A 57671-nucleotide genomic window follows, 5' to 3' on the forward strand; every position below is an offset into this window, starting at 1 on the left:
TTGCTCTTGCTGCCGTAGCCGTTGCTCTTAGCGCCGGTGCAGCTTTCGCTGAAAACCCACATGTTGGTGAACCTGCCGATCTTTATGCAAATGACCGCACGCCAGTTGCAACACAGCAGGTTGATAACACTGCAACCGCTTCTATCGGTCAGACGACCACATATCAGGACGGCTCTGCTCATCGCTTTGGCGACGCATCGCCTTCAAGCTATCAGAACTAATATCGGCGCAAGCCGGTAGAATACAAAAAGGCGAAGCCCTCAGGCTCCGCCTTTTGTTGTTTTTGACACATGCTATTGGGCGTCAGATCATCCGGGTAACAATTGCCTTGATCTCGCGCTCAAAAAAATCTGAGAAAGCCGCAATACGCGGCGGCAACTTCTGGAATGGCGGATAATAAAGCGTAAGCCAAAGTTGCGGCGGCGACCATTCCGGCAGGATATGCACGAGACGCCCCGTGCGCAAATGTTCAGCCACGATGAACACAGGCAGCATGGCGACCCCCGCCCCATCCGCTGCCATATTGGCCAGAACTTCACCATTATTGGCACTGATCATACGCCCGGCAGAAACATTGACCGTCGAACTTCCATCCGACAAAGCCCAGTTTTCACGGCGACTTTCCGAGCTGTAGCCCAGACATCCATCTGATGTCAGCTCGCCCGGATGCGCGACATCCATAAATGGAGTACCGGGTGCAGCCACCAAAATGCGTTTGATTTCAATGATCTTGCGCCAGATCGTGAATTTATCCGACGGCGCACCGGAAATGCGGATCGCAAGATCGAAATCCTGCTCGACGATATCGAGCATCTGGTCGGTCAGCGATAATTCAATCTCGATCTTTGGATAAACATCCCGAAAAGCAGAGAGTATTTGCGGAAGGACCTGTTGGCCGAGTGACATCGGCGCATTGATCCGCAAACGCCCTTGATCAGCCTTATGAACATTCATGAGTTCAAGTCGCGCCGTCTCCAGCGCGTTGACTGCTGGTTCGATACGCGCTGCAAAAACAGCCCCATCCGTCGTGAGCGAAACCTGTCGGGTCGTTCGCACGAAGAGCTGAACGCCAAGCTCTTCTTCTAACGCTGCGATGGTTCGCGTTACAGAGGCGGGCGTCATATCCAGCTCTCGCGCAACCTGCGCGAAATTGCGCTTCTCCGCTGCCAGCAGAAACGTCTTGAGGGCTTTGAGCTCGTTCATTCGTTCATTACCGTTGATGCAATATAATTACGACAATTGCATCAACAGAGATCAACAATCAACCCGCAGAAATTACTTGCTCACCGGCAAGCCATTTCCTGTCCATGCTTCCAGTCCGCCACGATACCAGAACGTCGTCCAGCCGAGTGTGGCAGAGCGCAATGCGGCATTATAGGACGAACGGTCGTTCATACCTTTGCCGAAAAATACCACGCCAACACTTCTGTCTCCGCCAGCTTTTTCGTTCAGCCATTCGTCGAGCGCTTCCTGCAGACTATCTGTAACGCTTCCATCGCGCCCGGCATCCGGCAAAGAAAAGGCATTCTGCATGGTTTCCTGCAGACCGCTGGTATCAACGAACAGGGTTTTACGGCCATTTGCGATGATCTTGGCAACCTCAACAGTTGTGATTATCGTAGCTCTGGCATGTTTGTTGGGTGTTGGGCCGGTATAAGGCGACTGAAAGAGAACCATGCTCGCCGCAACGCCGTCATCGCGCAATTCATCAACGACTGCACCTGCCGCGGCACCAGAAGCCGGCGCAGAAGCATTAGTTGGTTGCTGGCCTGCAGAATCTGCTGGAGCACTTCCCATTTCAACATCGGAAATCATGACCGCCAGATGTTCGAACAGGTCGTAGCACATGGTGATCGATCCTTCTTTCGGATCATACCATGCGTTGAGCTGGTCACAGTCGCGGAACGTGACTGTTAAAGGTCGCGGCAGAACATAAGTCTGGGACAAGTTATCGAAATAGCCTGTCAAAGCGCTTGAAAGTTTACTGGCATAGAAATCGCCAACTCTACGTGAGGATGGCTGAAAGACCGTTTTGATCGCTGCACCGGCCGCATTGGCAGGTTGTTCGCCTTCCGGGTGCCATTCGCCAGAACGTGTGTGAGGGGCAAGAATTTTACGCCATGCACGATTTTGCTTGTTGAATTCGTCGGAGCAGCGAAAACGTGTGCGCTCATCCAGTTTTACGCCGTCGGCAATCGAGCTGAAAACCTTCGGATTGCCGCCATACATGATGCAAAGCATATTACGAAAGCGCTTGAGATCGGCTGTATGCTCGTCCTGCCACGGAGAAGGTGAGCTGCCCTTCATCTCATTGATTTTGCCACTATAATACCACTGCAGCGCTGCATAGCTCGCGCTTCCGATAGCCATATCGTCGATTTCTTTGTCACCGGACGGATACATTGTCGGTTCGACAATCTGCAAAGCAGAATAAATATCGACAGCATCTTCTTCGGGGCCGGTCGATGGCAGCTGCAATTCTCCAATCAGCGCATGTCCGAATTCATGCGCAAAAATGCTGCGCACCAATCCGTAATAAACTGCAGCGATACGGCCACTATCGCCGCCAAACTCCGGCAGCGGACCTGAGGGGGCACCAGAGCCTGCTACGGGCTGAGGCGCGTTGCCGCCATTCTGGGGCGCAGTTTGCGCGCCCGTATCAGCAGTCTGCGGCGCTCCGCCTGTTTGTTGGCTTGGGGTGACCGGCTGGGTAGGCACATTCTGGCCATCGGATGTGATATTGAAATCGGTAATCGCAAATACGCCGGTGTCATAGGCCATGATGCCGATCTGCGCGCCAAGCGCTGCCGAACCCTGAACGTCGCCAATCATTCTTCCATTGAGAAGAAACCGCGTTACACCGGGTACATCGACCATTTCGATGACATCCGTGCCGTCAAGTTTGGCTGCATTCGGGATGGTAGCAATATCCTGGCGCTTGCCGTTCTCCATGCAGAAGAGCTTGGCACTCTTATCGGCAATCACTTCCATCAGGCAAATGGCGCTATTCGCAGGATTTGTCGCAATTAGCCCCAGCGAAGCACCTGGCTTGGAAGAATTGATTGCAATCCTAACGCTGGTAGCACGACCTTCGGCAGGTGCTGGCCCGGCTTGAACCACCAATGTCTGCTCGGTTCCACCTGCCTGCTGGTTGTTAAGGATAAACCAACCGTCTTGTTTGGTTCCGGTCCATCCCTGAATGATTTGTGAAGACCCTGCCGAGGCGAGTGGGCCGAGTTCCCTCTCAAATTCGGCATGGGCTGGAAGATTGGACGCGATGAAACTCGCGATAAGAACCGCACCCAACAGACGCATTCGAAAGTCCCCATTCCGCTGAGCATAATTCCTTAAACCTGGATCAGTTTAAGGTAAAATCATGCTCTGATTTTAAAGTGTTAGAGCGACCTTTGGACACCCATCAAGACGCCCGGCGCTCTAATATCATCAATATGGAGCGGTTCTCATTTCGGATCATAAAGCATCCGACCGTCCAAAAACTCTGATCTGCCATTCAACTTATTTATTGCAATACGATTCAACAGATTGATGTCAATCAGTAATCGCTCAATAGTCAAAGCAGATAGTGGATTATTTCCCAACAAATTGGCGTTTGGTCTACAGATATGCAGATCGTGACTTGCCTAAACTACCCGCGCTGCAACTCTTTTCGTCCGCGCTGGATCATAATCCAGCCAATAACGGCCAACAGTCCCCCGCCGATCGACATTGGCAGCACGAGGATCAACAGCCAGAAGAAAAATGCTGTGGCTTCACCATTATCCTCAAGCGACCCAAAATCCGAACCAGGTACGAAGAGCGTGGCAAGCAGGCCAAGCAGGATAACAGCGCCAAGAACAAGACAACCCCATCCAATTTGCAGCTTGCGACTTGCCAGCCGCGACAACAGGATTGTGGAGATCACCACTACAACAAACTGAACGACCAGCTGGATGATAATTACACTATCGAGACCATCTGGATTGACCGTCCGTTCAGGGGAAAGCATCATTACCAGAGGGGCCATGAGGCCAAATCCGAAGCGCGCTATCAGAACACCAAATACGAAACTAATAAGCCATTTGGTCCATGCTGGATTCATCAGATATCTTTCTTAACAGCCCGCCCCGGCACCAGGTGCCTCATCTGAGCCGACACTAGACGGAAGATCGAAGCGCGGTCAATTGAGTATTGTCCACAGCGTAACACATTGACTCATCTGTGGAGGTTTGCCATGCGGTAGAGATTGACCGCATTCGGGGATCTCTCATGAAGATATGCTTTGCAATGACTTTGGCCGCACTAATACCGCTGCCAGCTGCAGCAAACTGTATTCCTCCGTGGCAGACCCAATTTGCGTGCAATATTCCAGAGCGAAATGCGCGTGCAGAGTTTTGCCACCTTGCCGATCCGAAGGCCAATCCGGACAAGAAGGAGGCCTACTACACCTACGCGGCAGGCACAGAAAAAGCCGAGCTCTATTTTGAAACCGACAGCACCTGGTTTTCGACCAAAGACACCAATATCAATCATCCGACCGATCTGACCATGGCATTAGGCTATGCTCGCGGCGACTATGTTTATGCTTTCGTTGTCACGCAAGACAAAGACGATTCAAGCGTCATCAAGAGCGGTGAAATACGCGTCTATCCTTCGACTGATGCCTTCACCAACGAGACCAAAGACACCGAAGTTGCCAAGCTTTATTGCGAGCCGTCGTCAATCCTCGCCGATAGCGACAGCATCAGACCCTGAGCATGAAAGTTCGCAAAATGAATAAAGTCCTGCGCTCGCTGATCCTGACGTCATCATTTACTGCAGCCATTCTATGCAGTTCAATCGCCAGCGGAATTGCAGGTCCGGCCGCTGGTGCAGTCGAAGCCGCTCCGCAAGTGCAGTCGCAGGAACAGCCTGCACCAGAAACCGATACGTTCGGGCGCTCGCAATTTGTCCTCTCAGCTAATCCAATCATCCCGCCCCGTGATTACGGAAAAGGGCTAGCGCTGCCCAAGGCTGGCGACTACAGCCCGGACGAGAGTGGGACGATCTACGATATTGCTTTCCTCGGCATTGAAAATGGCGAAATGCAGTTTGAAGTCCGCGGCTATTCAATCGCAGATTTGAACTACCCAGCCTCAGGGCAGACCTTCTCTTTTCCGAAAGATCAGAAGACCGTCGAAATACGTGATATTATTATTGAAATTGAAGAGGTTACTGAAGGTAGTCTGACTTACAGGATCAACTATCGGAAGTGATCCAGATCAGGCCGTGAGCTGTGCCCATTCAGGCGCAGTTCCGTCATCTTCAAGGCCGCCGTTGCGAGCAAACTGCTCAAGCGTCATGGCATCGAGAACGCCGACAATTGCTTCGCGAACAAGCAGCATTGATCGGCGAACCTGACAAGCATTGTGATCTTCACAGTCTTCGCAAGGTTCATAAGCTGTTCGGCTGGCGCAACGAATAGGTGCGAGTGGACCATCCAGAACGCGGATCGCCTGCCCGATATTAATTTCACTGGCAGGTTTTGCGAGACTATAGCCACCGCCCGGCCCCTTCTTCGACCGCAAAATGCCGTCGTTACGCAGCTCCAGCAGGATCGCGTCGAGAAACTTCTTGGAAATATTGTTTTTGGCGGCAATCTCGGCAACGAATGCGCTCTCGCCGGGAGCAAGCAAGGCAAGGTGAGCCAATGCTTTGAGGCCGTATTTCCCCTTTTTTGTGAGCATGGAACCTCCGCCGATCCGATGAATGCTGCTTTTGCACTAAATCAAGCGGATTAATAGTCTATCGTTACAGACCAAATGTCACATTCGGAAGGGATACGCGTTCGGGCTTACACGTCTTGACGGCCAAACCGCTCATGCGGATGCTTTGGCGTTGACCTCATAGAGTGTCGCAATCTCAGCTGCCACCAGTTCCTGAAGCTTCCACAAATTGCGATCGCGAATGCCTTTTTCTTCCAGATGTTTGACGGTCAGATAAAGATATTCCGCGCAGGAACCAATATGCCCACATGCTCGCGCCAAAGTGCTTGCTACACATTCCAGCGGCAAGCCGTTCAAAACGCGGTCGCCGCGTGGCCCAGCCCAGAACGTCAAAGCACGCACAGGCCCGTCCGGTGTATCAACGGATACCCAGCGGATACTGGAAGCATCACTTATAGAGCTGATCTCGCGGCGGACCATGCGCTGAATCTGGCCAAGCCGATCCTCTTCAGACAACCGAAACACGATACCGTTGCAGCTGCCGCCGCGTCGCAACGCGAGCATCAACCCAGGCTGGCTTTGCGTGCCACGCCAGCGGGTAAGTCGTAGGCAGAACGAACGGTGCCACCCCTTCACGCCGCCGTAACGCCAATCAACGGCATTAAAATCCGGTTTCCATATAAGAGAGCCATAAGCGAACACCCACAGAGGCGTGTCGCCGCTTTCATGATAAAGCTTTTCAGAAAGTGCCTGCACGTCCAGATCAGTTATCGGAATCCTGTTTGGCTCCGGTCCTCGATCCACTTCTGCCCGAATGCTCAGCGAGACCAACTCCTCAGTCAGCGTCATTCTGGATGCAAAATCAGTCACTACAATTCTTCCTGCTTACCAAATTTTTGCTCATTACAGCGGTTCCAGTTAAGAATGAATCGTTAGAACCGCTGTAACTGTTTGTTTTTATGCATTATCCGACGCAGAACCGCTTCGCACTTTTGCTGGAAATGCTACAATTTATGCGGCAATTATGGAATGAATTGCTCGTTATGCTCAAGCCCTGAAAGACGCCTTTGCATCGTCGAGCTGGCGAATTCTGGAAAATAGGGCTTCACGATCTGATAGGTGACGCTCGAATAATGCGATGAATATCGTATTATCGGCAATGTGCGGCAAAGGTGCCGACTGAGCGCGGCGCAGACTTTCATTTGCAGTCTGTTTTGCTATTTCAACGGCAGCCAGCAACGACGCGATTGTTCCTCGTGCCTGTGCGCCTTCGCCATAGCCTGATGATGAAGAGTGTTGATAATCTGACTGAGTTTGCATCGTAATCACATCTCCTATCAATAGCGTTCACGAATAACGATTTGGTGGCCATTGTAGTCTCTCTCAAGCGGCGAAAACGAGGCACAGCAGGCTAATTGCCTTTAGCTATGTAAAATTTCAGCCCTTTGAAAAACATGATGGCTGGAAAAACCACCCTCGCCTGTGCGCTAAAACAACAGTGGCAGCCAGAGCCGCCACTGCATCGATTACGCAAATCTTGAATGAAGTTTAGAATGAACGCTGGAAGCGAACTACGCCCTGCCAGGCATCCTGACCTTTCAGGATCGAGTTCGTGTCATCCCACTTGGTGTAGGAAATCTGAGGCGTGATGGTGAAGCCAGGAACCAATTGATAAGCAACGTTTGCACTGGCTGCGAAAGTTTCCGCATCCTCATAGGCCAGCTGAACGTTGAAGACCGCTTTGTTGGTAGCCTTGAATTTAGCACCACCCCAAACGGCCCAATCACCGCCCCACGTTCCGTAGAAGCTGTCAATCACACGAACGCCACGATAAGTGCTGCTGCCACCATCGTGAACAACGGCACCGCTTGCATCGTAATGAACGTAATGATCGTCGTTCGACTTGTATGCACCCTGCACCCAGACCGAGAAGCGGTCGGTTACATTAACATCAACGCGAACCTTTCCGGCCCACTCTTCGTTGACAGCATCATAAGCTGCAACACCTGCAATCGAACCCCAGCTCTGCGCATATTTCAAACCAGCAACGACGTGTGGTGTGTAGTCATCAATCACGCCATTCCAATCGACATCGACGTTGTTACCCTGTTCAAGAGAGATAATAGCCGAAAAGCCATTGCCGCCCTTGAAAGTGTAGCTGATCTGATTGGTACGATAACCACCAGCACTGATAACGTCGTCATTCAAAACGTCACCGAAATATCCGGTGAATGTGTAGAATGCCGTGTCATCGAGGCCCACGCGCAGACCACCAAGCTGGATGAACGCACGGTTGAGCGTCGTTCCGGCATCCACACCATTACCGAAATTGAATCGGGTTTCAGTAAAGGTCGAAAGCGTACCAAGCTCCGTTTCGGAAGCCGTCGATGTGCGTAATGTGAAACGCGTATTATTCGTCCAGGTATCATAGGACTTACCACGCGGGCTCAGATTATAAGCACTTCCGTCCGGAGCACGGCTGATGCCTGCACCACGATAATAGACGTTATCGCCTCCCCTCAGGTCGTAACGAACATAACCATGGATACGCAGGCAGGTTTCCGTTCCCGGAATGTAGAAATAGCCTGCTCCGTAAGCATCACAGACACGCACATATTCTACAGCCTCTGGCTCCGGCGCTACAATTGCATCGGCTGCATTTGCGTGTGTCACCCCAAGAACAGCAAATGCCGAACCAATTACAGTGTTTTTCAGAATCATAATTATCCCCAATAACAATAAACAAAATCGTTCTATTTCAGAGGGATAATTCGATTAAGGCAATTATATCTAATTATTGTAAAATATATGACAAATAATATTTTATATAATAATATTCAGAATTGATATAATTACACAATTCAACAAAATTATGTTCTATATTTTCAACAAAAATAACTGTTATAAATTATATAATACTGACTACTCGCTGAATATTTTCTTTTTAACTCAATTGTTATCGAACCAACCCCTAATCCGCTATGACTGGTTCTTGAAACAGTGACAAATAGCGCTCCCCGCTATCAGGCAGAACGGCAACGATGGTCTTCCCTGCATTTTCCGGGCGCTTTGCAATTTGAAGGGTCGCAGCAATAGCGGCCCCGGAAGACGTACCAACCAGAAAGCCCTCTTCCCGTGCAACCGATAATGCGGCACGTCGAGCCTGCTCCGTCGTCACAGCAATGATTTCATCGACAATAGCCTTGTCGTAGTTTTCAGGCAGAATAGTCTCATCGATATCGGTGACTTTGTGAACGCCTTCAATGGTTTCGGCTTTTGGATTATCGGCAGAAGGCACAGAATCTGCCGTCGGCTCCACCAGAATGATGCGAAGGGATGGCTTCTTTTCTTTCAGGTATTTTCCCGCCCCTGAAATGGTCCCGCCAGTGCCTACGGTACTGACCAAAATGTCCACTTCGCCATCCGTGTCTTGCCAGATTTCCGGGCCGGTCGTTTCAAAATGAATTGCCGGATTGGCAGGATTGGACCGCTGACCCGTATAGTAAGCGCCCGGATTTTCGCTGCGAATACGATCAAGCACCTTTTGCAGCGCTCCCGGTTCCAGCAGCTCGTCATTGTCGATCAGCACGATTTCAGACCCGAACTGACGCAGGATATTGATTTTGTCTTCGCTGATCGTATCACGCAGGTAAAACTTCGTCCGATAGCCCTTTGCGGCAGCAACAGCCGCAATACCAATGCCCGTATTTCCACTCGTCAGATCTACCAGAAGATCACCCGGCTTAATCTTACCGGCACGCTCGGCATCCCGAATAATCCCCCATGCCGTACGGTCTTTGATGCTGCCAGCCGGATTGAGATATTCGATTTTTGCGAGAAGCCGCACAGAAACGTCATTGCTTTTCTGAAGGCGTGAGAAAGCAACCAGAGGCGTATTGCCGACAAGCTCCGAAAAGCCATTGCGTATGTTACCCATGATCTACTCCCTCTTGCCAACAGGCATCAAAATTCAACGTCTAATTTTCACCAGCCGCTAAATTTTATTAAGAAAATTATTCACTTAGTTCGCCCGGCACATAGATTTGCAATCCATTGCAGGGCGCCTCTTTGCATTTATATTCGCGTAGCAACGCTGCTCGGATCATCATGAATGATGTCCCCTATTCGATAGGCTGACCGGATTCGCGCGAGCCTTGCTAATTGCTGTCTCAAGAGTTGAAGGTTCTAACTTTTCGTGCCCCGACCATCGAAAACGTATCCAGCCATTCTGATCTACGAGAAAGCTCGCCCTATCGGCAGGTGGTGTCAGAAGCTGCATAGCCAAAGCCGCAGTCTGGTCGGAAACATCGCATTGTGCCGTGATGCCATTGCTATCGACAGCAAAAGCTTCAAGCGGTTCACCCTTAAGATGAAGCAGCCAGAAATTGTCGGATTGACGACCGACCTCATGCCGTCTAGCCCCGCAATAGACCGTAATCCGCGGGCTTGCCGCCGGGTAAACCGCACCATCAGGCGCAGGCAGACTGATCGTTCGGGCGGAAGCAATCGTTCGGATATAATCCACTAGCGACCACGCGGTTTTAGCATCCAACATTGTTTCAAAACCGGGCATGGATTGCCGACCGTCTTGCAACTTCTTGCCATGCATGATCGTCCAGAAGATTTCGCCGTCACTGCGATCCGCAAACAAGGGTGCTGTCAGATCGGGTGGCCATACCGGATCGCCCGTTGCCTGCTCACCGCGCCCGCGCCCGTCATTGCCATGACAAGAGGCACAATTGCCTCCGAAAGCCACAGCACCCCGCGCAATTGCGATGGACGTATAGGAGGTGGGCGAGCGCAGAAAGCTTGCTTCATTTGCATCCTGAACAAACAATCCGATGCTTGGTGGCTGGAACAACGCGAACCCGATAACTGCTGCGATAACAATAGCTTGCCATCGCCATTTAGGCAGAAAAAGGCACCCAATACCGATCAGAAATGCCAGCAGAAGTGGCTTAAAGCTCCGCCACGCGGCATCGACGAGAAACGCATCACCCAGAATATTGTCGCGCAAACGATAGGCGAAAGGCCAGATGATGTCTTCATGAACGCCGGGCGGTTGTGTCGCGAGAAGTGACGCCGCGAGAAATACTGCTAGACCAATTGTTCCCTCAAGGATCAACGCATAGCCAAGTCCACGCCCGCTGCTGCCATCACGGCTCAGCCAGAAACGATTAAGTGCTGCAAGTGTTAACATGGCTGCCAGAAGCGCGATCTTCACGATCATGATCCTGCCGTAAGTGGTGCCAACCAGCCCCGGAAAACCACCTGTCAAACGCCATCCTGCAATTGCGGAACCAACAACAAGAACTGCAACAAAAACAACGCCATATAGCGAAAATCGCTGTGCTGCCTGCAAACCGTCATCCCGCGAAACGCGTAAAAGAAGATAGAGCGGAGGCAGCGAACCAAACCATAGCGCGCCTGCAATCACATGCGCAGAAACCGCCAGCGGCAGCCAGATAGTATCAGCGGCTGCGGCGTGCCCCATGCGAATCTGGAGACCAAGCGCCAAAACAGCGATCAAAAACAAAAGGATACGGATGGCTTGAGACTTTATCGCATACGGCAGAAGCAAGGCAGCAAACACGATTGCTAATGCGCGCAGGCAGGATGCAATGCCAAACGCTGTGCCTAAAAGCCCGGTTGGGAGAAAGACGAATGTATCAGAAAAACCATTCGCACCAGACAGCAGTGAGAACTGAAATGGTACCCATAGAACCAGTCCAAAAGCACTGATTGCCACAGAATAGACACAAAGTTGCCACCAGAATCTTAATCTTGCCGTCGGTTTGCCTTCGCCTTTTTCGGCTTTCATGAGAAAAATGCGAAAAAATAGCGCCCCTGCGAGCATTGCGAGGCCCGCAAGATTAAGGCATCGCACGAGCGCAATGACGATATCAATTCCAGTCATTGCGCCCGGCGACCTTAATTAGCAATCTTGAATTTGAACGCGCCTTCGGTGCGGTGCGTATCGACCGACGCAGCGCCCCACTCGACCGTATAAGTACCCGGCTTCAAAGCTGGCGGTGTGACCGAGAGCGTCTTTGTGTTGCCGTCAATATGTTCAGGCTTACTGGTCTCGATAGTCGCCCCGCTCTCATCCTTGAGGACAAGTTTGCTAAGGCCGAGTTCCAGCGCTTCGGTATATTCGATGGAAACAGTGGCAGGCGTTTTATTGAGCACAGCGTCTTCGGCTGGCTCGGATTGTGCGAGATGCGCATGAGCATAAAGTTGCGTCATCGACCCCAATAATAGGGCCGCTGTAAGAATTGCTTTTTTGAACATTTTTCTTTCCTGATTTTACCAGTCGGCATCGAGCCCAAGATGCGCAAGCGCCTGCCTGCGCAGTTCCGCCAGTCGCGGATCGCCGCGATGGCGCGGATAGCTGAGATCCACTTTAAGTTCGGCTTCGATGCTTGCCGGGCGATTGCCAAAGATGATGACCCGTTGTGCAAGGAAAAGCGCTTCCTCGACATCATGCGTGACGAGAAGTGTGGTAAAGCCGTTGCGTTGCCAAAGATCGAGAAGCTCAGCCTGCATGGCAAGCCGCGTCAGGGAATCGAGTTTCCCCAATGGCTCGTCCAGAATGAGCAATTTCGGATCATTGACGAGCGCACGCGCCAAGGCTGCACGCTGCGCCATGCCGCCCGAAAGCTGGCGCGGATAGGCATTGGCAAAAGCCGACAATCCCACCAGTTCAATCGCTTCATCGATGCGGTGTCCCTGAGTTTTCAGCACGCCACGCGCCTGAAGCCCCAAAGCCACATTGTCCCGCACCGTACGCCATGGATAAAGTGTGGGGTCTTGAAAGACCACCACGCGCGACGGATTAGGACCGAGGATTTCCTCGCCATCGGCAAGAATCCGCCCTTCACTTGGCGGCTCCAGACCGGCAGCGAGCCGCAAAAGCGTACTCTTGCCGCAACCCGATGGACCCAGAATGGCAACAAATTCACCCGGTTGCACATCAAGCTCAATGTGGTTGAGAACCGGCAATGACTTACCTTCAAGACCAAAGCGATGGCTTACATTCTCAACCTGAATGTGGAAGCCACGGCTTTCATCAGCGGTGGCGGCAGGCGTTTGTTTGAGGGCAGCATTCACCATTTCACATCCCCCTTCTGCCAAGTCAGAACGCGATCACGCACCGTAAAGAGCAGCGTAATCAGACCGGAAAATACAATCGCCATGATGATGAGCGCGCCATAGAGATTGTTGTAGGCCGCCCAGCCTTGCGCCCATTGCAGATACCAGCCGAGACCGGACTTGACGCCCATCATTTCGGCGGCGACCAGCACCGAGAAAGATGCACCCAACCCCATGAAAAGACCGACAAAAACATGCGGCAATGCTGCGGGAATTGCGACGCGCAGGATCAGGAACAACTGACTGGCGCCCAAAGTGCGTGCAACGTCGTAATAGGCTTTATCGACACTCGCCACGCCCGACCATGTCAGAACCGTAAGCGGAAACCATGTTGCAAGCGCGATAAGGAAGACTGCTGCTGAAAAGCCTGACGGGAAGAAATAGAATGCCATCGGTAGCAGTGCAGTCGATGGAATTGGCCCCAGAAACCGCAACACCGGATGAACCCAATAGCCGATTGCCTGTACCCAGCCGATGGAAACACCTGTCAGAAAACCAGCAATCGCACCAAGCACAAAACCCGAAGCCAGCAGCTTGAACGAGTTGTAGAGGCTGTCGAGCAGACGCGGCCAATCATCGAGATAGACTTCGAGCAGAGACGAAGGCGGCTGGAAAAACGGCACAGGGAGCCATGCAAACTTGGCCGTAAGCAATTCCCAAACACCAAAAAATACCGCCAGAGCCGTCAGCCATGGCGACCAGTAAACCAGCCTTTTGCCAAATGCCGGATAGACCGCAACCAATGCTGCACCGGCTGCCAAAAGGATCGTCCAACCGATAAACAAGCCATTGGTTTCACGAACATAAAGCGGCTCAGCAAAGCCAATCACCACATTGGGAAGGAAGACGGAAATCGCACTGACGATAGCCCAGGCGATCACCGCCACAAACGGCCATAGCGAGCGACGAAGCGCGGAGGGCAGAGCCTCCCGCGCGTCGTCCTTGGACGAGATATAGACTGTGTCAGGTGATGACATTGGCGACGATCTTTTCGGCAAATGCATCCGTATTGGTATTTGGCCGGATGACATTAATGATCTTGAGCTCATCCACGAACAGAGCAACATCCTTGCGCAAGGCATCGCCCGTCGAATGATGGTCATGCGTGTGACTGCGCAGAATACGCGCCACGTCCGTTGCAGAGACATTGCCCGGAACGAAAGGCGCAAAGATTTCAGCGCTTTCGTCTGGATGCGCTGCAGTCCAAGCCTGTGCTTCTACGATTGCACGCGACAAGGCGCTCGCAACTTCCGGCTCATCACGAACCAGACTTCCGCGCAGACCCAGCACACAGCAGGCAGAATTGACATACTGCCCATCAAGATTGGTCGCGACTTCCTTGAGACCATCACGCTCGCGCTGGAGGAAGGCGTGCGGATCATCGCCAGCCACAGCCTGCACTTCACCCTTCTTCAGGGCTTCCGCAAAGAGATCAGCCGGATATTGCAGCCATTCGATTTCGGTATCCGGATTGATGCCCTGTTTGGCCGCCTGAATGGCGAAGAAGTTGCGGATCGGGCTTGCCTGATCGCTGACGGCAACCTTTTTGCCTTTCAGATCAGCAATCGAATTGATGCTTGAATCGGGTGCTGCCAGTAGGCGCATACAGCCGCCATGCGTTCCGACAGTCAGCGATACGTCAAACCCCTGCTCCAGTGGCTTAAGCCAGCGCAGCGCCATGCCGATGCCGCCATCTGCCTTGCCGGTGGCAATTGCCTGAAGCAGCTGATCGGTTGGGCCAGAGAAATTGACCGGTTCGACAGTCAGGCCATATTTCTCAAACAAGCCTTTCTTGAGCGCGACCGAAATTGGCGACTGACACACAGCCGTCTGCCCCCAGGCCAGCTTGATCACTCTCGGAGAAGACGACGTGCTCTGTGCGAATGCCTTGCGCACAAAGCCATCGGAGCCACCAATGGCTGCCGCACCAAGACCAACTGCGGATGCCCCCAGAAAAGCACGCCGAGATAGATAAGATTTCTTATTTTCGGAAGTCATGCAATCACCCTGCTTATAAAGAAAGATGATTGAACTTATTTATATAATTAAAATAATGTCAGGAATTTATATTTAAAATTATATAGACAGATGAAAATTATTTCTTTTAAATTTTGCCATAATTTCAAAAAAAGCAAAAGCCGAAGAATATATTCTTCGGCTTTTTATATTATCTACTTTAAACTAAATTACAGCCCCAGCAATCGATAACCGCCGCCGTGATAAAGAAGCGGCTCGCCGCCGCCGGTCACAATCTTCAGTGCCCGTCCGATAATGATAGCGTGGGTATGGCGCTCAATAACGTCCTCAACCGCACAATCGACCGAAGCCAACGCGCCATGCAACGCCAGCGCGCCGCTTTCGAGAGCGTACCAAGCAGCGCCCTCATATCGGGCAGCGCCCTTCACGCCATCTTTTCCTGCAAAACGGTCCGCAATAGCCTGCTGACCAGCAGACAGAATGTTTACGCAGAAATGGTTGTGGCGGCTGATCACCGGCCAGACCGACGAACCACGGTTGATGTTCACGATGATTGTTGGAGGATCGACAGACAGTGCCGTCGCTGACGTCACCGTTGCGCCCGTGCGTCCTTCGTCAAACCCCGCTGTAACAACGCTTACCCCACCCGCTAGCTGTCGCATAGCGGCCTTGAGTTCACCTGGAGAAACCTCGATATCTACAGGCTCTTCAACATACTGCGGAATACTCTCGCGGAGATATGTTACCGTTGATCCCATGTCTGTTTATTACTCCAGATTTATCAATCCGCCACACGGTAGCAGCGCTCGACAGATTGGCCGAGAATGCGCTTTCTATATTCGACTGATTTTGTAGAAAATTAGAACCAGCAACGGCGCAATTACGCGCCACTGCTTATTGTTCTTGGCGGTTAAGCTGATAAGCCGAGATTATCTTTCAATGTTTCTCCGGCATAATCGCTGCGGAACACGCCTTTGTCCTGAAGGATCGGTACAACCTTCTCAACAAATTCGTCGAAGCCTCCGGGCGTAAGGTGCGGCGCAAACACGAACCCATCCGCTGCATCAGCCTGAACATAGGCGTTGATTTCGTCCGCTATCGTCTGCGGCGTGCCGACAAACTGCTGACGCGCTGTAACCTTAATAATCAGGTCACGGATGCTAAGCTTGTCACGTTCAGCGAGCTCGCGCCATGCACGCGCCGTATCAATGCGGTCATCATAACGATTGGCGCGCCCGAGAGCCAATTGCTCGTGTGCAACATCCGGCTCCAATTCCGGAAGCGGTCCATCCGGATCATAGTTTGAAAGATCCCGGTTCCATACCTGCTCCAAAAACGTAATGGCAGATTTCGGGCTGACCTGCTGCAGACGGATTTCGCGCAGTTTTTCTTCCGCATCTTCTTGCGTATCGCCCAACACGAAATTGGCGCCCGGCAAGATTTTCAGCGAATCCGGACTGCGCCCATAATGAGCCAAACGCTGCTTCACATCGCGATAAAACTCCTGCCCCGCTTCCAGTGTGCCATGGCGGGAATAGATAACATCGGCGTGGCTTGCGGCAAGCTCGCGCCCTTCCTGCGAGTCGCCAGCCTGCGCAATAACGGGCGCGCCTTGCGGTAGCGGTGCCAGATCTGAGTGACCAGCAATGTCAAAATGCTTGCCCTTGAAAGCAAAATCACCTCCAGCCCAGATTTTTTGCGCGGCATCAAGAAATTCGCGCGCACGCTCATAGCGTTCCTTGAAGGGCAGATGATCGCCTCGCCGGAAATTCGCGCCAGTAAATGCACCCGGTGATGTCACCACATTCCAGCCTGCACGCCCGCCGGAGAGAGTGTCAAAAGTCGCAAGCTGCCGCGCAAGCGCATGGGGTTCGTTGAATGTGGTTGTTAGCGTACCGATCAGGCCCACATTTTCGGTGATTGCAGAGAGTGCGGTGAGAATAGCCAGCGTATTGGGCCGACCAGCAACATCAAGCTCGTGAAGCTTTCCCTTTTGCTCGCGTACGCGCAAGCCTTCCGCAAGAAAGATGAAATCAAACTTGCCGCGCTCGACCGTTTCAGCAAAATGCCTGAACGAAGAAAACTCGATCTGACTACCCGCTGCCGGATCGCTCCATACGGTGAAATTGTTGACGCCCGGAAACTGCGCTCCGAGAATAACCTGCTTCAGCTTTGTCATTTTCCCGGTTCCTTCGCTCAAGCGGCTGTTGAATAACGATTGATTGCTTCAGGCAAACCAAACCGCGCCCGCAGCGTGGTGCCCTCGCCGTTGTGAACAAGCTCGCGAGCCTGCAATGCGGGCAGCAGTTCTTTGAGAACGAAATCGCTTTGCGATTGCGGATCAGGCAAGAGCAACCTTACGCCCGAAGCACCCCATGCTTGGTTCTCGATAACGGCATCAATCGTTTCCTGAACACTTAGCTTGTCAGAAAGCGTGATGTCGGCGACGACAACCGGCGCTGCGCGATCATGAACGGATGTACCAGCAGCCCTGATAAGCTGCTCATCCGCTGTAACAAAAACCACATCCGCATTACGGGCGACATTCAGCTCATCAAGGTTTGAAAGTGTGGTGGCTACAATCGGCTGGCCCTGCGGTGGACGCGGGGTGATTGAAGGCCCAAGAACCCGGAAATTTTCGCTTTCAAAGTTGATGTAATGCAGTTTGGATGCATCAAGAAAACGTTGCGTTTTCTTATCGCGAATGACTGCATCGTCTTCCCAGCTATCCCAAAGCCTGCGGATAACCTCGATTGCGGCTTGAGTGTCCGTTTTAAGCGCCTGTTGAGCAAGCGAAGGATAACCATTCAACGCACCCAGCGCTTTGCTGGCTTCCAGATTGCGCTGTTTTGTGAGCTGCTGCACAAGCAGTCCAGCGCGCCCTTCGCTGACATAATCAAGCGTCGCAATGGCTGTTGAAACGTGAAAAGGTTCCAGAAAATTGACCGGCGCACCGGCGATGATACCAATATTGGCGAGACGCGGTGCAAGCCAGTTTGCCAGCAAAATGGCATCCAGCCCATCGCCGCCCTTGTCTGCGAACTCGTCTTCCAGTGTCAGAAATGCAAATGCACCATCGAACGGTTTTGTCAGCTCCGTCCAGAACTGCCGCGATTGCTTGAGGCTCGTTTGAGGTGCGATTGCGGCGCTGATACCCACGCCTAAGAGCAGGGTTTTAGACTTCGTCATGATTGTATTCCGATCGTCATTGAATGGATTGGATAACTAGCCAGCGCGAACAACGCTCAGCTCTGGCTTGCTTGCGCCCGAGGCAGGAAGAAGCCGCGCAAAGTCTGTGAGTATTTGCGCATAATCCTCGGCGTGAAATTCGTAAGGCAGCTCCAGCCGAAATTCGGAGACAAGCGGGAGAACAGGGTCGGCTGCGAGTGTTTCCAGAATTTGCTCTGTCGTGCCCACAATATCGGGCAGAAACAAAGTGCGGCGCGGACCATGGGCGAAACCCGTTCGCTTGTCGCGTTCGGCGGCGAATTCCGTATAGCGACGGCGCGCATCGGGACTTGCACTGTCCGTGGGCAGGATCACCCGGCCAAGTGCGACACGAGGCGCACGCTCATGCACCCATTCCTGACGGAACCGTTCTATGAGTGCTTTTTGGGCTGTCAGAAAATCGTCCGTGTTCTCACCGCTGACAATGTTTCCCGTCAGAAGATTAAACCCAGCCTGCCCAGCCCAACGTGCTGAATTCTGTGATCCACCGCCATACCACAGGCGGTCGGTCAGCCCTTTGGCAAAGGGTCTTAAACGCGGGATTTGCGCTCCAGCGGCATTGCCCGCTTCGGTCTCGCCCGAAAGCGGTTCTGACCGCAGGGCCTGTGCCAGTTTTTCTGCGCGCGCATGACTGTAATCAGTGATGGGAGCGGCATCGACGAAATCTGCGATAAGATGCGCAAAAGGCGGCGCACCAACTGAAACGCCAACATTCAGCCTGCCGTTTGACAAAAGGTCGACAGTTGCAAGATCTTCAGCCAGCCGGAACGGGTTTTCGTAGCCAAGCTGAATGACCGCAGTGCCAAGACCGATGCGCTTTGTCCGCTGCGAAGCGGCTGCGAGGAAGGTAGCAGCAGATGAAATGCCTCGCTCCAGATGGCGCTGGCGCACCCATGCGCTGTCATATCCCAGTCGCTCTCCATGTTCGAAAAGCTGAAGCGTATCCTCTAAACCTCTTGCAGGATCATTCTCGTGATGACTGCCGGGAATGAGAAAGGCGAAATGTTCGATATGTGAAAGGGGCATGGCTTGTTTCCCTTCTTACGCAGCGGTTTCGCGATAGCTTTGAAGCCGAGCAAGAATCTTTGCTTCCTGCACCGCCTTTCGTTCCTGCACGCGCTGCGTTGCCTCTTCAAATGAGGCCGATGCGGGATAGAGCGGCGAAGAGATCTGCTGGCCTAGCTTGGAACCGATGTGCTTTTCAAAAGGCAGCGACCGATATTGCTGAACATCTAAAGATGTGTCGAAGAGCGGGCGATAGCCGAGCGAAATGTAAAGCGCTGTGGCCTCGGGTTGGCGAAAGCCCGTCGAGAGATAGGCCCGCGTGTAACCTAGTTCACCGGCACTTTCTTCAAGCGCCAAAACGATACGGCGCGCCAGTCCCTGCCTACGCAAATGCGATGCCGTCCAGATACGCTTGAGTTCGACGGTTTCATCGTCGTGGCTCATATAGGCACCCCCGGCAATGGTTTCCCCATCGCGCTGAAGCAGCAGGAAACCGCCGAGCGGCGCCGCAAATGCCTCTGTGGGATAGCGCAGAATTTCTGTGCGTGCGCCGCCCGGTCGGTCCAGATTCGCATAACGGCTGTCATATTCATGAACCAGACCGTCAATAAGCGGCTGTGCGGCCGGGTCCAAAAGAGAAGACTGGACAATAATATCAACCATAGAAAGCCTCCGCTGAAACAAATCCTGTCCGACTTGTGTTGAGTGGAAGCATAAAGCTGCCATCGAACAGTATCTCTCCTTAACGGTGCCTCTTTGCTCGCACGTTTGCACGGCATGAACGTTTAATGAGCGTGCAAATATTGGAAGATCGTTGCTCGATTAATATTCTACAAAAAACATAGATTATCTCCTCATTGAAGTTGTTGGTGAGGATCAAATGCCCTACGCGCTCAGTTTTCTCGATAAAAGTCCCATTCATGACGGCGAAGCAGCCCAGGCGGCGCTGACCCGCACGATAAAGCTTGCACAGAAAGCAGAAGCCGCAGGCTTTCATCGTTTCTGGGTGGCAGAGCACCACAACTCACCGGGGCTTGCCAGTTCGTCACCAGAGGTACTGATCGGCTTTTTGTTGGCTCATACCCATCAAATCCGGATTGGTTCGGGCGGTGTGATGCTGCAGCATTACAGCGCGTATAAAGTCGCTGAGAACTTCAATCTGCTTGCATCACTTGCCCCTGGACGGGTCGATTTAGGCGTCGGAAAAGCGCCGGGTGGCCTGCCGCTGTCAACCCGCGCACTGCAAGGGGCTTATGACCCGGACCGAAAACCATCCTTTAAACCGCAACTTGCAGAGCTTGATGGCTTTCTCGATCATGGTTCAGAGAAATCAGATGATGAAAACGGCATTGCCGCCTATCCGGTTCCGCCGCAAAAACCTGAACGTTTCCTGCTGGGTGCGAGCGTCGAAAGTGCTGAACTTGCGGCGCAGCTCGATTGGAACTTCGTTTATGCCGGACATATTCAGGGCGATCCGGCAGCCATCAAAGAAGCGGTTGAAGCCTATCGGACAATTACGAACCGCCCTGCCATTTTAGCGGTCAGCGTTATTGTTGCTGAGAGCGATGCCGAGGCGGAAAAACTGGCAGGCGATATTCGCCGCTTCCGTGTCGCGGTCGAAGGCCTGCAGCCAGTCAATGTCGGCAGTCACGAACAGGCGCTTGAATATGTGCGACAGGCCGGTGCCACACAATACAGCATCGAAGAGCGCACGCCTCGTGTGATCCGTGGCACAGCCTTGCATGTTCACAATGAACTTCAACGCCTGCACCGGGAGTTGGGCATCGCCGAGTTCGTTGTCGACTGTCCTGTTTCAGAAGGTAGCCATCGTCTCAAAACCATTGAGCTGCTCGCCAATAATCGCCCGGCAATCGCGGCATAAACTCTCCTAATTTCCCGACACTGGATATTCAACGTGGTAACAAGACGAGCTTTCCTGGCTGGCGCCAGCGCCCTTACTCTGATCATTGCTGCTGGAGCCGAAATCACTTCGGCCAAAGCAAATGCTAAACCCGTCAGCGGTGGTTCTCTCACATGGGGTGTGGAGACAGAGCCAAGCACACTTAACCCCCATTTGAACGGTCAGGCCAAAGCCAAGCTCATCTTGCGCAACAGCTATGAATCCCTTTTGGCCCGCACACCGGAGGGTGGTTATGTGCCGTGGCTCGCCAAGAGCTATGAAGTTTCTGACGACGGCAAAACCTACACGTTTAAACTACGCGACGACGTGAGGTTTTCGGATGGTGAAAAATTCGATGCGGCGGCTGTTGCTCTCAACTTTAGCAAACTCAAAGAACCCACTTATTCTGGAAGCATCAGTGCAGGCCATGTCGCGCGTGTGAGCGAAGTCACGGCCGTTGATTCACTCACAGTCGTTATAAAACTCGACCGCGTTTATGCACCTTTTCTGGATGGTGCGGCGGGCATTGAACTGATCTCGCCCAAAGCATTTGAATCTACACAGCTGAAGGCTGGTGGAACAGAAGTCGCAGGAACTGGCCCCTTTGTTATCGACCGTTATATCAAGGGTCAGGAAATCCGTTTCGTTAAAAACCCGGATTATAATTGGGCGCCCCAAAACGCCGCGCATCAAGGGCCGGCCTATCTCGATGATGTGACTTATCGTTTCCTGCCTGAATCCTCAGTGCGTATCGGCGCACTCACTTCCGGGCAGATTGATGCCGCAGAAGGCATTTCCGGCAACGATGCGCAACTTTTCAAAGATAATCAGGAATTTAGCTACCAAACTTCAATCAACACCGGAACGCCTTATACGCTCTATCTCAACATCACCCGCGAACCCACCTCCGACGTCAATGTCCGTAGAGCAGTGCTGGCTGCCGTCGATGTCGAACGCATTATTCAGTCGGTTTATCGCGGTGAACGCGAACGTGCCTGGGGCATTCTTACGCCCGCTGACACTGACTTTTACGACAAGTCGATTGAAGGCACTTACGGGTTTAATCCAGAACTTGCCAACAAGCTTCTCGATGACACGGGTTGGACGGAACGCGATGCCGACGGCTTCCGCACCAAAGACGGCAAACGTCTGACAATCGAGGTTGTGCAGTCACAATCTACCGTGCGCGACCAGCGAGATATTCTGTTACAGGCGGTACAGGCCCAGGCCCGACAGAATGCGGGCATCGATATTGCGCTGCAATATGTCGATGCGGGCACCTATTCCAGCCGTCAGAAAGACGGTGAATACGGCATCATTCCAAACTCGACCACGACGCAAGAAAATGGCGTCACCATCTATTTCCATTATCTGCCACGCGATAAGGGCGGCTCGATCAACTATAGCCGAACAGAAGACCCCAAAGTCTCCCAATGGCTGGATCAGGGCGCTTCCACGCTCGATCCCAAAAAGCGCTTTGAGACTTACGCAGAGCTGCAACGTTTTGCGCTGCTCGAACAGGCCTATGGCCTGCCGCTCTACGTTCCTGCCGATCAAATCGTCGCATCATCCCGCGTTCAAGGCATTGGTTTCCGCCCTTTCAAGCGGCTTCCGGAAAATGCCTACGACATCTGGCTTCAAGATTAATTTCATCCTTCTTACGAGAGACCGATACATGCTTAATCGCCGATATTTTCTAACACTCGGAACCGCAGTTTTCGCAGCGGTCGCACTGCCAAAAATCGCATTCGCGGAAGATGCCAAACCCGTTGAAGGTGGCAAGCTGGTCTGGGGCGTTGAAACCCAGCCTGCAACGCTCAATCCGCAGCTCAATGGTCAGGACAAAACCAAACTTCTGCTGCGCAATGCTTATGAATCGCTGCTCGCACGTACCGCTGACGGCGGTTATGTATCTTGGCTTGCGAAAGATCATAAGATTTCGGACGACGGTAAAACCTACACATTCACGCTACGCGATGATGTGAAGTTTACGGACGGCGAAAAATTCAATGCGGAAGCTGTCGTAGCCAACATTACGGCGCTCAAAGACCCGGCCTATTCCGGCAGCACAAGCACCGGACCAGTGTCGCGCATTGCAGAAGCGAAGGCGCTCGACGAAAACACCGTCAGTTTCACGCTCAAAGGCATTTACGCGCCATTTCTCGATTATATTGCCAGCCTGGAAATTCTCTCGCCTGCTGCATTCAAATCTGAAGAAATCAAATCCGGTGGACCTCAGATTGCAGGAACCGGTCCTTTCATTTTGAAGCGCTATGCCAAAGGACAGGAACTCAACTTCGCAAAAAACCCGGATTACAATTGGGCACCAGCAAATGCTGCTCATCAGGGGCCAGCCTATCTGGATGAAGTGACCTACCGTTTCCTGGGCGAGTCCTCGGTCAGAACCGGCGCCCTTACGTCTGGTCAGGTTGATGTCATTGAAGGTGTGTCGGGCAATGATGCGGCCTTGTTCAAGGACAATCCTGATTTCACCTATCAGACGGCCTTGAATACCGGCACACCTTATTCGCTTTTCCTCAATGTCGAATGGGGGCCAACGCAGGAGCTTAACGTTCGCAAAGCGCTGGTTGCAGCGATTGATGTCGATGCCGTTCTCAAGTCTGTCTATCGCGGGGAACGCACCCGCGCGTGGGGCATCACCTCGCCTATTGATCCGCAGTTCTACGATAAAAGCATCGAAGGAAAATACGGTGCAAATCCAGAGCTTGCCAACAAACTTCTCGATGAAGCAGGCTGGACCGAACGCAATGCGGAAGGCTTCCGCACCAAGGATGGCAAGCCGCTGACCATCGAAGTTATTCAGGCACAGGCAACAGTGCGTGACCAGCGCGACGTTCTCTTGCAGGCTTTGCAGGCGCAGGCGCGCCAGAGTGCGGGCATTGATCTCAAGATCGTTTATGTGGATGCCGGAACCTACACAGATCGCCGAAAGACCGGCGAATTTGGCTCGATTGCCAATTCCAACACGCCAACCGACGCTATCGATATCGAGCTGCATTACCTGCCACTCGATAAGGGCGGTTACATCAATTACAGCCGCGCTTCAGCACCTGAATTAGCGCAATGGCTCAATGAAGCCGCCTCAACGCTCGATCAGACCAAGCGGTTTGAGCTTTACAGCAAGCTGCAAAACTTCGCCATTTTGGATCAGGCCTATGCCTTGCCGCTGTACGAGCCTGAAGATCAGGTAGCGGCTGCAAGCTATGTCAAAGGCATCAGCTTCCGCCCGTTCAAGCAACTTCCTGAAAGCGCTTACGACATCTGGCGCAGCGAATAAACACGCCGTCCTGCGGACTTCGGCACAGAGGAGCTACAGATCATGGATGCTGAAAATACCACGACCATCGGTCGCGCACCCGCAAGCTGGTTGCCCCGGCGTTTCGGAGTCCCGCGGAACAGCCTTACGGGACAAATCACCCTGCGCATAAGCTCAGGCCTGCTGGTTCTTTGGGCGGCGATCACCCTGAGCTTCATCAGCGTCCATTTGGCACCCGGCGACATCGTCAGCATACTGATTGGCGAGCAGTTACGCACGCCTGAAGTCGAAGCTGCCATTCGCGCTGAATGGGGGCTGGATGATCCAATCTTCATGCAATACCTGTCCTATCTCGGACGTATTCTGCATGGCGATTTTGGTCGCTCCTATTATCTACAGACAGACGTTTCACAGCTGTTGTTTTCGCAGATGTGGCCGACGCTAAAGCTCGCGGGTGCCGCACTCTTTGTGGCAATCGTCTTTGCTGTGGGCAGCGCTGTTTGGACAGCCGGTAAAAAGCTGCCGCGCTCAATCGCGGCCGGCACAGAACTTGTGCTGATTTCAACGCCATCCTTCTGGCTTGGCACCGTTCTGCTCTTCGTCTTCTCCTTCACGCTCAAGCTGTTTCCGGTGTCGGGGGACAGGAATTTCGCAGCACTCGTTCTTCCAGCTCTATCGCTTGGTTTGTCTTTAGGCGCGGTCATTGGACAGGTTTTGCGCGAAGGTCTGGAACGCGCGCTGGAAGAACCCTTTGCGCTGACAGTGCGCAGTTGGGGGACCAGCAATCTTGTGCTGCGTTTGAGACATGGTTTGCGCCACGCATCGCTGCCCGCAGTGACACTGACCGGCTGGCTGATTGGTGGACTTCTTTCAGGCGCTGTTATTACCGAAGCCGTCTTCGGACGTCCCGGTCTTGGCCGCATCACGGTTGATGCAGTGCTTTATCACGACCTGCCGGTGGTGCTGGCAGTCGCTATTTTCTCAGCGTTTATCTATGTGGTGATGAGCACCATCGTTGATGTGCTCTATCTGCTGATTGATCCGCGCCTGAGAACCGAAGGCCGGAGATAGATCATGAGTGTCACCCCCTCACTTGAAACGCACTCGACGGCAAAAACGGCTGGTACAAGCTTACGTAATCTGGCCCGATTGGCCCTTTCGCGCCCGGCACTGGCACTACCATCACTCTTTCTAACGTTAATTGCCGTTGCAACACTCTGGCCGGGTTTACTTACAACAGCCGATCCATTGCTGGCAGATCCGCTACAGGCACAATTGCCGCCGTCGGCAGAGCATTGGTTTGGCACCGATCATTTGGGCCGCGACGTGTTTTCACGCGTGGTTCACGGTGCGCGCTATTCCGTTCTGATCGGCTTTAGCGCTGTGGCGATCGGTGCTATCGCTGGCTCCATTCTAGGGTTGTTGGCTGGACTATCGCGCGGCCTGATTGATGAAGCAATTTCCCGCTTTCTCGATGTGGTGTCTTCATTTCCCGATCTGCTGCTGGCTCTTGTTTTCATCTCGTTCACAGGACCGGGCACCGTCAATCTGATCTTTGCGCTTGGGGTCGCCATCATTCCACGTTTCGCCCGCGTCGTGCGCGCACAGACCTTTGTTATTGCGCAAAGCGGTTATGTCGAGCAGGCGAAAACATTTGGGCTGAAGCGTCATATCCTCGTGTTGCGGCACGTATTGCCCCACGCCATTGCGCAGGTACCAATCCTTGCAACAATCGGGCTTGGCACAGCGATCATCAGCGCTGCGGGCTTGAGCTTTCTTGGCATGGGACCGCAGCCGCCAGCTCCCGAATGGGGCGCGATGCTCTCAGAAGCGCGCAATTATCTGCGTGTTGCCTGGTGGATTGGCGTCTGGCCCGGTCTGGCCATCACACTCACCGTTATCTCCATCAGCATTCTCGGACGCCGTTGGCAGCTTGCCTTTGAAGGCCGGAGGCAGTCATGACAACACCCCTTGTTGAAATCCGCAATCTATCCATCAGCTTTCAACGCGATGACCAGTTGGTCAAAGTCGTCGAAGGCATCAATTTAACCATTCACCCCGGTGAGACGGTAGCGCTTGTTGGAGAGTCCGGTTCGGGCAAGTCAGTGACGGCACGAGCACTGATCGGACTTTCAGGCCCGAGCGCAATCGTCAAGGCTGACCTTTTCGAGATCGATGGTCTGAGTGTCCTTGATTACCGCGATAAGGAATGGCGGGGTCTTCGTGGCAACAAAATCGGCTTTGTCCTGCAGGACGCGCTGGTTTCGCTCGATCCGCTACGTCGTATCTCGCAACAGCTTTCTGATGCCTTCGGCGTCAAGGGCTTTTTCCGAAGGCCGGATGTCACGGATCGCAGCAAGGCATTGCTGCGCTCGGTCGGTATTCCCGACCCTGATCGCAGATTGCTGCAATATCCACATCAGCTTTCCGGCGGTTTGCGGCAACGCGCACTGATCGCAACAGCGGTTGCCCGTTCGCCGTCACTGCTCATTGCCGACGAACCGACCACAGCACTCGACGCGACGGTTCAGAAGCAGATTCTCGATCTTCTTGCGGAGCGTCGCCGGGCGGGACACACACTTCTGCTGATTAGCCATGATCTTGCTGTTGTCTCAAGGCTGGCCGATCGCGTTCTGGTCATGCACAATGGCCGCATCGTTGAGGAAGGCCCAACAAGGCAGATACTCAATGCGCCGAAGGAAGCCTATACGCGACATTTGCTTGAAGCCGTACCGTCGGCCGGATCGCGCGGCTACCGGCTATCGCCAGCACAGCCGCACCAAGCTCAAGTCAGGGTGCCCCTGCCAGCAAAGCGCATCGATGAGAGCACTAATGTTCTGGAATCCAAGGGGCTTTTCAAACATTATGGCAAAGCCAACACGCCTTTGGCCGTCAATGATGTCTCGTTCTCGCTGAAAGCTGGCGAAGCGCTCGGCATTGTCGGAGAATCCGGTTCCGGCAAAACCACTGTCGCGAAGATCGTTCTGGGGTTAACTGAACCCGACCAGGGTACGGTGCATATTGATGGCAAGCTCTGGAGCAATCTGCGTGAGGAGCAACGCCGCGAACAACGTGCGCATATGCAACTGATTGCGCAGGATGCGCTCAGTTCGTTCGATCCGCGTTACACGGTTGAAAAGATCGTCGGTGAAAGCCTTGATTCAGTTCATGTCTATGGTGATGAACGCCGCAAGCGCGTGGTGGAAGTGCTGGATGCGGTGCGTCTGGGGGCGCAGTTTCTCAAGCGCTATCCCCGTGAATTGTCGGGCGGTCAGCGCCAGCGTGTCGCCATCGCGCGCGCCTTTGCACCGCGCCCGAAATTGCTGGTCGCCGACGAACCTGTAAGCGCGCTTGATGTATCGGTGCAGGCTCAGGTGCTCGACCTTCTGGCCGAGCTACAAGCAGCTTCAGGCACATCGCTTCTGTTCATTTCCCACGACCTTGGCGTCGTCCATCATCTGACAGACCGTGTTCTGGTGATGAAGGACGGTCGCATCGTTGAAAGCGGCGCTGTTGAACGCGTCTTTTCCCAACCACAGCACAATTATACACGCGCCCTGCTGGATGCCGTTCCAACGATAAGCGCCGCTTAATTTACAAGGAAATTACCATGACCAAAACACGTACCCGCCGCTTGAAAACCCTGTTCGGTGCCAGCAACGTTGTTTCCGCGGACAATGACCAGGACAAGACCTTTGGGTTCAAACGCGCAATAGAGTTGGCAAAGAAGGCGGAAGCCGAGAAAATCACCGGTCTTTTTACTGCCGACCTTCTGCAACTTGATCCAGCGGGTCTTGCAGGCACCACTGGCACGCAAGACCCGGTTATCGCGCTTGCAGCGCTGGCACATGCCACATCGCATATCGGGCTTATTGCGACCGTCTCAACAACATTTTTGCATCCTTATAATCTCGCACGCCAGATCGGAACGCTGGATCATTTGAGCGGTGGCAGAACGGGCTGGAATGCCGTGACCTCTTCGGTCGGCGAAGAGAATTTCGGCGGCGATCTGCCAAGTCCGGAAGAGCGCTATGAACGGGCTGCGGAATTCATCGAGATCGTCAACGCGCTCTATGATGCAAATGAACGTGATGCGATCACGCGCAAAGCGTCGGGTAATATCTCTGTCCACCCGGAAAAATTTCACCCCATCAACTATCGTGGCAAGCATTTCAGCGTAGAAGGGCCACTGAATGTGCCACCTCTGCCGCAGGGTCGTCCGGTTCAGTTTCAGGCGGGGCAGTCCGATGCGGGCATCACCGTTGGCGCCCGCTATGCTGAAGTCGTCTATACGTCGCAGCCGAAGCTCGAAGATGCTGTGGCCTTTGCCACCGAGCTGCGCCGCAGAGCGGCACAGTTTGGCCGAGCCAACAATCTGCCATTCATCATGAACTCGCTTCATTCGCTGATTGGTTCATCGGAAGCCGATGTTGCTCGCCGTCTGAAAGACAAGCATGAGGCAATCGATTATGATCAGGGACGTGTCAAACTTGCAGATATGCTCGGCGGCCATATTGATCTGAGCGATCTGCCGCTCGACAAGTCTCTACCGGAAAACCTGCTGCCGGAAGTCACCAGCATTAACCGCCGCCGGGGCCGTGTTGAAGTCTTCCGCCGCTATGCGCGTGAAGGTCTGACTCTGCGTCAGTTGATTATTGAGGCACAGGAAACCGGTCACTGGTCGATTGCAGGTACGCCGGAGCAACTTGTTGATGCGATTGAAGAACGCTTCAATACGGGTGCTGTTGACGTTCTCACGCTGCACGGCATTGGTAATCCCGATCAGGAAGATTTACTTTTAAATGGTCTGATCCCGGAGCTTCGACGCCGGTCGTTGATTGATACGGATTATATCGGTTCTGACTTCCGCGCCAATCTGGAACTGCCAGCCTTATCCGTTGCAACACCGTCTCAGGCCCGGAGCGCCTGAAATGGCAAAGCGTGAGGGTTTTCTGCGTTTTGGCTTGTTCGTCTATCCGGTCGGCCACCATATTGCGGCATGGCGGCACCCGGATGCTGTTGCAAATGCTGGCATTAATTTCGACTATTACCGCAACGTTGCCTCGCTGGCAGAAGCAGCCAAATTCGATCTGCTGTTTCTTGCCGATGGTGCAGGAACCCGCGGCGACAATCTCGAAATTCTGAGCCGCACAGCGCACAGCTATGTAGCACAGTTTGAGCCGCTCACGCTTTTGTCCGCGCTCTCGGCTGTCACCAGCCACATCGGTCTTGTTGCGACGGCTTCATCGAGCTTCAATGAGCCTTTTCACATCGCACGAAAATTTGCCTCACTTGACCATTTAAGCGGTGGTCGCGCAGGCTATAACCTTGTGACTTCGGCCAGCGACTTTGAGGCGCGCAATTTCAATCTCGACCGTCATTATGAACATTCCGACCGTTATGAACGGGCGGAGGAATTTGCCGATGTCGTCACGGGGCTATGGAACAGCTGGGAAGATGATGCCTTTCTTTATGACAAGGAGCAGGCACGGTTTTTCGACCCTAACAAGCGGCATGTGCTTGATCATAAGGGCAAGCACTTCTCAGTTCAGGGACCGTTGAATGTGCCGCGATCGCCGCAAGGGCATCCGGTGACCGTGCAGGCCGGTTCATCGGCGGCTGGCAAGGAATTGGCTGCAAAAAGTGCGGATGTCGTTTTCACGGCACAGCAGACTGTCGAAGAAGCCTCCGCTTTCTACAAAGATGTCAAACTGCGTGCGGCACGCTATGGCCGTGATGCCGACGATATCAAAATCATGCCGGGCATTTTTCCGGTTGTTGGTCGCACAAGGCAGGAGGCTCAGGATAAGTTCGATCAGCTCCAGAACCTCATTCACCCGTCTGTGGGACTCAATATTCTTTCTTCGGGCTGGTCCGGCCCCGACCTTTCGCAGTTCGATCTCGACGGTCCCGTGCCTGAGTTGCCGGAAACTCAAGGGAGCAAAAGCAGACAAGAGCTTCTGTTTGAATTGGCGCGGCGCGAAAATCTAACCATTCGCGAACTTTATCTACGGGTTGCGGGCGCGCGTGGTCATCTGCAGATTGTTGGCACGGCGACGGACGTGGCTGATGCGCTCGAAGAGCGTTTTGAAACCTATGGCGCGGATGGCTTCAATGTGATGCCGCCTATCTTCCCGGCAGGTCTGGAAGACTTTGCCGAGCTGGTGCTGCCGGAGCTTCGTCGCCGCGGGCTTGCCCGCAGCGATTATGATGGTCCGACATTGCGGGACAATCTCGGTTTGAAAATACCGATCCATCCCGCGACATCGGTTCAGAGTTCAGACAGCTTAGCTGCCGTCAAAAAAGCGGTTTGAAGGGCGTGGGAGACCCAGATGTTCACGCAGTGTGCTGCCCTCGTAATCGGTGCGGAAGATACCACGGCGCTGTAGCTCAGGCACCAGTCTTTCCGCCACATCATCAAGGCCTTGCGGAAGGAAGGGGAATACAACTGTGAAGCCGTCACTGGCATCTTCTTCCAGCCATTTCTGCATTTCATCGGCAACGCTTTCGACGGTTCCGACGAAAGCAAGACCCGAATAGCCGCCGTAACGCTGGGCGAGCTGACGGACAGTCAGCTTTTCCTCTTCGGCCAGTTTAAGCACCTGCGCCCTGCCCGACTTGCTTGCATTGGTTTCGGGAATTTGAGGCAAATAGTCGTCTGGATCAAAACCTGATACATCATGGCCAAGAGCAATCGATAGCGATGCGATACCGCTATCATAGTGAACAAGACTATCGAGCTTCGCACGCTTACGCTTGGCTTCCTCAAGGCTATCGCCAAGGACGATGAAGGCTGCAGGCAATATCTTCAACGACGATGGCGCGCGACCGGCGGCAGCCAATCGCGACTTCAAATCAGCATAAAGCTTTTTTGATTCAACAATGTCTCGCGGCGCACAAAACACCACTTCCGCGGTTTCTGCCGCCAGCTGGCGACCCGGTTCTGATTGACCAGCCTGAACAATCACCGGCCATCCTTGTACGGGACGCGCTATATTGAGTGGTCCACGCACATTGAAATCATCGCCATGATGATCCAGAACATGCATCTTGGATGGATCAAAGAAGATGCCGCTTTCCTGATCCCGGATGAATGCATCATCCGCAAAGCTGTCCCAAAGTCCCGTTACGACATCATAGAACTCGCGCGCACGCTTGTAGCGTTCGCCATGCTCGACATGCTCGTCCTTGCCGAAATTAAGCGCTGAATCAGGATTGGATGTCGTGACGATGTTCCACGCTGCGCGCCCCTGGCTGATATGGTCAAGCGAGGCAAAACGTCTGGCAATATGGTAAGGCTCGTCAAATGTGGTGGAAGCAGTCGCCGCCAGTCCGATCTTGTCAGTCACCGCAGCCAGAGCTGACAGCAGCGTGAATGGTTCAAACGACGTAACCGTATGACTGCGCTTCAGTGCCTCGAGCGGCATGTTGAGGACCGCAAGATGATCCGCCATGAAGAATGCGTCGAATTTCGCCGCTTCAAGTTTCTGGGCGAAAGCCTTCAGATGCTTGAAATTGAAATTCGCGTCGGCATAGGCACCGGGATATCGCCAAGCGCCAGTATGCAGGCTTACAGGGCGCATAAACGCCGTAAGATGAAGAGACTTGTTCAATTGATTGTTCCTGAGGCTATTGCGAAATGAGGTGGGCGCTTCTCGATGAGCGTTTGTCAGATCGGTGATTTTACGACTACGTACTCATTGAGCTAAGAAATATGATTGCGCAGCGTGCGCCACTCAAGGAATTTGCGCTTCATATTTCCGTGATTCATGGATCATCGTGCTAAGCGCCCGTCACAGAGCAATGTTAGACTCCATCCCAATATCTTGCGTTGGCTTTATTGGGTTTTATCGACAAACCCAACATGGCATATTTTCAAAGTGGAACCGGCTTCAGCGTTTTAACGTTGAAGATATCGATCCGATCGGCCTTGGGATAATCAGATTATCCCTTTGGGCGCGGAGGAAAATAACCAAGGGAGGTCAGAAAGATGAAAGCACGCACGGCAAGTGTTGGTGATCTGGAAAGCGTTTTTCACGACCTTTCAGAGCGAATGGCAGCAGAATATATCGCGGCCGGGAAAGACGTAAGATCGGCCTATGATAACCTTACCATGAACCTGCGCGAAGGACGTGCACATGCACTGATTGAAGACGACAAGGTCGTGGCGATCATTGCCTGGCAAGAAGCGGATGATGGAACAGATACTTTGTTTGCAGCGAAGGAAGATTTTTTCAATGCGCGATCCGTCCGCTTTTGCCGGAAGCACATAAAGCAAATTCAGGCGCTTTCCGGCGACCGTCCGATACATTCCAGAAGCTGGCTTGACCGTCCTGATGTCGTTAAATGGTTTCGGATCATTGGTTATCGGGAGATCGATGGCGAGCAAGGTTCCAAGCTTTTTGAGCTTGGTGCCCCAGCTGGAAACAGCCTCTCCAGCCAGTAAAATTAAGCGGCGCTGCGCCTGTCAAGCGCGGCGCGAGCTACCGCAAACCATCGGCAACAGCTTCAATCGTTGCTCTCACGCGTGACGCAAGAACACGGCCACCCGGCCATATGATATGGATCGGCAACGAGGGTGTTCTGATATCCGGCAAAGCCTGAACCAATGCGCCGGACAAGAGCTTGTCTTCGACCAGCCAGCGGGGTACCTGAACAAGCCCCAAGCCAGCAATACCCGCATCGACGATCATATCAAAAGCAGCAAAGCTATGGTTCGCGCGGATATCGCATCGAACCTTTTCCCCATGCTCGTTTAAAACGACCCATGGTTCATTCCGCCCACCGCGAAACTGCGTAACGCAGAAATGCTCTTGAACGTCACTCAGTTTCAAAGGCTTACCATAGGCCGATATGTAAGAGGGCGATGCACAAATGATGACGTCCTGCTGACCCACGCGTTTAGAAATCAGATCCATACTATCGGGCAGATCACCGATCCGCACCGCAAGGTCGTACCCGTCTTCGATGAGGTTCACGACGCGGTTTTCAAATGACACTTCAAAATGCAGCTGTGGATGGGCCTGTGCGAGTTGCATCAACAAAGGTGCAACGCATTTCCGGCCAAACAAATCCGGCAGATTAATCCGCACCCGTCCTGACGGAACAGCTATGCGGGAAGAAAGTGCAGTTTCTGCATTCGCAAGCTCTTCAAGCGCCCGACGGCAGCTTTCCAGATAAATGCGTCCCTCGTCGGTCAGGCTTAGACTGCGGGTCGTGCGATGAAACAACCGCACACCGAGACGATCTTCAAGCCGAGCAACAGACTTGCTGACCGCAGATTGCGACAGGCCCAACACGGTTGATGCAGCCGCGAAGCTGCCCGATTGCTCAGCCTGTACAAATGCTCTGATACCGTTGAACCGTTCGTTTGAAATCATCTGTCGATAATATTTGTCGTGATTGAATATAAATAATGCCAGAAGTGCGAAATTTTCTCCATGATAAATTGCCTTTCACACAATTTCAGCGCTGTGAAGGGTGAGCAATGTCAGAAGCACTGCAAGATAAGACAATCGTCGTGATTGGTGGAAGTACCGGGATCGGGTTTGCCGTTGCAAAGAAGGCGGTAGAAGCCGGCGGTAAGGTCGTTATAGGTGCACGCGATCCTGCAAGACTTGAACAGGCTGCTATAACTCTGGGAGAGAGATCAACCGCACTGGAAGTCGATACCTCCGACATTCAATCTCTCGCGACATTTTTCAGAGCAATCGGCGCTTTCGATCATCTGTTCGTCCCGGCGGCCACCTACACTGTGGTCGGCCTCGACAGCGACGACATAGAGGCAATTGAAAGCCCGTTTCGTTCCAAGTTCTGGGGCCAATACTGGGCTGTGAAACAAGCTGTTCCGCACCTCGACAAAGCCGGTTCGATCACCTTGATGGCCGGTGCTGCCAGTGCAAGGCCAATCAAGGGTGGCGCAGTTTATGCAGCTTGCAACAGTGCAATCGAAGGGCTCGGTCGCGGGTTGGCGATTGATCTGGCACCCATCCGGGTGAACACGATTTCACCCGGTACAATCGACGGCCATCTTTGGCAAAATCGTCCGCAGGAAATACGCGAAATGGCCTATGAACACTATCGTCAAAATTCGCTTGTCGGCAGACCAGGCACTGAATCCGAGATTGCTGATACCGTACTTTACCTGATGGGAAACAGGTTTGTGACCGGATCGAACCTTTATCCGGATGGTGGATACGCGCTTCGCTGACAGCCGATATAGCAACTGGCTGCATTATCTGAAGTTTCTAATGCAGCCATTTGAATTTAATAGGTTTCTCCGCGAAGATGGCTCGCCAGAAAGCCGAGATTATCTTGTCCCCAATAAGTCTCAGTATCGTAAATATAGGTCGGAAAACCAAACACACCCTTGTCGACGGCACGTTCGCGATCCGATTTCCATTTGGCCTGAACGTCGTGATCATTCTCGCGCCCAACCAGATACTGACCGTTGAAACCGGCTTCATCCGCGACCGCACTGCGGACTTCCGGCTTGCCAATATCCTTAGCCTCAGACCAAAACGCATGTTGAAGCACGCGTGTCAGCTGTAGCCAGTTTTGACCTTCAAGGTAAGCCGCAATCACACTGAATGAAGCAGGTGTGGGATCACTCAGAGCCGGGCGATCATCAATGAAAAGCGGTTTGCCGCGAAACTTGGCCCACCGCTTGAGATCCTGCGTGCCATAAGCGCGACGGGCTACCGGACGATTGCGCGAAAAGATGCCGCCATTTTCCTCGATGACGGTCGCAAGATATGGCTTGATTTCGACCACATGCCGCTCTGCCAGTTCCTCGAGCGTATCAAGCCCGAGATATGACCAGGGCGAGCCGATGGAAAAGAAATAATCAATCGATTTTGGCACGTTTTATCCTTTTACATGTGAGTGCATCCCGCAAAGTCGGAACCGGTTTTCGGGATGCGCGTAGAGATGTTACTTGAACTTCGGCAATCCGGGCGGATTGGTCTCCGATTGTTTGAGAGCCTCTTCCTCAAGATGCCAGCGGTCGAGAATGCGGGCATAGTCTCCGCTTGCGATCAGGCTGTTGGTGGCAATGGTCAGTGCATCGGCAAGTCCGCTGCCTTTGCGCGTTGTAATCGCCACATCCGAGCGATCCGGCCAGCCCGCACTCAGCGTGCCGACGCGTTTGATATTCTTGTCGCGGGAGGCGATGAACACGAGCTGCGCGTGGGGCTGCACAATCACATCGGCCCGGCCGGATTGCAGAGCCAGAAGGCTGGCAGCTTCGTCATCATAATATTGCAGTTCCAGCGGTTTCAGCCCCGCCTTCTCATTCTCTTCGCTCCACTTGACCAGAATGCGCTCCTGATTGGTCCCGGCACCCACGATGATGCGTAGGCCTGCCGCATCCTTTGGTTCCTTGATGGAGGTAACGCCACTATCGGCCTTTACGAAGAAGCCATGCAGGCCTTGCCGGTAGGTCGAAAAGTCGAACTTTTCCTTGCGCTCTTCCGTTACGCCAACATTGGATATCACGGCATCATATTTGCCTGATGCGAGACCCAGCGGCCAATCGATCCATGCGACCGGAACACTTTCAAGTTCGAGCCCAAGGCTTTCCGCAATCGCCGACGCATAGTCTGCATCCGCACCCACAACAGTCTTGGCATCTGTGGCATAGGCCGCCAGCGGCGGACCACCCGGCGCAACGGCCACAGTCAGCTTGCCCGGAGTGACGAATTTAAACTCTGCGGGGATGGCCGCAATTGCCTTGGCATCTTTCTGCACATGAATGCGACCAGCCTGCTCGGGTGATAAATCAAAATCATCCTCCGAAAAGGCCGGCAGGGATGAAGCGCCTACCAACGCCCATGCAGCAACTAACAGAGCACCTGCTCTCATGAACCGTTCTCCATTTGTGTAAACTAAAGCGGGCTGGCATATGCGTCCCCTCATGTGCCAGCCCAGCCCCTCACGAACGGCTTTTCGGCAGGCCCTGTGGATTTGTCTTGGCTTCGGTGATGGCTTCTGGTCCGAGGTTCCAGGTCTCAAGAACCTTGGTATAGGCACCGCTTGCAATCAGATCGTTGAGAACATTGGTCAGTGGAGCTGCAAGCCCACTGCCCTTGCGCGTTGTGACCGCAATCTCAGCGGTGATCGGCCAGCCGCCACTGACCGTGCCAACCAGCTTGGTCTTGCCATTGATACCAGCGGAATAGGCCTGCGTCGCATTCACGCTGAACACCGCATCGGCACGACCACTTTGAATGGCGAGATCCTTGACCGCGTCGTCGTCGTAATATTGCACCTCAATCGGTTTCAGACCGGCTGCAACATTCTGACGATCCCACTCCAGCAGCACCTTTTCCTGATTGGTGCCTGCATCGGTGATGATCTTGAGACCTTCAATGTCCTTGGGCTGTTTCAGCTCCTTGATCGCGCTGTCAGCCTTGACGTAAAAGCCAAGCTCATCCTTGCGATAGGTGGAGAAATCGAACTTCTCCTTCCGCTCTTCCGTCACGGTGACATTGGAAATTACAGCGTCGAATTTGCCCGAAGCAAGCCCAAGAGGCCAATCGGCCCAAGCAACCGAAACCAGTTCCAGATCGCGCCCCACACTATCGGCAATGATCTGTGCAAGATCGACATCGTAGCCGATGACGGTCTTGGAATCTGATGCATAGTCGTGCAGCGGCAGATGCCCGCTGGTGCTGATGCCGATGGTCAGAACACCGTCTTTGACGAATTTGAAGTCCTTGACCTCATCGATACGCTTATCGATTTTTTCAACTCGCAAACGGTTTGGCTGTTCTGGACTGAGATCAAATCGGCCCTCACTCCATGCAGCATTGGTCATCAGCAAAGCCCCTGAAATCAGGCCCGCAGTGAAGTATCCCGCTTTTCTGATATAAGTCATATTCCCATCTCCTTGAGTGTAAAACTCTGTGTAATGACCTGATTTCTCTATATTTCACCCCATTACGAGCGGATCTTACGATCCGCTTTTCGGCAATCCTGCAGGGTTGGTTTTGGCTTCATCAACGGCTTCTGAACTCAGGCTCCAACGCTCAAGCACCTGATGATATTTGCCGTTCTTGATGAGTTCATTGAGCGAGAGCGTCAGCGTATCGGCCAGACCGCTGCCCTTGCGTGTGGTGATTGCCACCTCGGCCGTCTGCGGCCAGCCGCCGCTTACTGTGCCGACAAGCTTGGTTTTGCCGTGCTGCGATGCAGCATAAGCCTGCACTGCATTGACGCTGAAAACCGCATCCGCACGACCGGAATCAATCGCTAGGCTCTTGACGGCATCATCGTCGTAATACTGAATTTCTACAGGCTTCAGGCCCGCTTCGACGTTCTGCTTGTCCCATTGCACAAGGATGTTTTCCTGATTTGTGCCTGGATCGGTGATGATTTTGAGACCCGCAATGTCCTTCGGCTCTTTCAGCGACGTGATCGGACTGTCGGCCTTCACATAAAAGCCAAGCTCATCCTTGCGATACGTTGAAAAGTCGAACTTTTCCTTGCGTTCTTCGGTTACGGTCACATTTGAAATAACCGCATCGAACTTGCCAGATTGAAGCGAAAGCGGCCAATCCGCCCAAGCGATTGGCACCAGCACAAGCTCACGGCCCAATGTATCGGAAACCAGCTGGATGAGATCGGGATCGAAGGCAACGACAGTCTTTGCATCGGTTGCATAAGTGCTGATCGGAGGCACCCAGGGATTAATGCCGACGACGAACTTGCCGTCCTGCACAAACTTGAAATCCTTGGGAACGGCATTGACGACGGCTTCGCTCTTTTCCGTGCGCAGACGGTTTGGCTGCTCCGGGCTAAAATCAAGCTCTGCGGAAAAGGCTGGCGCGCTGAACAGCGTTGCTGCTGCCAGAAAGCTGCCCAATATTGCGTTCTTGTAGTTGACCGATTTCATTGAATGACTCCTGAGAATAATCTGAATTTTGGACAAACAATCCCTGTCGACTGCCCCGTCAGGGCAATCGTAAGTGTCGGGAGTTGTGGTTTGGATCCTGAGCGCATCCCGAAAAGTGAGAACCGATTTTCGGAATGCGCTTAACAAAGCGGGCGTTCTGGCGTCAGAGGACTTTTGCGAGAAACTCCCGGGTTCGGGGATGCGTTGCCGCATTGAAAAGCTGCTCTGGCCTGCCGGTTTCGAGAATACGGCCCTCTTCCATGAACACCACCGTATCCGCCACTTCACGGGCAAAGCCGATCTCATGGGTTACGATGACAAGCGTGGTGCCAGAGCGTGCAAGCTCCTTGATGACATCCAGCACTTCACCAACCAGTTCCGGGTCGAGCGCCGAGGTTGGCTCGTCGAACAGGATGACTTTTGGATTGAGTGCCAATGTGCGGGCGATGGCGACACGCTGTTGCTGACCGCCGGAAAGCTGGCGCGGATAAGCATTGATTTTTTCGCTGAGACCAACGCGGGCAAGCAGGCGTTTTGCAATCACGGTCGCGGCATCGCGGCTCAACCCACGGACAATCATCGGTGCTTCGATGATGTTTTCCAGCACGGTCAGATGCGGGAAGAGATTGAAGTTCTGAAACACCATGCCGACATCGACGCGCTTTTTCAGAATGTCTTTTTCTTTCAACTCGTAGAGGGTGTTGCCGCTCTGGCGATAGCCCAGCAGTTCGTCATCAATCGAGATGAAGCCGTCATCCACGCGCTCCAGATGATTGATGGATCGCAGCAATGTCGACTTGCCCGAACCCGATGGGCCGAGGATTGCAGTCACACTACCGGGCTTGATGTGCAGGCTGACATTGTCGAGAACGAGATTGTTGCCGAAGCTCTTCGATACCCCGTGAATATCCACCGCACCGCGTCGCGTGCCCATGAACCCGCTGACAGCAAGTGTTTCGGTAATCCGCGAATCCTGTTCGCTCGATGCAACATTCTCCGCTTTGCTCGATACGGGACTTTTTGCTGGAACGAAACGAGCGAAAAGGCGTGTCAGAATGGCTGGCGGCGGATTGCGCAATGCACCGCGCGAGAAATGGCGTTCGATGTAATATTGCGCGATCGACAGCACCGTCATGATGATCAGATACCAGACGGTTGCGACCATCAGCAGGGGAATGACTTCGAGGTTGCGGCGGTAGATGACCTGCACCGTATAGAAGAGTTCCGGCAGCGCGAGCACGTAGACCATCGATGTGCCTTTGGCGAGGCCGATGATTTCGTTGAAGCCCGTTGGAAGGATCGTACGCATGGCCTGCGGAAGCACGATGCGGAAGGCTTGTCTGCGTCGTGGCAAGCCGAGAGCGGCGGCAGCTTCGAGCTGCCCCTGATCGACAGACAGAATGCCGCCACGGATGATTTCGGACGAGAACGCAGCCTGATTGAGACTCAAGCCCAGAAGGGCGGCAGCGAACGGACTGAGGATCTGAACGGTTGGATATTCGGCAAAAGTGATATCCGTGTAAGGAACACCAAACCTAACAGTTTCATATAGATAGCCGAGATTGTTCAGAACAAGAAGCAGGACGATCAGTGGAATGGATCGCAGCAGCCAGATATAGGCCCAGGAAAGACCGGATAGCAACGGCGAGCGTGAAACGCGAGCAAGCGCGAGTGCGGTTCCCAATGCAAATCCCAGCACTGTTGCAAGCGCTGTCAGCCACAGCGTTCGCATCAAACCGACAAGAACGGGCTCTGATAAGAACCATTCTGCAAAGACCGGCCAGCCCCATTTGGGGTTGGTCATAACCGATTGCAGCACGGCGATAATCAGCCCTGCGGCCAGGATCGTACCAACGACGCGGGCCGGATAACGTGCCGGAACGATGCGGTAATGTTTGAAATCGCCGGGACTTACGCGAGAGCCTGCCTCCCTGTCCGTACCCGCAAAATCTGTAGCAATAGCCATGATCAACGCTGCTCCGAATTGCCATTTAACTTATGACTCACTGCAGACGTGTCTGTCATGGAAGTCACTTGATCTGAGTTTCGGAGATGAGGCGTCGAGTTTCAAAACAAATAAGTCTATTTAAACAGGATACAGTGGATGTTTTTTCCACAACACCCACCCTGACGCCCAAGCATTTACTTAGCCAAATGCCGCCTGCTTTGCAGTCGTATCGGAAGAGTTAAAATCAACTTGTCTGATGTTTTCGATATTTTTCTCGAAAGGCAAAGTCCCGTAAATTTCCGGGTCTGCCGAGACATCAAAAAGCGCTGTGTATCCGTTTCTTAAGTAGAGCTCTTTGGCTTCTGGCTGCCGAAAACCAGTGGTCAGATAAACGCGCTTGTAACCCTGACGGTGTGCCTGCGCTTCCAGCTCTTCAAGCACCTTTTTAGCAAGACCTTGCCTGCGCAGATCGCTATGCGTCCAGATGCGCTTGAATTCGGCGGTCACATCGTCATAGCGCATGAATGCACCACCACCGACTGTCTGGCCATCACGGAGCAACAGCAGGAAATTGCCGTGCGGAGGCGCGAAGGCTTCCGGCGGATATTTGTTCATTTCGGCTGCTGCACCCTCTTCATTGAAATAGGTGCCGTAGCGCGTGTCATACTCGATTGTCAGCGCCTCGATCAGCGGCACTGCACGAATATCGGTCGTTGAAGTGTAGAGAAATTCATCCGCCATGATGGCCATCCATGTTGAAGAAATCGTGCAATCTCAGATCAGCGAGGCTTCGGTCAGCCGAACCCAAAACAGCGCCGCTGGAAGCAGGATTTCATCGTTGAAATTATAATTGGGGTTATGCAGGCCCGCGCTGTCGCCATTGCCGACGAAGAAATACGTTCCCGGCTTCTGCTCAAGCATAAAGGCAAAATCCTCGCTTGCCGTGCGCGGACGGAAATCTTCGATAACTGTGCCAGCGGGGAACGTGCTGAGCGCGACCTGTCGCGCAAATTCCGTCTCGGCTTTTGCGTTGATCAGGGCAGGAAAGCCCCACTGATAATTGACATCAGCAACAGCACCAAAGCTTTCGGCCTGTGAACGCGCGACAGATTCAATCCGCCGCCGCAACTCTTCGCGTACAGCTTGCGAGAACGAGCGGATGGTAATGCCAAGATCAACATGCGCCGGAATGACATTCAACGCATCGCCGCCATGAATGGAAGCCACCGTCACTACACCCATATCAAGCGGATCGAGATTGCGCGCGACCACCGTTTGCAGGGCCAAGACAATGGATGAGGCAACCACAACCGGATCGACCGATTTGTGTGGTTCGGCACCATGACCACCACGTCCGTTCACGCGAATTCTTGCCCGGTCCACCGATGCCATTGCCGGGCCGGTGACAAAGCCGAACTTTCCTGCAGGGACACCAGGCCAGTTATGCAGCCCATAAACGGCATCGCACGGAAAGCGCTCAAAGAGGCCGTCTTCGATCATGCGTCGGGCACCTGCCCCGATCTCCTCAGCTGGCTGGAAAATGAGATGCACCGTGCCGGAAAAGCGACCGGATTGGGCGAGATAGCGAGCCGCTGCCAGCAAAACGGTCGTATGTCCGTCATGACCACAGGCGTGCATCACACCGGAATTGCTGCTTGCGTAATCAAGGCCAGTCGCCTCGATGATCGGCAGGGCGTCCATGTCTGCCCTGATGCCAATGGTCTTGTTCGAGTTGCCACGCTTCAATGTGCCAACCACGCCAGAACCGCCAACGCCGGTTGTAACGTCATAGCACCATTGCTTCAGATAATCTGCCACCAGAGCAGACGTCCGGGTTTCCTTGAACGCCAGTTCCGGATGGGTATGAATGTCGCGACGCAAAGCGATAAACTCATCGATAAACGAGGCGAGACCTGCCTCGATTTCCAGTTTACGGTTTACGTCTGGCGACCGCTGAATATTCATGCCGCACCCTTTCGGTGACTTTCGGCATCATTGTTTTCAACGGGCTTCGCATAACGGCTCTGCGGATGCTCAAGCCCGAGATTTCCGCGCAGCGTATCGTGTTTCAAGCTGCCTTCATGATATCCGCGCTCTTCCAGAATTGGCAGAACATGCGCAATGAAATCATCCAGCCCTTCGGCAATTACCGGGAATCCAAGGATGAAACCGTCAGCAGCCTTCTGCTCTTTCCAAAGAATGATTTCGTCGGCAATCTTCTCTGCGGTGCCGATGAAGGACGTGCGTGGTGTCGCCACATTCAGCGCCACTTCACGCAGACTGAGCTTGTTTGCAGCCGCGTCCCGCTTGATGCGGTCGGTTGTCGAACGGAAGCTGTTCTTGCCGACGTCACCAAGATCAGGGAAAGGCGCATCGAGATCATAGGCGGTGAAATCATGGTGGTCGAAAAAACGTCCGAGATAGGACAGCGCTTCGTTGATGCTTACGAGATTGCGGATCGCCTGATATTTCTCTTCGGCTTCAGCTTCGGTTCGTCCAACGATGGGGCCGATGCCAGGATAAATGCCGACATCGTCCTGCGAACGCCCATGGGCAACCGCACTTGCTTTGATCTGCGCATAAAATGTCTGGCTGTCCTTGATGGTACCCGCATTGGTGAAGACGGCGTCGGCATGTTTGCCCGCAAGTCCGACACCTGCTTCGGAAGCACCGGCCTGAAAGATAACAGGCTGGCCCTGAGGTGAACGCTGGATATTGAGCGGCCCTTCAACCGAGAAGAAGCGCCCCTTGTGGTCGAGCCGATGGAAACCTTCGGGCTTGTAAAACTGTCCGCTTTCACGATCGCGAACGAAGGAGTCTTCATCCCATGAATCCCAAAGACCTTTGGTTACTTCAAGATATTCATCGGCGATTTCATAACGCAGAGCGTGCTCGGGATGTGGCTTGCCATAGTTGCGGCCTGACCCTTCGAGCGGCGATGTCACCACGTTCCAGCCTGCACGCCCGCCTGAGATGAGATCAAGCGATGCGAACTGTCGTGCAACCGTAAACGGATCACTATAGGACGTCGAAACCGTGCCTGCGAGGCCAATGCGCTTCGTGTTCGCTGCGAGTGCCGAAAGGACAGTCAAAGGCTCAAAGCGATTGAGAAAATGCGGAATGGAAATCTCGTTGATATAGAGCCCGTCTGCGATGAAGGCGAAGCTGATGCCTGCCTCTTCAGACTTGCGTGCCGCATCAATGAAAAACTGGAGGTTCACGCTGGCATCTGCCGGCCCGGATGGATGTTTCCAGGCATTCATATGTCCGCCTGCACCCTGCAGCATCACACCGAATCTAATCTGCTTGGAACTCATTTGAGGTACTCCCTATAGCCAGCGGCTTTGGATCAGGCGGCAATAGCCAGACGTTCGCCTGCGAGGCTTTCGATGGCAGCTAATCTTTGCTCATGTGAAACGGCGGGGAACTCGAGCACAAACTCCGTCACCCCATATTGCTCGTGCAGCTCATCGAGCTTCTGCTTCACCTGCTTTGCCGAGCCTGCGAGCACATTTGGATGCTTTTCTTCAACCCGGTAATCAGTCTCTCCCGCCTGTCGCGCAAACTCGGCGGCGGCCTCCTGTGTGCCAACTGAAACTGATTGTCCGGAGGCGAGATGAACCTTGAAGATTTTAATTTTCGAGACCGCGGCATCAACCGCCTCTTGGCTCTCGGCAACGACCGCACCAAGCGCCAGCACAGGCACTTTTCCAGTCACATTGCGATAGGCGTCGAACGTCTTCTGCAGATTGGCAGTATCGCCATTCAAATGACCGGCATAGACAAAATCCCAGCCGGAATGTGCGGCAAGCAACGCGCTCTCCGGGCTTGCGCCAAGCACAAATTTTTCTGCAGATATCTGTGGTTTAGGTGTTGCGGCCAGCCCTTCAAACGGACCCGATGCGATCTTGTCACCGCCAAGAAATGCGCTGAGCTGTTCAAGTTTGCTGTTGAAATCGAGCCGCTTTTCGCTGCCCGTTTCCTGCTGCAAGGCCTTGGTTGATAATGGAAGTCCGCCCGGCGCCTTGCCGACACCCAGATCAACGCGCCCGCGCCCAAGGGCCGCCAAAAGGTTGAAGTTTTCGGCAACTTTGTAAGGGCTGTAATGCTGCAGCATCACGCCGCCAGAACCAATTCTGATCCGCTTTGTCGATGCCAGAAGATAAGAAACAAGCACCTCGGGCGAAGGCCCGGCCAGTTCATCTGCATGATGATGCTCTGCAACCCAGAACCGCTTGTAGCCCGCCTGTTCGGCAGCCTGAGCATAAGAAACGGTATTTGCAAGAGCGGTTTCCGCACTACCAGCCTGTGCTACCGGGCTCTTGTCGAGAAGACTTAACTGATAGGGCATCGGCACATCCACTTTCGCTGAGCATCGCATTGGGGCGGAACCTTCCGCGCAACGCGCACGAATATGGACCGGCCTCGAATAGTTTCTCGGCTTCGCGACGAAATCTCAAAGATTAGTCGACTGAAATTGTAGGGTTTGTGGCAAATTTATTCTGTGGTGGTGGAATATGTTGAAACGGCCTGCTTCAGGCCTGCCCAACCCGTCAGCTTCTATGAAAACGGTTTTAGAGCGTTCGCAGCGGCTAAAATACATTGCCGCTGCAATCAGAATTCAAAAGGTTTTAAATGTAACGACGTGGATTGGCTGCGAGATAGAACGTGTTGATCAGCGTGTTGATATCAAACACAGGCAAGCCGGATTCCGCCGCAACATACGATGAAAACGGGCACATATTGGTGCATTCAAACAGAATAGCGCCCGGATTTTCACAGCTCGCCATAAACTCCCGGGTCATCTCCAGCATTTCTTCCTTCAGCACTTCCGTGTCGAGGTAATCGCGACCTTCAATATAGGTCTGCGGAAACTCGGCATTCTGCTTCATTCCCTGCACCTGCACGGGGATAACATCGGACGACCAGCCAACGCCTTTGAAATGTGCATCATTCATGTGATGTGCTCGCTCAGTGAACACACCGATGACTTTGCCAGGTGGCAGCATGGCGTGAATAATCGGCGCCTGCATCAATGATGACGTGAACACCGGAATGTTGACCGCTGCGGCAATATCTTTCTGGAACGGCCCCAAAAAACCACAGCTTGTGGTAATGGCGCGTACGCCCTCCGCTTCGAGTTCGCGTGCCGCATTGATGAATGGTTCGATCAGTTTTGGATCAGGATTGTTGCCCATGATGCGGGTGGCATGTGCACCTTTTACTGTCTTGTAACGCACAGGAAAATCATAGGACAGTGCATTGCCGATATCACCAGCAGGACGAGGGAAAATCGTGTCCAGCATCAGCACACCTATCTGCTGTCCATAATTGGTGAAGCCACCTTTAAGCATCATAGTTTCATTCCTTAGAGTTCGGGATAATTAACAGCCGAAGCGTGCTGGCGAGAAGGCGCAAACACTGTCTGACGGGGGTACGTTGTTGATTGCGTCGAGAACGATTTCGGCCGTTTTGGGCGCTGCAGCGATCCCTATATGACCGTGACCGAAGGCAGCAACGATCCCCTGATGCTGCGTGAGTTTACCTATTACGGGAACGCCATCTGCAGGCGACGGGCGATGCCCCATCCAAAGCTTGAGATGCTGCAGATCCTGTTTTGCCAGATTGGGATAGCTCGCCAATGCGTGCTTGAGCAGCACCTCCGAGCGCCGCCAGTCGGGCGCTTTCTCCACCGTTGCCAGCTCCACCTGACCGGATAGACGCAAACCCATATTGGTCGGCGTATTGCCCATCCGCCCGGTGCTCGGCATGATCGGGATATCAAAGGGAAGCTCGGCCATCGGCAAGGTTACATGATAGCCGCGCTCGCTTTGCATCGGCACATATAAGCCGAGATCACGCATGATACTCCCGGAATGAATGCCCGCCGCAAGCACGATATGATCGGCAGCAATACTCTCGCTGTTCTCGAAGACAACACGCGGCGAAACACCGGTAAGCACCCTGACGACATTCTTGCGGATCCGATGAACGCCCGCTTTTTCCGCCTGTGTGGCGATACCCGCAACATAGGTTCCGGTATCCAGACAATGGGCGCCCTCCCGCACATGAATGGCAAAGCGAAAATTGCCTCCAAGCGCCGGAATACGTTCACGCAGTTCTGCTTCCTGCCATTCGTCGAACAGAACGCCGTTATCACGGCGCAGCTGCCAGCTAAGCGCTTCAGCTTCAAAGGCTGCACGATCAGGATAGGCGTAAAGCAGGCCCTTCTGCACGATGAGATGTTCCTGCCCAGTCTTGCTGGCCAGCTCGAGATGGCGTTTTGGTCCATCATTAAGCAGCCAGTTGAGCTTGGCCGCAGTTTTTGTCACCCGCGATTTTGTGGCCCCTGCGAGCAGGAAACGCATGAGCCATGGTGTCAGCCTTGGAACCGATTTCCAGTCAAGGGTCAGTGGCCCGTTGCGATCAAGCAGAAATCCGGGAACCTGTCGCCACAGGCCGGGCATACTCATGGGAATGATCGAAGCCGGACTGATCCAGCCACCGTTTCCGTAGCTTGCACTTTGCTCGCCGCCCGGTTCTGAGCCGTCGCACAGTGTTACTTTCAAACCGGCTTCAGCGAGCCGCAAAGCGGTGGTGGAGCCGATAATGCCAGCCCCGACGACAATAACATTGCCTGTCATGACATTTATCCGTTCTGCGCGTGCATTTATGCGAGACCGCCGTGGAAATGGCTCAGAAACTCTCGGGTTGCGGCTTCATGCGGCTCATTGATCACCTGACGGGCATCACCGGTTTCAACGACGTAACCGTCCTGCATGAAGATGACCTTGTCCGCGACATCACGAGCAAAGGCCATTTCATGGGTCACAAGGATCATCGTCATACCCTGCTCGGCCAATTGCCGAATGACCGCCAGAACTTCACCGACCAATGCCGGATCAAGCGCCGATGTTGCCTCGTCAAACAGCATCACATCGGGGCGCATGGCGAGCGCCCTTGCAATCGCAACACGCTGCTTCTGTCCGCCAGAGAGCTGTTCTGGTCTGGCGTCCGCACGGGCGGCAAGGCCGACCTTTTCCAATAGTTCCATAGCCAGTTCGCGGGCAGCCTTCTTGTCCTGTTTGAGAACAGTGACCGGCCCGATCATAACGTTATCGAGAACGCTCATATGGGGAAACAGATTGAAATTCTGGAACACCATCCCGGTATTGGCGCGGAATGCCGCGAGGTATTTGTCCTTGAGCGACACGTTCCCGGACGAGAAATCGATCTTCTGCTCACCAATTGCGATGTAACCCGCGTCTGGCAGCGAAAGCAGATTGAGACTGCGCAGCAATGTCGATTTGCCGGACCCGCTTGGCCCGATAAGCGCAACCACCTGCCCGCGTTCGACCGTGAGGCTGATATTGCGCAGCACCTCGATGTCGCCGAAAGACTTTTTCAGCCCACGCACTTCGATCATCGGTTCAGCATTCATGGCTTATCTCCACAAGGCTTGCTTGCTTCATCAGGCTCATCATTTCAGCCTGCCTTCCAGCCCATGCGCGAGCCGTGTCAGAGGGAAGAGAACTGCGAGATAAAGCACTGCAATAAGGGTGTAGGTTTCAAGCGGCCGGTAGGTAGCCGAAGTTACGAGCTGGCCCTGATAAAGAAGATCAGGCACAGCAAGCACCGACAAAAGCGATGTGTTTTTCAGCTGAAGCACGGACTGGTTGACAAGTGGCGGCACCATGCGGCGGAGTGCTTGCGGCAATATGATCTTGCCCATGAGCTGGCCACGGCGCATACCGATTGCACGCCCTGCATCCCACTGGCCTGCATCAATGGAAACAATGCCACCACGAATAATTTCCGCATAAAATGCAGCACCATAGAAGGTAAGCGTAATGAAAGCCGCCATCGCAGGCGAAATTTCAAAACCAATCAACATTGGAAGCGCATAATAGCACCAGACCAACTGCACCAGCACCGGCGTACAGCGAAATATCTCAACAACCGTCATAATGGGCACGGTGATGATTTTGTTGCCGGAAAGCCTGCCAAGAGCAAAGACTGTACCAACGAATATGCCCGAGAGTACAGTTACAATTGTAAAACCGACTGTATAGGCCAGGCCCTGGAGGAATAATCCCCGATACTGCCAAAGGCCGGAAAAGTCCCATTGATAGTCCATTAATTCACTCTTTCTGACATCCCGGCGAAGGCACGGGAAGACGTTGAGCTGAACAGCCAATGCCCCAGCGACAGGACATCGAACACCGGCAAGCCACATGCTTTTGCGACTGCTTGTGCAAATGGCGGCATGTTTGTGCATTCAAGAACAACGGCACCAAGATCGGGTTCGCGTAACGTCAGCTCTTTTGCTGCCTTTGTAATTTCAGTTTCGAGAGCCGAGCGATCATAAGTTCCGCTGCCTTCAATCAACTCGCGAAAGGCACCACCGCCCGGCATACCAATCCTTGGCGTGCCTATGCTTGCACCACAGGCAGCGAAGATTGCATCATCAAGGCTTGCTTCATCATAGGTGATGACTCCCACCGTGCGCCGCGGGCCAACCAATGCGCTGACCATCGGCAACTGAAGCAGGCTGGAGGTCGCAATTGGCACCGACAGTTTTCCGCTTAAAGTGCTCTGATGGCGTGCCATGAAGCCGCAAGAAGTAACGAGCGCTTTGCAGCCTTCAGCAATCAGAGCCTCGCCAGCAATGACAAAATCTTCGATCAGCCCGGCACCACCCTGACGAATGATCTTGTCGGGCGATGCTCCGCTAACCTTTTTGAACCTTACCGGCATCTCCCATGATGTCGGGTTGCCGACATCTCCAGGCGGACGCGGGAAGCCGGTGTCAAGCATGATGACACCGAGTGATCCTTGCTGATGCTGCATGATGGTTGACGCGTCAGAACTTCAAAGTTGGCGGCAAGTCTGATGGCTGCACGCCCACGAGCGAAAGGCTGTTGACGATCCATTCATTGACCTTGCCCTCTTCACGACGCTTTTTAAGCCAGACATCGACATAGTCGCGGAACTCGCCATTTGCATCCTTGCGCACGCCGATTGTGGTGGGCTGGCTATCCTGTGGCTCAGGAACGAAGACCTTGTATTTGCTGCCAAGCTTGTGCGTGGTAACAACCGACATCAGCGCAACCTGCACGATTGCGTCAGCTCGGCCCGACTGCAGCGCGATGATCGTTTCATCCGCTCCTTTGAGCGCAACGAGTGTGCAATTCGGTAATGTCTTGCGGGCGAAGAGATCCTGCGTTGATCCCAAATCAACCGTTACACGGATTTCCGGCTTGTTCAGCTCTTCCCAGTTTTTGATCTCACGATCCTTGCTCGTGATGATGGTAAAGACGTTATCCATCATGGCTTCGGTGAAATCGACAGCCTTGGCACGCTCAGGATTGTTGCTCAATGCAAACATGATGTCGATCTTGCTGCCCTGCAGGTCCATGACGGAATTACCCCAGGTGGTTTCGACCATTTCCAGCGGCACGCCGATATATTCCGCAAGATCTTTGCCCATGGAAACGCAAAAGCCTGCCCATTCTCCCGTCGCAAGGTCTTTTTGATAATATGGCGCGGTGCCATTAAACACGCCAATGCGCAACGCACCACGATCCTTGATGGCTTTCAACGTAGCACCGCCGTCAACAGCCCAGGAAAGTCCAGGTGCAAGCATGACCGCTGTGCCACCCAAAAGTGTTGTCTGGATAAACTCACGTCTATTCATTGTTGTTTCCCTCTTTTTGAACCGAGCATTACTGCGCGCTGGAATGCGCCAGGCTGCTTTCTCTATTGAATTTATTGGAAAGTACCACCGAGTAACTGACGTTTTCGATCCCTTCGATCTGCGCCAGCTCTTCAATCAAAGCCTCCAGATCCTCAAGAAAACCGACATGAACCCGGCACAATATGTTGGCGGGCCCGCTGATGGCATCAGCAGTCAGGATTTCCGGATAGGCACGCAATGTTGCAAACAGACGCTGCACAATGCGCTGCGAGGCGGTGATGAACAGATAGGCGGAAATGCTGTTGTCGTCCTTTGTACGGCGGACGATCGCGCGATAGCCCAATATAACGCCGCGTCGCTCAAGGCGACCAATGCGTTCCTGAACGCTCGACCGGGCAAGGCCTACCCGCCGTGCCAGCTCGCTTGCTGGCAGACGCGCGTTTTCTTCCAGGATACTGACCAGATTTCGGTCGATACTATCACCGTAGTCCATCGTGTTCCCTTATGTTTATTTTTCAATGAGAATGCGGCGCTTTCTCATCAAATAAAAGCATTGAAAATTGGATTAAGCATGACTTAAAATCATGATTAAATCTGAAGGAAACCCGATGCGCCGCTTTCTTCCCTCGCTTTCAGCACTCCATGCGTTTGATGCTTCCGTGCGTTATCTGAGCTTCACGCGTGCATCCGAAAATCTCGGCATGACGCAAAGTGGTGTTAGCCGCCAGATTCAGAATCTTGAATCTTTTCTGGGACTTAAACTGTTTGAGCGTGCGGGGCCGCGTCTGGTTCTGACGGAAGAAGGGCAGAGCTATTACGAGGAAGTCTCGCGCATTCTTGCAAAGCTTGAAGAAGTGTCGATGGATGCGGTGCGCGGCTATAAAACGCAAAGCCTGCTCAAGATCGGGCTGCCGCCAACATTGATGCGGAAATGGGCACCGGGCATAATCAGCACCATCGCCAGAACACATCCGCAAATTTGGTTTGAAGTGTTTCCCTGCTCCCATGATCATGACTGGAGCAAGTCTGATCTCGATCTGGCAGTTCTGCGTGGCATCGGCAATTGGGCCAATGTCCGCAGCCATCTGCTTTTCCCGGAAGAACTTGTGGTGATAGGTTCACCGGATGTTGTGCCCGAAAAAGGCCTGGCCGGCGACGTCGAGTTGCTCGATTTTCCGCTGATTCAGAATTCGAACAGGCCAAGCCTTTGGCTGCACTGGCTGCGCGGTGCGGGTATCCATTACAACAAGCGTATTTTTGGTCCGCGTCTGCCAACGCATGACGTTATTATCGAATGCGCCGTGGCAGGTATGGGGCTCGCCATTGCGCCCAGAATTTTCGTACAGGAGGAGTTGCGCTCTGGAAAACTCAAGCTTGCACTTGATCGTGTGCAAACATCTGGAGAAAGCTATTTTCTCTGTGCAGCGCAAGCGCGTCAGGGATCAAAAAATGTGCGCCTGTTCCGCGATGGGTTTATTACAGAAGCAAAACGCCACAGACATTCTTTGTCTGCGGCGTCGCAGGTTCAGGCGTAAGAACGCTCAACGGGCTTGAGATTGAGCGGGTCTTCGCCGCGTTTTAAGAGCCACGAATAGACCGGCGGCACACGGTCGGCAATCGATTCAACATGGACATCGATAAAGCAAGGGCCGTCTTTCCAGGCAAACGCTTCCGCCATCGCAGTATCGAGCTGATCAGCAGTCTTGGCAGTCCAGGCTTTCAGTCCATAAGCTTCAGCAATTGCCTGTCCTTTTGGCGCCAGAAAATCCACGCCGAAACATTGATTGTGCCCTTTGAGACGGTGCAGGCCTTTGATCCAGCCAAACGTCCCATTGTTGAAAAGAACAAGAATTGCAGGCACTTGCAGTCGCACCAATGTTTCAAGCTCTCCAACTGTCATGCCGAATGAACCATCGCCGAATAATCCAATCGGTCGCTTGTTGGGGTCGGCGCGCCACGCACCGACGGTTGCGGGCAGAGCTGAACCCAAGCCCCCGAAAGCGCGGGGAATGGCGAAGCGAGTTTCGCTATCGTTGATCTTGAGAAAGCGGGTCATATAGGGTGTCGGCGTACCAGCATCCGAATAGATCAGTGCTGGTGTTCCCGACTGACGCAGTGCTTCGTTAAACGAACGCACGGCCCGTTCCGGGCGCAAGGGAACACGCTCATCGCTGAGAGCTTCTTCGGCATGTTCCCAGAATTCGCGGCGATGCGCATTCAGCTCCTCAATCCAGCTTTCATGTTTCTCAAGCTCAATTGTAGGCTCGATCCGCAGCAATTCATCCAGGACCAACAACGCATCGCCTTGAATGGAGAGCAGATTTTCATAATTATTGGCCATGATTTCAGGCGAGATATCAATCTGCGCGAGGCGTCTGTTGAGTGTTATCTTCGGGAAGGTCCAGCCGATTGTCACCACAGAGCCGATACGGGAGCCGACAAACAATGTGAAATCAGAATGTTCCAGCGCCCAATTGGCATGAGGATGATAACCGTTGTCCCCGATCACGCCAATGGCCAGACGATGATCGTCATCAATCGCGCCCTGCCCCGTCATGGTCGTACACATGGGAATACCGTAACGTTCGGCAAGCCGGGTGATGAGTCCACCGGCATGGGCGCGGTTGACGCCACCGCCTGCAACAATCAATGGGCGCTCGGCCTTGGCAATCAGCTCCAGCAACTCATGAAGTTTTTGCCTGGGCGGAAGCGTTGGGAAAGCCGGGAAGGTCTTGCACTCTTCTTCGACATGCAGCGATATCCGCGCCGGATCAACCTCGGCAAGCAACATATCCTCGGGTATCTGGAGATGCACCGCGCCCGGCTTGCCAGAGCAGGCGACACGAAACGCGCGACGAATGATTTCGGGCAGCTTTTCGGCTGATTTTACCTGTACGGAAAGTTTCGTCACTGGCTCAAAGAGTTTGGCACAATCAAGCTCTGTCAGCACACCTCGTCCTTCGCCTGGCAGCGGAATGTCGATGGTCAGCAGGATTACAGGGATGGACGAGCCGTTTGATTCAGCGACGGGTGGCAGCGAATACATGGCGCCTGCGCCCGACGGGCATTCAAAAACCCCCGGCTTATTGGAAAAGCGACCATAAGCATCGGCCATATAACCAGCCGAGCGCTCATCGCGGGCCATAACATGGCGGATTTCACCTTCCCGCTGCTGCAGTGCTTCATAGAGTGGCACATTTGTATCGCCCGGCACCCCGAAAATCGTCTCAACGCCGTAACCAATCAGCATTTGCACCAAAATATCCGCGCCGCGCATTCTCTACTCCTTCAGAATCTGATGCGATCAGAATAGGTGTGATCTGTTTCGGTCTGGACCGGCGGATCGGCGGCCAGACCGTATGAACACCGACGAAACGCAGGCGTAAAGCGGCGTAGTTACATTAAAAAAGCCAGCTCCGATGGGAGCTGGCTGGGCTTGTAGGTTAAATTCCAGCACCGCGTAAAAGGTGCAAACGCGACTTACGCTTCTTCGGCTGCTCCGGCTCCTGAAACCGCAATGAACGAGCCAATGCGCTCAGCAAATCCGTCTGTGAAATCAGTCCCTGAACAACATTATCCTGATCCGTGACGATGACAGCGTGGGAACGACCATCTGTCAGCAATGGCACCAGCTTTACGACCGGCTCGTCCTTTTGTGCCGTTATCGCTTCAATCATCAGCGCGCCGACCTCAGCAGCTGAGTTGTTGAGCTCCCGCAGACCGACAGTGCCGAGCAGCTTTCCTTGTTCACCAATGACAGGCAGAGTGCGGATATTGTGCTCAAGCAGCAGGCGCCGTGCTGCATCCGGACTATCATGTTCTGCAATGCTGATAACATCGCGCGACATGATATCTTTCGCAGCCACTGTCCCGTGTGTGCGAATGAGTGCCTGTAGCTCCACCTGCCTGAGCAATCGATCCAGATCTCCCGGATCGATATCAAAAGTCTCATCCACCTCTTTCAACGCCGTGGCGATGTCGTCAGACGTAAAACCGACGCGCAAGGGCGCAGGAAGGTCACTGGTCTTGTGTGTATTGGCAGGCGCCGCCGCTGGCACATGCGGATATTTTCGCCCAGCCAATTTATGGAAAGCAATACCAAGAGCAACCAGCAATATGGAATTCAAACCGACCGGTATAAAAGCAAAGTGATAGCCGAGATCGGTAACGCTCGATCCGCCAATAATAGCTGTCAGGGCTGCAGCACCGCCGGGCGGATGCAGGCAACGCGAAACCGACATGGCTGCAATAGCAAGAGCAACGCCGAGACCAATGGCAATCAACGGATTGCCGACGAAGCGCGCAACCGTTATCCCGACGAGAGCTGAGATCACGTTGCCACCGATGATCGACCATGGTTGCGCCAAGGGGCTTGCAGGAACAGCAAATATCAGCACGGCCGACGCGCCAATCGGTGCAACGATCAGCGGAAGCTCGATGCTCCTGCCCATTACGAGTGCGGTTATCAGCCCCGTCAGGCATATACCGATTAATGCGCCCAGACTGCCGATAAGGCGATCTCGAAGATTGGCACCGGCCAATATGGGCACAAAAAGCCGAAAACCGTTGAACATCATCGGTTCCTGTTTCTAACTGTAAGCTGGGGGATCAGTTTCACCAACATCACCAAAAAGGCTCTGGCAAAGATTGAGTTGTGTTAATCGCTCTGACTTTGGTTGTTTCGCATTTCGGGACGCAAACGGCAGTTCACGCTTTCGCTCGAAATGCTTAGCTGAAGTTGGGTGTGGTGTCGCGCAGGCTTATATCAACTTGTCTTTGATTACGAGAACGCATTTTCGTGATCGGCACAAACCTTGGGTCAATCATCCTGAGTAACGGGCGAACGGCATATCCTGCTCCGTTGTTTGTCTATGAAACAAAAACAAACTCCAGGCCTTAAATTGCAGGAAAACAAAGAGATAGCTTCGGTTCCTCCTCTTCGCTAAAAGCAGGCTTGCTCAGTTGTAAGTATCAAGGACGACTCGCATGAAATCCAGCATCATCACCTCTCAAGGCCGAGTAGCAGATCGCACACCCGGCGCCATTCCCGGCGCTTTAGCGGTCGCGAATGCTTTGGCTGCGCGCTACGATCTTTCCGTCAAAACCGTGGGAACGCCTGCAGCTGCTGTTTCTGATGACTGGAGTGAAGCATTGCCGCAGGCTCATGACACACTCAAAGGCCTTGCTGCTGCGGTTGCTGATGAATTGAAGGCGGGTCGGCGACCGCTTCTGGCTACCAATACCTGCTCGGCAAGCCTTGCAACCATTCCGCAAGCAGCCAGCCAGATTGATGGTCTGACCGTTCTTTGGGTCGATGCACATGGCGATTTCAACACACCCGACACAACAGGCTCGGGTTATATGGGCGGCATGGCGCTCGCTGGTATCTGCGGCCTTTGGGATAGCGGACATGGCGGCAATGTCGCCCCTGAAAATGTCATCATTTTCGGCGCTCGCGACATTGATACGGAAGAAATGGAAACGCTCGAAAGCAAGGGCGTCACGATTATCAAGCCAGAGGCTGCCAATGCAGAAACACTGCTGGCAGCCATCGGCACCGGCCCTGTCTGGGTGCATATCGATTGGGACGTGATGGAACCGGGCTTAATTCCAGCCGCCTATGCAATCGAAGCCGGGTTGCTTGCGCCACAGCTGCGCGATGCGCTGGCCGCAATTCCGGCGTCGCAAATCGCCGCTATTGAGCTTGCAGAATTTGAACTGCCTGAAGACAAGCAGGCTACGGAGCGTGCTCTTGAATTGATCCTCGACATCACTGCACCGCTTTATAAAAGCATTGGCGTTTGATGTAGATATCTAGTGGATTTTTCGAATTTGACGTTTGAGACAGCATAAGTGTCAGCCGGGTTTCAAACGTCAAATTCAATCCACTAGAGCGTGTCGCACCTGTTTACGCTTGTCGTTATCGGAAAACCGGTTTCCACTTTTCCGCGATATGCTTTAAGCCAGAGCTGATCTTACAGCGGCTCCAATTAAGAATGAATCGTTGGAACCACTGTAACTGTTTGCTTTTACGTTTTATCCGAAGCATCGCAGCAGAAAAAGAAATCACTCCGGCGAACTGATTTTCCTGCGGAAGCGCTTCGCACTTTTGCTGGAAATGCTATTATTCAGCTCTGGTCTTGCTATGCGAGATCAAAAGATCGATGCAATACGCGCCGGCTTTGATGATGACGGCATGCTCGTCACGACGATCATCCTGTTTACTTCACCGCGTTTGAATGCGCGCAGGAAGCGGGCATAATCCTTAAACACCACACAACCGTTTGAATCCCCTGCCCGGCGCAGCATATATGTGTGCGCCAACAGGCCGTCGCGGTTGTACGGATTGCGACCATCGGCTGGGAGCAGACGCACTGCTTCGACCCCGTGGAATAGGCTTTCACGCATCTGAAGCTTATAAGTGCTCGGTGGCGTAGCGCCACGCATCTTCTGGTCAACATAGCGCGGATTGTCGCGCATGTGGCCCATGCCCGAATGCGCTTCCAGTTTTTCGCCACTTGGCAGATAAACCGTAGCAGCAGAGATATCATAAATAGCCGTCTTGTTGTGTGCAGCCTGACCGAACAGACGCCCGAAAAGGCCGCGCTGAATGTTCTCTGTCTGCCCACTTGGCGGCGCATAAGCCAGTTGCGTCTTTTCCTGCTTTTGTGGCTTCGTAACAGTTGGCCTGTCGATTACAGGCTTCTGACCGGGAAACGGCACATCATCAGGCAGAAAGCTATCTGTGTCATCTTCAATGGGCGCACGCGCGATCTGTGCATCGGGTGCCGCCATCGGAACTGGGATAGCGTCACCGGATGGCAACGCTGCTATTGCGCTTGCGCTATAGTCTTGAGCTGCAGTTTGCGCAGCACTTGTCGCTGAGGCGATAACTGCAGGCGACACCACATCCTGAGCGGACGCAGGCGGCGCAACGCGCTCCGCGCGCGGCTCAATTACGGCCGCCATTGCCACAGGCTCATCTTCAATAACGGCTTCTGGTCCCACATCAGCGATGATGGGAGCATCTTCAGCAACCTTGCTGCGCCGCCAATCAAGATTGGAATATGGCGCATCAGCGGTATAGGCTTCGATGAACCGCTGGCGAATGACATGCCCCATGCCGATTTTTTGATCGACAACAGCCAATTGATGTGGGGTTGCGGCGGGAAGACGTCGCATTGCGGGTGCCAAAGGCACAAAAGCAGGCAGAACAGCTTCCACGGTGCTCAGGGTCGTCATCAGGCAACTTCCAGCCAGAAGACCTGCGCCCAGCAGAGCTGCGACACGTAAAATACCTTTAAATACAAAAGGGTTGGGAATATTAATCCCGCGTGGCAATGCAAAATCATACGTGTCTGTGACGAACGCCATACTACTCGTCCTGAATAATAACTGGTTTTCTCGCTGTCGCATTGCATGAAAGTTCGGCAGAAAAGCGAAGCAATCATGGCGAAAGTGCTACCTTGAAAGTCGCACTAAGCATGAAGAACTATGGTAACTAAATTCTTTACGATCGCCCGTCTTCAGAAAAGAAAGTATGGCTGGAGCAGCTGAAAGGCTCACTATGCCGTGAGCAGATAGTCGATCTGGCCTGCAGATTTGAACTCGACACCTTCCGCCGCAACACGATTACGACCGCGCCGTTTTACCCTTAGAAGAGCAAGATCCGCACGCGCGGCTGCATCCCAAACCGTTTCGTGATCCCGTATGACCGCAAGACCAAAACTGCTGGTTACGCTTCGTCCGTTCGGCAGCATCGAAAAACTATAGCGAGCGACATGGCTGCACAGACGATTGGCAAATATCTCGCATTGCTCGGCACCGCCCTTCACAATCAAAACAAATTCCTCACCCCCGACACGGCCGACAATGGCTCCTTTTTCCGATG

55 protein-coding genes (1 of these 55 running past the window's edge) are annotated in these 57671 nt (G+C 53.4%); 15 read left to right on the forward strand and 40 right to left on the reverse strand.

What is annotated here, in order from left to right:
- On the forward strand, nt 1-221 hold a 221-nt coding region (locus tag ABWV94_RS12885; protein ID WP_353413766.1), incomplete at its 5' end, for a hypothetical protein.
- A gap of 82 nt (nt 222-303) precedes the next feature.
- Here the strand turns inward: ABWV94_RS12885 and ABWV94_RS12890 are convergent.
- The 3 genes from ABWV94_RS12890 to ABWV94_RS12900 all read right to left on the reverse strand — a co-directional run bounded on the left by ABWV94_RS12890 (nt 304) and on the right by ABWV94_RS12900 (nt 4099).
- Nucleotides 304-1203: a LysR family transcriptional regulator gene (locus tag ABWV94_RS12890; RefSeq protein ID WP_079213861.1), complete on the reverse strand. Its 900-nt coding sequence runs from the start codon at nt 1201-1203 to the stop codon at nt 304-306.
- Nucleotides 1204-1275: 72 nt separating this feature from the next.
- On the reverse strand, nt 1276-3315 hold the full coding sequence (locus tag ABWV94_RS12895) for a DUF4344 domain-containing metallopeptidase (RefSeq protein WP_353413768.1): 2040 nt from the start codon (nt 3313-3315) through the stop codon (nt 1276-1278).
- Nucleotides 3316-3646: 331 nt separating this feature from the next.
- A complete protein-coding gene (locus ABWV94_RS12900) occupies nt 3647-4099 on the reverse strand; it encodes a hypothetical protein (RefSeq protein WP_231195374.1) in 453 nt (150 codons plus the stop codon).
- A 167-nt stretch (nt 4100-4266) separates the two neighbouring features.
- On the opposite strand from ABWV94_RS12900, the gene ABWV94_RS12905 reads away from it, so the two are divergent.
- Nucleotides 4267-4752, forward strand: a complete 486-nt coding sequence (locus tag ABWV94_RS12905; RefSeq protein WP_007879044.1) for a hypothetical protein — start codon at nt 4267-4269, stop codon at nt 4750-4752.
- A gap of 17 nt (nt 4753-4769) precedes the next feature.
- A complete protein-coding gene (locus tag ABWV94_RS12910; RefSeq protein ID WP_007879038.1) occupies nt 4770-5252 on the forward strand; it encodes a hypothetical protein in 483 nt (160 codons plus the stop codon).
- 6 nt (nt 5253-5258) lie between these two features.
- Here the strand turns inward: ABWV94_RS12910 and ABWV94_RS12915 are convergent, their stop codons facing one another.
- The 15 genes from ABWV94_RS12915 to ABWV94_RS12985 form a co-directional block, all read right to left on the reverse strand.
- Entirely contained in the window at nt 5259-5723 is a 465-nt protein-coding gene (locus tag ABWV94_RS12915; RefSeq protein ID WP_079213865.1) for an RrF2 family transcriptional regulator, read from the reverse strand.
- Nucleotides 5724-5855: 132 nt separating this feature from the next.
- A complete protein-coding gene (locus tag ABWV94_RS12920) occupies nt 5856-6551 on the reverse strand; it encodes a gamma-glutamylcyclotransferase (protein WP_353414089.1) in 696 nt (231 codons plus the stop codon).
- Between the two features lie 198 nt (nt 6552-6749).
- On the reverse strand, nt 6750-7022 hold the full coding sequence (locus ABWV94_RS12925; protein ID WP_007879030.1) for a hypothetical protein: 273 nt from the start codon (nt 7020-7022) through the stop codon (nt 6750-6752).
- Between the two features lie 228 nt (nt 7023-7250).
- Complete coding sequence (locus tag ABWV94_RS12930) at nt 7251-8423, reverse strand: porin (protein WP_353413771.1); 1173 nt, start codon at nt 8421-8423, stop codon at nt 7251-7253.
- A gap of 250 nt (nt 8424-8673) precedes the next feature.
- A complete protein-coding gene (locus ABWV94_RS12935) occupies nt 8674-9639 on the reverse strand; it encodes a PLP-dependent cysteine synthase family protein (protein WP_113500273.1) in 966 nt (321 codons plus the stop codon).
- A 168-nt stretch (nt 9640-9807) separates the two neighbouring features.
- The gene (locus ABWV94_RS12940; RefSeq protein ID WP_353413773.1) at nt 9808-11619 is read right to left on the reverse strand and encodes a CopD family protein; all 1812 of its coding nucleotides are present in this window, start codon (nt 11617-11619) and stop codon (nt 9808-9810) included.
- Between the two features lie 14 nt (nt 11620-11633).
- Nucleotides 11634-11993, reverse strand: coding sequence for a copper resistance CopC family protein (locus ABWV94_RS12945; protein WP_079213870.1), 360 nt, complete (start codon nt 11991-11993; stop codon nt 11634-11636).
- Between the two features lie 15 nt (nt 11994-12008).
- A complete protein-coding gene (locus ABWV94_RS12950) occupies nt 12009-12815 on the reverse strand; it encodes an ABC transporter ATP-binding protein (protein ID WP_353413776.1) in 807 nt (268 codons plus the stop codon).
- Nucleotides 12809-13831, reverse strand: coding sequence for an ABC transporter permease (locus tag ABWV94_RS12955; RefSeq protein WP_353413778.1), 1023 nt, complete (start codon nt 13829-13831; stop codon nt 12809-12811). Before ABWV94_RS12955 ends, ABWV94_RS12950 begins: the two co-directional genes overlap by 7 nt.
- Nucleotides 13818-14852 (reverse strand): ABC transporter substrate-binding protein, encoded by a 1035-nt coding sequence (locus ABWV94_RS12960; protein ID WP_353413780.1) that lies wholly within the window; start codon nt 14850-14852, stop codon nt 13818-13820. The genes ABWV94_RS12955 and ABWV94_RS12960 overlap by 14 nt, the downstream gene beginning before the upstream one ends.
- 188 nt (nt 14853-15040) lie before the next feature.
- Nucleotides 15041-15589, reverse strand: a complete 549-nt coding sequence (locus ABWV94_RS12965) for a flavin reductase family protein (protein ID WP_007879012.1) — start codon at nt 15587-15589, stop codon at nt 15041-15043.
- A gap of 152 nt (nt 15590-15741) precedes the next feature.
- Nucleotides 15742-17010 carry an LLM class flavin-dependent oxidoreductase gene (locus ABWV94_RS12970; RefSeq protein WP_353413782.1) on the reverse strand — a complete coding sequence of 423 codons (1269 nt, stop codon included), beginning with the start codon at nt 17008-17010 and terminating at the stop codon, nt 15742-15744.
- Between the two features lie 17 nt (nt 17011-17027).
- A complete protein-coding gene (locus ABWV94_RS12975; protein ID WP_353413784.1) occupies nt 17028-18020 on the reverse strand; it encodes an LLM class flavin-dependent oxidoreductase in 993 nt (330 codons plus the stop codon).
- A 36-nt stretch (nt 18021-18056) separates the two neighbouring features.
- Nucleotides 18057-19085 carry an LLM class flavin-dependent oxidoreductase gene (locus tag ABWV94_RS12980; RefSeq protein WP_353413786.1) on the reverse strand — a complete coding sequence of 343 codons (1029 nt, stop codon included), beginning with the start codon at nt 19083-19085 and terminating at the stop codon, nt 18057-18059.
- Between the two features lie 15 nt (nt 19086-19100).
- Nucleotides 19101-19727: a GNAT family N-acetyltransferase gene (locus ABWV94_RS12985; RefSeq protein WP_064321669.1), complete on the reverse strand. Its 627-nt coding sequence runs from the start codon at nt 19725-19727 to the stop codon at nt 19101-19103.
- Between the two features lie 217 nt (nt 19728-19944).
- Here ABWV94_RS12985 and ABWV94_RS12990 point away from each other — a divergent pair, with 217 nt between their 5' ends.
- From ABWV94_RS12990 to ABWV94_RS13025, 8 genes are read left to right on the forward strand one after another with little or no spacing between them, the layout of a single operon-like run.
- Nucleotides 19945-20946, forward strand: a complete 1002-nt coding sequence (locus ABWV94_RS12990) for an LLM class flavin-dependent oxidoreductase (RefSeq protein WP_353413789.1) — start codon at nt 19945-19947, stop codon at nt 20944-20946.
- A gap of 33 nt (nt 20947-20979) precedes the next feature.
- Nucleotides 20980-22611: an ABC transporter substrate-binding protein gene (locus tag ABWV94_RS12995; RefSeq protein ID WP_353413791.1), complete on the forward strand. Its 1632-nt coding sequence runs from the start codon at nt 20980-20982 to the stop codon at nt 22609-22611.
- Nucleotides 22612-22639: 28 nt separating this feature from the next.
- On the forward strand, nt 22640-24262 hold the full coding sequence (locus ABWV94_RS13000; protein ID WP_064321666.1) for an ABC transporter substrate-binding protein: 1623 nt from the start codon (nt 22640-22642) through the stop codon (nt 24260-24262).
- 42 nt (nt 24263-24304) lie between these two features.
- On the forward strand, nt 24305-25312 hold the full coding sequence (locus ABWV94_RS13005) for an ABC transporter permease (protein WP_353413793.1): 1008 nt from the start codon (nt 24305-24307) through the stop codon (nt 25310-25312).
- A gap of 3 nt (nt 25313-25315) precedes the next feature.
- Nucleotides 25316-26203: an ABC transporter permease gene (locus ABWV94_RS13010; protein ID WP_353413795.1), complete on the forward strand. Its 888-nt coding sequence runs from the start codon at nt 25316-25318 to the stop codon at nt 26201-26203.
- A complete protein-coding gene (locus tag ABWV94_RS13015; protein ID WP_353413797.1) occupies nt 26200-27834 on the forward strand; it encodes a dipeptide ABC transporter ATP-binding protein in 1635 nt (544 codons plus the stop codon). Before ABWV94_RS13010 ends, ABWV94_RS13015 begins: the two co-directional genes overlap by 4 nt.
- 17 nt (nt 27835-27851) lie before the next feature.
- Nucleotides 27852-29171, forward strand: a complete 1320-nt coding sequence (locus ABWV94_RS13020; protein ID WP_353413799.1) for an NtaA/DmoA family FMN-dependent monooxygenase — start codon at nt 27852-27854, stop codon at nt 29169-29171.
- A gap of 1 nt (nt 29172) precedes the next feature.
- Complete coding sequence (locus ABWV94_RS13025) at nt 29173-30555, forward strand: LLM class flavin-dependent oxidoreductase (RefSeq protein WP_353413801.1); 1383 nt, start codon at nt 29173-29175, stop codon at nt 30553-30555.
- On the opposite strand, the gene ABWV94_RS13030 is transcribed toward ABWV94_RS13025, so the two are convergent.
- Nucleotides 30529-31824, reverse strand: coding sequence for an LLM class flavin-dependent oxidoreductase (locus tag ABWV94_RS13030; RefSeq protein ID WP_353414091.1), 1296 nt, complete (start codon nt 31822-31824; stop codon nt 30529-30531). The genes ABWV94_RS13025 and ABWV94_RS13030 overlap by 27 nt on opposite strands.
- A 407-nt stretch (nt 31825-32231) precedes the next feature.
- Here ABWV94_RS13030 and ABWV94_RS13035 point away from each other — a divergent pair, with 407 nt between their 5' ends.
- Nucleotides 32232-32687 carry a hypothetical protein gene (locus tag ABWV94_RS13035; RefSeq protein ID WP_007878990.1) on the forward strand — a complete coding sequence of 152 codons (456 nt, stop codon included), beginning with the start codon at nt 32232-32234 and terminating at the stop codon, nt 32685-32687.
- Nucleotides 32688-32724: 37 nt separating this feature from the next.
- On the opposite strand, the gene ABWV94_RS13040 is transcribed toward ABWV94_RS13035, so the two are convergent.
- Nucleotides 32725-33621 (reverse strand): LysR family transcriptional regulator, encoded by an 897-nt coding sequence (locus tag ABWV94_RS13040; RefSeq protein ID WP_353413803.1) that lies wholly within the window; start codon nt 33619-33621, stop codon nt 32725-32727.
- A gap of 107 nt (nt 33622-33728) precedes the next feature.
- Here ABWV94_RS13040 and ABWV94_RS13045 point away from each other — a divergent pair, with 107 nt between their 5' ends.
- Complete coding sequence (locus ABWV94_RS13045; RefSeq protein ID WP_353413805.1) at nt 33729-34451, forward strand: SDR family oxidoreductase; 723 nt, start codon at nt 33729-33731, stop codon at nt 34449-34451.
- Nucleotides 34452-34507: 56 nt separating this feature from the next.
- Here ABWV94_RS13045 and ABWV94_RS13050 read toward each other — a convergent pair whose 3' ends face one another.
- The 16 genes from ABWV94_RS13050 to ABWV94_RS13125 form a co-directional block, all read right to left on the reverse strand.
- A complete protein-coding gene (locus ABWV94_RS13050; RefSeq protein WP_353413807.1) occupies nt 34508-35104 on the reverse strand; it encodes a 2-hydroxychromene-2-carboxylate isomerase in 597 nt (198 codons plus the stop codon).
- Nucleotides 35105-35173: 69 nt separating this feature from the next.
- Entirely contained in the window at nt 35174-36103 is a 930-nt protein-coding gene (locus ABWV94_RS13055) for an ABC transporter substrate-binding protein (protein WP_353413809.1), read from the reverse strand.
- 70 nt (nt 36104-36173) lie between these two features.
- On the reverse strand, nt 36174-37058 hold the full coding sequence (locus ABWV94_RS13060) for an ABC transporter substrate-binding protein (RefSeq protein ID WP_502905178.1): 885 nt from the start codon (nt 37056-37058) through the stop codon (nt 36174-36176).
- 135 nt (nt 37059-37193) lie between these two features.
- On the reverse strand, nt 37194-38135 hold the full coding sequence (locus ABWV94_RS13065; protein ID WP_007878984.1) for an ABC transporter substrate-binding protein: 942 nt from the start codon (nt 38133-38135) through the stop codon (nt 37194-37196).
- 163 nt (nt 38136-38298) lie between these two features.
- Nucleotides 38299-40101 carry an amino acid ABC transporter permease/ATP-binding protein gene (locus ABWV94_RS13070; RefSeq protein WP_353413813.1) on the reverse strand — a complete coding sequence of 601 codons (1803 nt, stop codon included), beginning with the start codon at nt 40099-40101 and terminating at the stop codon, nt 38299-38301.
- Between the two features lie 180 nt (nt 40102-40281).
- Nucleotides 40282-40833 (reverse strand): GNAT family N-acetyltransferase, encoded by a 552-nt coding sequence (locus tag ABWV94_RS13075; protein ID WP_353413815.1) that lies wholly within the window; start codon nt 40831-40833, stop codon nt 40282-40284.
- Nucleotides 40834-40857: 24 nt separating this feature from the next.
- Complete coding sequence (locus ABWV94_RS13080; protein WP_353413817.1) at nt 40858-42048, reverse strand: M20 aminoacylase family protein; 1191 nt, start codon at nt 42046-42048, stop codon at nt 40858-40860.
- Nucleotides 42045-43400 carry an LLM class flavin-dependent oxidoreductase gene (locus ABWV94_RS13085; protein ID WP_353413819.1) on the reverse strand — a complete coding sequence of 452 codons (1356 nt, stop codon included), beginning with the start codon at nt 43398-43400 and terminating at the stop codon, nt 42045-42047. Before ABWV94_RS13085 ends, ABWV94_RS13080 begins: the two co-directional genes overlap by 4 nt.
- Before the next feature lie 32 nt (nt 43401-43432).
- On the reverse strand, nt 43433-44434 hold the full coding sequence (locus ABWV94_RS13090; RefSeq protein WP_353413821.1) for an MsnO8 family LLM class oxidoreductase: 1002 nt from the start codon (nt 44432-44434) through the stop codon (nt 43433-43435).
- Between the two features lie 280 nt (nt 44435-44714).
- Nucleotides 44715-45440, reverse strand: coding sequence for an aspartate/glutamate racemase family protein (locus ABWV94_RS13095; protein ID WP_079212903.1), 726 nt, complete (start codon nt 45438-45440; stop codon nt 44715-44717).
- A gap of 27 nt (nt 45441-45467) precedes the next feature.
- Nucleotides 45468-46727, reverse strand: a complete 1260-nt coding sequence (locus tag ABWV94_RS13100; protein WP_079212904.1) for an NAD(P)/FAD-dependent oxidoreductase — start codon at nt 46725-46727, stop codon at nt 45468-45470.
- Nucleotides 46728-46753: 26 nt separating this feature from the next.
- On the reverse strand, nt 46754-47524 hold the full coding sequence (locus tag ABWV94_RS13105; RefSeq protein WP_079212905.1) for an amino acid ABC transporter ATP-binding protein: 771 nt from the start codon (nt 47522-47524) through the stop codon (nt 46754-46756).
- A gap of 39 nt (nt 47525-47563) precedes the next feature.
- Nucleotides 47564-48220, reverse strand: a complete 657-nt coding sequence (locus ABWV94_RS13110) for an amino acid ABC transporter permease (RefSeq protein WP_353413824.1) — start codon at nt 48218-48220, stop codon at nt 47564-47566.
- Entirely contained in the window at nt 48220-48933 is a 714-nt protein-coding gene (locus ABWV94_RS13115; RefSeq protein ID WP_353413826.1) for an aspartate/glutamate racemase family protein, read from the reverse strand. Before ABWV94_RS13115 ends, ABWV94_RS13110 begins: the two co-directional genes overlap by 1 nt.
- A 13-nt stretch (nt 48934-48946) precedes the next feature.
- On the reverse strand, nt 48947-49780 hold the full coding sequence (locus ABWV94_RS13120; RefSeq protein ID WP_079212907.1) for a transporter substrate-binding domain-containing protein: 834 nt from the start codon (nt 49778-49780) through the stop codon (nt 48947-48949).
- A 28-nt stretch (nt 49781-49808) separates the two neighbouring features.
- Complete coding sequence (locus ABWV94_RS13125; protein ID WP_079212908.1) at nt 49809-50273, reverse strand: Lrp/AsnC family transcriptional regulator; 465 nt, start codon at nt 50271-50273, stop codon at nt 49809-49811.
- Nucleotides 50274-50388: 115 nt separating this feature from the next.
- On the opposite strand from ABWV94_RS13125, the gene ABWV94_RS13130 reads away from it, so the two are divergent.
- Nucleotides 50389-51315, forward strand: coding sequence for a LysR substrate-binding domain-containing protein (locus tag ABWV94_RS13130; protein WP_353413828.1), 927 nt, complete (start codon nt 50389-50391; stop codon nt 51313-51315).
- On the opposite strand, the gene ABWV94_RS13135 is transcribed toward ABWV94_RS13130, so the two are convergent.
- Entirely contained in the window at nt 51306-53057 is a 1752-nt protein-coding gene (locus ABWV94_RS13135; protein WP_353413830.1) for a thiamine pyrophosphate-binding protein, read from the reverse strand. The genes ABWV94_RS13130 and ABWV94_RS13135 overlap by 10 nt on opposite strands.
- 166 nt (nt 53058-53223) lie before the next feature.
- A complete protein-coding gene (locus ABWV94_RS13140) occupies nt 53224-54357 on the reverse strand; it encodes an HPP family protein (RefSeq protein ID WP_353413832.1) in 1134 nt (377 codons plus the stop codon).
- 409 nt (nt 54358-54766) lie between these two features.
- Here ABWV94_RS13140 and ABWV94_RS13145 point away from each other — a divergent pair, with 409 nt between their 5' ends.
- Nucleotides 54767-55585 (forward strand): arginase family protein, encoded by an 819-nt coding sequence (locus ABWV94_RS13145; RefSeq protein WP_151563447.1) that lies wholly within the window; start codon nt 54767-54769, stop codon nt 55583-55585.
- Between the two features lie 348 nt (nt 55586-55933).
- Here the strand turns inward: ABWV94_RS13145 and ABWV94_RS13150 are convergent, their stop codons facing one another.
- Together ABWV94_RS13150 and ABWV94_RS13155 are read right to left on the reverse strand one after the other, a co-directional pair.
- Entirely contained in the window at nt 55934-57154 is a 1221-nt protein-coding gene (locus tag ABWV94_RS13150) for a DUF2778 domain-containing protein (protein ID WP_151563445.1), read from the reverse strand.
- 191 nt (nt 57155-57345) lie between these two features.
- Nucleotides 57346-57671: the 3' portion of a GGDEF domain-containing protein gene (locus tag ABWV94_RS13155; protein WP_353413834.1), read on the reverse strand. Its footprint extends 844 nt past the window's final position; 326 of the gene's 1170 nt are visible here — the last part of the coding sequence; the start codon falls outside the window, past its right edge; its stop codon occupies nt 57346-57348.

This window comes from Brucella sp. NBRC 12953, assembly GCF_040369775.1.
GTDB lineage: Bacteria > Pseudomonadota > Alphaproteobacteria > Rhizobiales > Rhizobiaceae > Brucella > Brucella pseudogrignonensis.

What these genes read in the sequence shown, in the direction of transcription:
- ABWV94_RS12920 (WP_353414089.1), bottom strand. Translation starts at nt 6,551, where the DNA reads ATGACGCTGACTGAGGAGTTGGTCTCGCTGAGCATTCGGGCAGAAGTG.
- ABWV94_RS13040 (WP_353413803.1), bottom strand. Translation starts at nt 33,621, where the DNA reads ATGATTTCAAACGAACGGTTCAACGGTATCAGAGCATTTGTACAGGCT.
- ABWV94_RS12955 (WP_353413778.1), bottom strand. Translation starts at nt 13,831, where the DNA reads ATGTCATCACCTGACACAGTCTATATCTCGTCCAAGGACGACGCGCGG.
- ABWV94_RS13120 (WP_079212907.1), bottom strand. Translation starts at nt 49,780, where the DNA reads ATGAATAGACGTGAGTTTATCCAGACAACACTTTTGGGTGGCACAGCG.
- ABWV94_RS13105 (WP_079212905.1), bottom strand. Translation starts at nt 47,524, where the DNA reads ATGAATGCTGAACCGATGATCGAAGTGCGTGGGCTGAAAAAGTCTTTC.
- ABWV94_RS12905 (WP_007879044.1), top strand. Translation starts at nt 4,267, where the DNA reads ATGAAGATATGCTTTGCAATGACTTTGGCCGCACTAATACCGCTGCCA.
- ABWV94_RS12925 (WP_007879030.1), bottom strand. Translation starts at nt 7,022, where the DNA reads ATGCAAACTCAGTCAGATTATCAACACTCTTCATCATCAGGCTATGGC.
- ABWV94_RS12935 (WP_113500273.1), bottom strand. Translation starts at nt 9,639, where the DNA reads ATGGGTAACATACGCAATGGCTTTTCGGAGCTTGTCGGCAATACGCCT.
- ABWV94_RS13065 (WP_007878984.1), bottom strand. Translation starts at nt 38,135, where the DNA reads ATGAAATCGGTCAACTACAAGAACGCAATATTGGGCAGCTTTCTGGCA.
- ABWV94_RS13110 (WP_353413824.1), bottom strand. Translation starts at nt 48,220, where the DNA reads ATGGACTATCAATGGGACTTTTCCGGCCTTTGGCAGTATCGGGGATTA.
- ABWV94_RS13025 (WP_353413801.1), top strand. Translation starts at nt 29,173, where the DNA reads ATGGCAAAGCGTGAGGGTTTTCTGCGTTTTGGCTTGTTCGTCTATCCG.
- ABWV94_RS13070 (WP_353413813.1), bottom strand. Translation starts at nt 40,101, where the DNA reads ATGGCTATTGCTACAGATTTTGCGGGTACGGACAGGGAGGCAGGCTCT.
- ABWV94_RS13115 (WP_353413826.1), bottom strand. Translation starts at nt 48,933, where the DNA reads ATGCAGCATCAGCAAGGATCACTCGGTGTCATCATGCTTGACACCGGC.
- ABWV94_RS13060 (WP_502905178.1), bottom strand. Translation starts at nt 37,058, where the DNA reads ATGACCAATGCTGCATGGAGTGAGGGCCGATTTGATCTCAGTCCAGAA.
- ABWV94_RS12910 (WP_007879038.1), top strand. Translation starts at nt 4,770, where the DNA reads ATGAATAAAGTCCTGCGCTCGCTGATCCTGACGTCATCATTTACTGCA.
- ABWV94_RS13020 (WP_353413799.1), top strand. Translation starts at nt 27,852, where the DNA reads ATGACCAAAACACGTACCCGCCGCTTGAAAACCCTGTTCGGTGCCAGC.
- ABWV94_RS13135 (WP_353413830.1), bottom strand. Translation starts at nt 53,057, where the DNA reads ATGCGCGGCGCGGATATTTTGGTGCAAATGCTGATTGGTTACGGCGTT.
- ABWV94_RS13080 (WP_353413817.1), bottom strand. Translation starts at nt 42,048, where the DNA reads ATGAATATTCAGCGGTCGCCAGACGTAAACCGTAAACTGGAAATCGAG.
- ABWV94_RS12965 (WP_007879012.1), bottom strand. Translation starts at nt 15,589, where the DNA reads ATGGGATCAACGGTAACATATCTCCGCGAGAGTATTCCGCAGTATGTT.
- ABWV94_RS13125 (WP_079212908.1), bottom strand. Translation starts at nt 50,273, where the DNA reads ATGGACTACGGTGATAGTATCGACCGAAATCTGGTCAGTATCCTGGAA.
- ABWV94_RS13010 (WP_353413795.1), top strand. Translation starts at nt 25,316, where the DNA reads ATGAGTGTCACCCCCTCACTTGAAACGCACTCGACGGCAAAAACGGCT.
- ABWV94_RS12985 (WP_064321669.1), bottom strand. Translation starts at nt 19,727, where the DNA reads ATGGTTGATATTATTGTCCAGTCTTCTCTTTTGGACCCGGCCGCACAG.
- ABWV94_RS12980 (WP_353413786.1), bottom strand. Translation starts at nt 19,085, where the DNA reads ATGCCCCTTTCACATATCGAACATTTCGCCTTTCTCATTCCCGGCAGT.
- ABWV94_RS13090 (WP_353413821.1), bottom strand. Translation starts at nt 44,434, where the DNA reads ATGCCCTATCAGTTAAGTCTTCTCGACAAGAGCCCGGTAGCACAGGCT.
- ABWV94_RS12895 (WP_353413768.1), bottom strand. Translation starts at nt 3,315, where the DNA reads ATGCGTCTGTTGGGTGCGGTTCTTATCGCGAGTTTCATCGCGTCCAAT.
- ABWV94_RS12930 (WP_353413771.1), bottom strand. Translation starts at nt 8,423, where the DNA reads ATGATTCTGAAAAACACTGTAATTGGTTCGGCATTTGCTGTTCTTGGG.
- ABWV94_RS12990 (WP_353413789.1), top strand. Translation starts at nt 19,945, where the DNA reads ATGCCCTACGCGCTCAGTTTTCTCGATAAAAGTCCCATTCATGACGGC.
- ABWV94_RS13140 (WP_353413832.1), bottom strand. Translation starts at nt 54,357, where the DNA reads ATGATGTTCAACGGTTTTCGGCTTTTTGTGCCCATATTGGCCGGTGCC.
- ABWV94_RS12950 (WP_353413776.1), bottom strand. Translation starts at nt 12,815, where the DNA reads ATGGTGAATGCTGCCCTCAAACAAACGCCTGCCGCCACCGCTGATGAA.
- ABWV94_RS13095 (WP_079212903.1), bottom strand. Translation starts at nt 45,440, where the DNA reads ATGATGCTTAAAGGTGGCTTCACCAATTATGGACAGCAGATAGGTGTG.
- ABWV94_RS13085 (WP_353413819.1), bottom strand. Translation starts at nt 43,400, where the DNA reads ATGAGTTCCAAGCAGATTAGATTCGGTGTGATGCTGCAGGGTGCAGGC.
- ABWV94_RS13145 (WP_151563447.1), top strand. Translation starts at nt 54,767, where the DNA reads ATGAAATCCAGCATCATCACCTCTCAAGGCCGAGTAGCAGATCGCACA.
- ABWV94_RS13075 (WP_353413815.1), bottom strand. Translation starts at nt 40,833, where the DNA reads ATGGCCATCATGGCGGATGAATTTCTCTACACTTCAACGACCGATATT.
- ABWV94_RS12915 (WP_079213865.1), bottom strand. Translation starts at nt 5,723, where the DNA reads ATGCTCACAAAAAAGGGGAAATACGGCCTCAAAGCATTGGCTCACCTT.
- ABWV94_RS12900 (WP_231195374.1), bottom strand. Translation starts at nt 4,099, where the DNA reads ATGAATCCAGCATGGACCAAATGGCTTATTAGTTTCGTATTTGGTGTT.
- ABWV94_RS13005 (WP_353413793.1), top strand. Translation starts at nt 24,305, where the DNA reads ATGGATGCTGAAAATACCACGACCATCGGTCGCGCACCCGCAAGCTGG.
- ABWV94_RS12960 (WP_353413780.1), bottom strand. Translation starts at nt 14,852, where the DNA reads ATGACTTCCGAAAATAAGAAATCTTATCTATCTCGGCGTGCTTTTCTG.
- ABWV94_RS13045 (WP_353413805.1), top strand. Translation starts at nt 33,729, where the DNA reads ATGTCAGAAGCACTGCAAGATAAGACAATCGTCGTGATTGGTGGAAGT.
- ABWV94_RS13055 (WP_353413809.1), bottom strand. Translation starts at nt 36,103, where the DNA reads ATGAGAGCAGGTGCTCTGTTAGTTGCTGCATGGGCGTTGGTAGGCGCT.
- ABWV94_RS13035 (WP_007878990.1), top strand. Translation starts at nt 32,232, where the DNA reads ATGAAAGCACGCACGGCAAGTGTTGGTGATCTGGAAAGCGTTTTTCAC.
- ABWV94_RS12975 (WP_353413784.1), bottom strand. Translation starts at nt 18,020, where the DNA reads ATGACGAAGTCTAAAACCCTGCTCTTAGGCGTGGGTATCAGCGCCGCA.
- ABWV94_RS13015 (WP_353413797.1), top strand. Translation starts at nt 26,200, where the DNA reads ATGACAACACCCCTTGTTGAAATCCGCAATCTATCCATCAGCTTTCAA.
- ABWV94_RS13130 (WP_353413828.1), top strand. Translation starts at nt 50,389, where the DNA reads ATGCGCCGCTTTCTTCCCTCGCTTTCAGCACTCCATGCGTTTGATGCT.
- ABWV94_RS12970 (WP_353413782.1), bottom strand. Translation starts at nt 17,010, where the DNA reads ATGACAAAGCTGAAGCAGGTTATTCTCGGAGCGCAGTTTCCGGGCGTC.
- ABWV94_RS12940 (WP_353413773.1), bottom strand. Translation starts at nt 11,619, where the DNA reads ATGACTGGAATTGATATCGTCATTGCGCTCGTGCGATGCCTTAATCTT.
- ABWV94_RS12890 (WP_079213861.1), bottom strand. Translation starts at nt 1,203, where the DNA reads ATGAACGAGCTCAAAGCCCTCAAGACGTTTCTGCTGGCAGCGGAGAAG.
- ABWV94_RS12945 (WP_079213870.1), bottom strand. Translation starts at nt 11,993, where the DNA reads ATGTTCAAAAAAGCAATTCTTACAGCGGCCCTATTATTGGGGTCGATG.
- ABWV94_RS13030 (WP_353414091.1), bottom strand. Translation starts at nt 31,824, where the DNA reads ATGCGCCCTGTAAGCCTGCATACTGGCGCTTGGCGATATCCCGGTGCC.
- ABWV94_RS13150 (WP_151563445.1), bottom strand. Translation starts at nt 57,154, where the DNA reads ATGGCGTTCGTCACAGACACGTATGATTTTGCATTGCCACGCGGGATT.
- ABWV94_RS13000 (WP_064321666.1), top strand. Translation starts at nt 22,640, where the DNA reads ATGCTTAATCGCCGATATTTTCTAACACTCGGAACCGCAGTTTTCGCA.
- ABWV94_RS13100 (WP_079212904.1), bottom strand. Translation starts at nt 46,727, where the DNA reads ATGACAGGCAATGTTATTGTCGTCGGGGCTGGCATTATCGGCTCCACC.